The sequence below is a fragment of the Bacillus sp. z26 genome (genome assembly GCF_058313635.1).
In genome coordinates, this window is record NZ_JBZFQM010000002.1 from 246,480 (window position 1) to 304,150 (window position 57,671).

Annotated in this window: 56 protein-coding genes (2 of these 56 cut by a window edge); 12 read left to right on the top strand and 44 right to left on the bottom strand. The window is 36.1% G+C overall.

All coding sequences use genetic code 11. The features are described 5' to 3' along the window. Positions 1–156, bottom strand: partial view of a threonine/serine exporter family protein gene (locus AC4G3K_RS06410; protein WP_491077004.1) — the 5' portion only. The gene continues 606 nt to the left of window position 1, outside the view; only the first 156 of its 762 coding nucleotides appear in the window; the start codon lies at positions 154–156; its stop codon lies beyond the left edge, outside the window. A gap of 524 nt (positions 157–680) precedes the next feature. Continuing rightward, positions 681–995, bottom strand: coding sequence for a thioredoxin family protein (locus tag AC4G3K_RS06415; RefSeq protein ID WP_491132848.1), 315 nt, complete (start codon positions 993–995; stop codon positions 681–683). A 169-nt stretch (positions 996–1,164) separates the two neighbouring features. On the opposite strand from AC4G3K_RS06415, the gene AC4G3K_RS06420 reads away from it, so the two are divergent. Further along, positions 1,165–1,344 (top strand): hypothetical protein, encoded by a 180-nt coding sequence (locus AC4G3K_RS06420; protein WP_491077002.1) that lies wholly within the window; start codon positions 1,165–1,167, stop codon positions 1,342–1,344. Between the two features lie 83 nt (positions 1,345–1,427). Here the strand turns inward: AC4G3K_RS06420 and AC4G3K_RS06425 are convergent, their stop codons facing one another. Then, on the bottom strand, positions 1,428–1,598 hold the full coding sequence (locus AC4G3K_RS06425; RefSeq protein ID WP_491077001.1) for a hypothetical protein: 171 nt from the start codon (positions 1,596–1,598) through the stop codon (positions 1,428–1,430). A 436-nt stretch (positions 1,599–2,034) separates the two neighbouring features. Here AC4G3K_RS06425 and yfkAB point away from each other — a divergent pair, with 436 nt between their 5' ends. After that, complete coding sequence (gene yfkAB, locus AC4G3K_RS06430; protein ID WP_491132849.1) at positions 2,035–3,162, top strand: radical SAM/CxCxxxxC motif protein YfkAB; 1,128 nt, start codon at positions 2,035–2,037, stop codon at positions 3,160–3,162. A 327-nt stretch (positions 3,163–3,489) separates the two neighbouring features. Here the strand turns inward: yfkAB and AC4G3K_RS06435 are convergent, their stop codons facing one another. The 3 genes from AC4G3K_RS06435 to AC4G3K_RS06445 all read right to left on the bottom strand — a co-directional run bounded on the left by AC4G3K_RS06435 (position 3,490) and on the right by AC4G3K_RS06445 (position 5,730). After that, positions 3,490–4,050 carry a transglycosylase SLT domain-containing protein gene (locus AC4G3K_RS06435; protein ID WP_491132850.1) on the bottom strand — a complete coding sequence of 187 codons (561 nt, stop codon included), beginning with the start codon at positions 4,048–4,050 and terminating at the stop codon, positions 3,490–3,492. 674 nt (positions 4,051–4,724) lie between these two features. Continuing rightward, positions 4,725–5,210 (bottom strand): DinB family protein, encoded by a 486-nt coding sequence (locus tag AC4G3K_RS06440; RefSeq protein WP_491076998.1) that lies wholly within the window; start codon positions 5,208–5,210, stop codon positions 4,725–4,727. Positions 5,211–5,415: 205 nt separating this feature from the next. Further along, positions 5,416–5,730 carry a hypothetical protein gene (locus AC4G3K_RS06445; protein WP_491132851.1) on the bottom strand — a complete coding sequence of 105 codons (315 nt, stop codon included), beginning with the start codon at positions 5,728–5,730 and terminating at the stop codon, positions 5,416–5,418. A 1,075-nt stretch (positions 5,731–6,805) separates the two neighbouring features. Here AC4G3K_RS06445 and AC4G3K_RS06450 point away from each other — a divergent pair. Continuing rightward, positions 6,806–7,597, top strand: a complete 792-nt coding sequence (locus AC4G3K_RS06450) for a 3D domain-containing protein (protein ID WP_491132852.1) — start codon at positions 6,806–6,808, stop codon at positions 7,595–7,597. 1,770 nt (positions 7,598–9,367) lie between these two features. Here the strand turns inward: AC4G3K_RS06450 and gnd are convergent. After that, complete coding sequence (gene gnd / locus AC4G3K_RS06455; RefSeq protein ID WP_491132853.1) at positions 9,368–10,264, bottom strand: phosphogluconate dehydrogenase (NAD(+)-dependent, decarboxylating); 897 nt, start codon at positions 10,262–10,264, stop codon at positions 9,368–9,370. A gap of 209 nt (positions 10,265–10,473) precedes the next feature. Here gnd and AC4G3K_RS06460 point away from each other — a divergent pair, with 209 nt between their 5' ends. Continuing rightward, on the top strand, positions 10,474–10,668 hold the full coding sequence (locus AC4G3K_RS06460) for a hypothetical protein (protein ID WP_491076994.1): 195 nt from the start codon (positions 10,474–10,476) through the stop codon (positions 10,666–10,668). Positions 10,669–10,744: 76 nt separating this feature from the next. Further along, entirely contained in the window at positions 10,745–11,251 is a 507-nt protein-coding gene (locus tag AC4G3K_RS06465; RefSeq protein WP_491132854.1) for a DUF2628 domain-containing protein, read from the top strand. 72 nt (positions 11,252–11,323) lie between these two features. Here AC4G3K_RS06465 and AC4G3K_RS06470 read toward each other — a convergent pair whose 3' ends face one another. Continuing rightward, on the bottom strand, positions 11,324–11,557 hold the full coding sequence (locus tag AC4G3K_RS06470) for a hypothetical protein (protein ID WP_491076992.1): 234 nt from the start codon (positions 11,555–11,557) through the stop codon (positions 11,324–11,326). Positions 11,558–12,143: 586 nt separating this feature from the next. Between AC4G3K_RS06470 and AC4G3K_RS06475 the strand changes: the two genes are divergently transcribed. Further along, a complete protein-coding gene (locus AC4G3K_RS06475) occupies positions 12,144–12,446 on the top strand; it encodes a hypothetical protein (protein WP_491076991.1) in 303 nt (100 codons plus the stop codon). A gap of 91 nt (positions 12,447–12,537) precedes the next feature. On the opposite strand, the gene AC4G3K_RS06480 is transcribed toward AC4G3K_RS06475, so the two are convergent. Further along, the gene (locus tag AC4G3K_RS06480) at positions 12,538–13,059 is read right to left on the bottom strand and encodes a type 1 glutamine amidotransferase domain-containing protein (RefSeq protein ID WP_491076990.1); all 522 of its coding nucleotides are present in this window, start codon (positions 13,057–13,059) and stop codon (positions 12,538–12,540) included. A gap of 219 nt (positions 13,060–13,278) precedes the next feature. Between AC4G3K_RS06480 and AC4G3K_RS06485 the strand changes: the two genes are divergently transcribed. Then, positions 13,279–13,866, top strand: a complete 588-nt coding sequence (locus AC4G3K_RS06485; RefSeq protein WP_491132855.1) for a hypothetical protein — start codon at positions 13,279–13,281, stop codon at positions 13,864–13,866. A 239-nt stretch (positions 13,867–14,105) separates the two neighbouring features. After that, positions 14,106–14,462, top strand: coding sequence for a helix-turn-helix domain-containing protein (locus AC4G3K_RS06490; RefSeq protein WP_491132856.1), 357 nt, complete (start codon positions 14,106–14,108; stop codon positions 14,460–14,462). A 43-nt stretch (positions 14,463–14,505) separates the two neighbouring features. Here the strand turns inward: AC4G3K_RS06490 and AC4G3K_RS06495 are convergent, their stop codons facing one another. The 9 genes from AC4G3K_RS06495 to AC4G3K_RS06535 all read right to left on the bottom strand — a co-directional run bounded on the left by AC4G3K_RS06495 (position 14,506) and on the right by AC4G3K_RS06535 (position 24,268). After that, positions 14,506–14,907, bottom strand: a complete 402-nt coding sequence (locus AC4G3K_RS06495; RefSeq protein WP_491132857.1) for a MaoC/PaaZ C-terminal domain-containing protein — start codon at positions 14,905–14,907, stop codon at positions 14,506–14,508. Further along, positions 14,904–15,353: a MaoC family dehydratase N-terminal domain-containing protein gene (locus tag AC4G3K_RS06500; RefSeq protein WP_491132858.1), complete on the bottom strand. Its 450-nt coding sequence runs from the start codon at positions 15,351–15,353 to the stop codon at positions 14,904–14,906. The genes AC4G3K_RS06495 and AC4G3K_RS06500 overlap by 4 nt, the downstream gene beginning before the upstream one ends. Before the next feature lie 14 nt (positions 15,354–15,367). Next, a complete protein-coding gene (locus AC4G3K_RS06505) occupies positions 15,368–16,132 on the bottom strand; it encodes a beta-ketoacyl-ACP reductase (protein WP_491132859.1) in 765 nt (254 codons plus the stop codon). A gap of 83 nt (positions 16,133–16,215) precedes the next feature. Further along, complete coding sequence (locus AC4G3K_RS06510) at positions 16,216–17,394, bottom strand: acyl-CoA dehydrogenase family protein (protein WP_491076984.1); 1,179 nt, start codon at positions 17,392–17,394, stop codon at positions 16,216–16,218. A gap of 135 nt (positions 17,395–17,529) precedes the next feature. Continuing rightward, positions 17,530–18,420, bottom strand: coding sequence for a R2-like ligand-binding oxidase (locus AC4G3K_RS06515; protein WP_491132860.1), 891 nt, complete (start codon positions 18,418–18,420; stop codon positions 17,530–17,532). 677 nt (positions 18,421–19,097) lie between these two features. Next, positions 19,098–19,346: a DUF2187 family protein gene (locus tag AC4G3K_RS06520; RefSeq protein WP_491076982.1), complete on the bottom strand. Its 249-nt coding sequence runs from the start codon at positions 19,344–19,346 to the stop codon at positions 19,098–19,100. Between the two features lie 405 nt (positions 19,347–19,751). Next, entirely contained in the window at positions 19,752–20,225 is a 474-nt protein-coding gene (locus AC4G3K_RS06525; protein WP_491132861.1) for a competence protein ComK, read from the bottom strand. Between the two features lie 501 nt (positions 20,226–20,726). Next, positions 20,727–23,477, bottom strand: a complete 2,751-nt coding sequence (ppc, locus tag AC4G3K_RS06530; protein ID WP_491132862.1) for a phosphoenolpyruvate carboxylase — start codon at positions 23,475–23,477, stop codon at positions 20,727–20,729. Positions 23,478–23,737: 260 nt separating this feature from the next. Continuing rightward, complete coding sequence (locus AC4G3K_RS06535; RefSeq protein ID WP_491132863.1) at positions 23,738–24,268, bottom strand: GNAT family N-acetyltransferase; 531 nt, start codon at positions 24,266–24,268, stop codon at positions 23,738–23,740. A gap of 292 nt (positions 24,269–24,560) precedes the next feature. On the opposite strand from AC4G3K_RS06535, the gene AC4G3K_RS06540 reads away from it, so the two are divergent. The 3 genes from AC4G3K_RS06540 (at position 24,561) to AC4G3K_RS06550 (ending at position 27,151) form a co-directional block, all read left to right on the top strand. Next, entirely contained in the window at positions 24,561–25,274 is a 714-nt protein-coding gene (locus tag AC4G3K_RS06540) for a DsbA family oxidoreductase (protein ID WP_491132864.1), read from the top strand. A 540-nt stretch (positions 25,275–25,814) separates the two neighbouring features. Further along, positions 25,815–26,390, top strand: coding sequence for a LemA family protein (locus AC4G3K_RS06545; RefSeq protein WP_491076977.1), 576 nt, complete (start codon positions 25,815–25,817; stop codon positions 26,388–26,390). Further along, on the top strand, positions 26,390–27,151 hold the full coding sequence (locus AC4G3K_RS06550) for a TPM domain-containing protein (protein WP_491132865.1): 762 nt from the start codon (positions 26,390–26,392) through the stop codon (positions 27,149–27,151). Before AC4G3K_RS06545 ends, AC4G3K_RS06550 begins: the two co-directional genes overlap by 1 nt. 234 nt (positions 27,152–27,385) lie before the next feature. On the opposite strand, the gene AC4G3K_RS06555 is transcribed toward AC4G3K_RS06550, so the two are convergent. The 5 genes from AC4G3K_RS06555 to lepB all read right to left on the bottom strand — a co-directional run bounded on the left by AC4G3K_RS06555 (position 27,386) and on the right by lepB (position 32,895). Next, positions 27,386–28,375 carry a Gfo/Idh/MocA family protein gene (locus AC4G3K_RS06555; RefSeq protein ID WP_491076975.1) on the bottom strand — a complete coding sequence of 330 codons (990 nt, stop codon included), beginning with the start codon at positions 28,373–28,375 and terminating at the stop codon, positions 27,386–27,388. Positions 28,376–28,448: 73 nt separating this feature from the next. Next, positions 28,449–29,660: a phospholipase D-like domain-containing protein gene (locus AC4G3K_RS06560; protein WP_491076974.1), complete on the bottom strand. Its 1,212-nt coding sequence runs from the start codon at positions 29,658–29,660 to the stop codon at positions 28,449–28,451. 228 nt (positions 29,661–29,888) lie between these two features. After that, a complete protein-coding gene (locus tag AC4G3K_RS06565; protein WP_491076973.1) occupies positions 29,889–30,320 on the bottom strand; it encodes a YlbF/YmcA family competence regulator in 432 nt (143 codons plus the stop codon). 2 nt (positions 30,321–30,322) lie between these two features. Next, entirely contained in the window at positions 30,323–31,861 is a 1,539-nt protein-coding gene (gene miaB, locus AC4G3K_RS06570) for a tRNA (N6-isopentenyl adenosine(37)-C2)-methylthiotransferase MiaB (protein WP_491076972.1), read from the bottom strand. A 479-nt stretch (positions 31,862–32,340) separates the two neighbouring features. Continuing rightward, positions 32,341–32,895 (bottom strand): signal peptidase I, encoded by a 555-nt coding sequence (gene lepB / locus AC4G3K_RS06575; protein WP_491076971.1) that lies wholly within the window; start codon positions 32,893–32,895, stop codon positions 32,341–32,343. 452 nt (positions 32,896–33,347) lie between these two features. Here lepB and AC4G3K_RS06580 point away from each other — a divergent pair, with 452 nt between their 5' ends. Further along, on the top strand, positions 33,348–33,908 hold the full coding sequence (locus AC4G3K_RS06580) for a GNAT family N-acetyltransferase (RefSeq protein WP_491076970.1): 561 nt from the start codon (positions 33,348–33,350) through the stop codon (positions 33,906–33,908). A gap of 96 nt (positions 33,909–34,004) precedes the next feature. Here the strand turns inward: AC4G3K_RS06580 and AC4G3K_RS06585 are convergent, their stop codons facing one another. The 21 genes from AC4G3K_RS06585 to AC4G3K_RS06685 all read right to left on the bottom strand — a co-directional run. Continuing rightward, complete coding sequence (locus AC4G3K_RS06585) at positions 34,005–35,183, bottom strand: glycine C-acetyltransferase (protein ID WP_491076969.1); 1,179 nt, start codon at positions 35,181–35,183, stop codon at positions 34,005–34,007. A 109-nt stretch (positions 35,184–35,292) separates the two neighbouring features. Further along, on the bottom strand, positions 35,293–36,333 hold the full coding sequence (gene tdh, locus AC4G3K_RS06590; RefSeq protein WP_491076968.1) for an L-threonine 3-dehydrogenase: 1,041 nt from the start codon (positions 36,331–36,333) through the stop codon (positions 35,293–35,295). Positions 36,334–36,575: 242 nt separating this feature from the next. After that, positions 36,576–37,148, bottom strand: coding sequence for a sortase (locus tag AC4G3K_RS06595; protein ID WP_491076967.1), 573 nt, complete (start codon positions 37,146–37,148; stop codon positions 36,576–36,578). A 6-nt stretch (positions 37,149–37,154) separates the two neighbouring features. Next, on the bottom strand, positions 37,155–37,439 hold the full coding sequence (locus AC4G3K_RS06600; RefSeq protein ID WP_491076966.1) for a hypothetical protein: 285 nt from the start codon (positions 37,437–37,439) through the stop codon (positions 37,155–37,157). A gap of 127 nt (positions 37,440–37,566) precedes the next feature. Continuing rightward, positions 37,567–38,433 carry a 2-oxoacid:ferredoxin oxidoreductase subunit beta gene (locus AC4G3K_RS06605; RefSeq protein WP_491076965.1) on the bottom strand — a complete coding sequence of 289 codons (867 nt, stop codon included), beginning with the start codon at positions 38,431–38,433 and terminating at the stop codon, positions 37,567–37,569. Further along, a complete protein-coding gene (locus AC4G3K_RS06610) occupies positions 38,434–40,170 on the bottom strand; it encodes a 2-oxoacid:acceptor oxidoreductase subunit alpha (RefSeq protein WP_491132866.1) in 1,737 nt (578 codons plus the stop codon). Between the two features lie 748 nt (positions 40,171–40,918). Next, the gene (gene spoVS / locus AC4G3K_RS06615; RefSeq protein ID WP_491076963.1) at positions 40,919–41,179 is read right to left on the bottom strand and encodes a stage V sporulation protein SpoVS; all 261 of its coding nucleotides are present in this window, start codon (positions 41,177–41,179) and stop codon (positions 40,919–40,921) included. Positions 41,180–41,313: 134 nt separating this feature from the next. After that, entirely contained in the window at positions 41,314–42,111 is a 798-nt protein-coding gene (locus AC4G3K_RS06620) for a TIGR00282 family metallophosphoesterase (protein WP_491076962.1), read from the bottom strand. A gap of 106 nt (positions 42,112–42,217) precedes the next feature. Next, the gene (gene rny / locus AC4G3K_RS06625; RefSeq protein ID WP_491076961.1) at positions 42,218–43,777 is read right to left on the bottom strand and encodes a ribonuclease Y; all 1,560 of its coding nucleotides are present in this window, start codon (positions 43,775–43,777) and stop codon (positions 42,218–42,220) included. 321 nt (positions 43,778–44,098) lie between these two features. Next, on the bottom strand, positions 44,099–45,142 hold the full coding sequence (recA, locus tag AC4G3K_RS06630; protein ID WP_491076960.1) for a recombinase RecA: 1,044 nt from the start codon (positions 45,140–45,142) through the stop codon (positions 44,099–44,101). Between the two features lie 254 nt (positions 45,143–45,396). Further along, positions 45,397–46,647 (bottom strand): competence/damage-inducible protein A, encoded by a 1,251-nt coding sequence (locus AC4G3K_RS06635; protein WP_491132867.1) that lies wholly within the window; start codon positions 46,645–46,647, stop codon positions 45,397–45,399. Between the two features lie 43 nt (positions 46,648–46,690). Next, positions 46,691–47,269 (bottom strand): CDP-diacylglycerol--glycerol-3-phosphate 3-phosphatidyltransferase, encoded by a 579-nt coding sequence (gene pgsA / locus AC4G3K_RS06640; protein ID WP_491076958.1) that lies wholly within the window; start codon positions 47,267–47,269, stop codon positions 46,691–46,693. An 86-nt stretch (positions 47,270–47,355) separates the two neighbouring features. Beyond that, positions 47,356–48,237 (bottom strand): helix-turn-helix domain-containing protein, encoded by an 882-nt coding sequence (locus tag AC4G3K_RS06645; RefSeq protein ID WP_491132868.1) that lies wholly within the window; start codon positions 48,235–48,237, stop codon positions 47,356–47,358. 18 nt (positions 48,238–48,255) lie between these two features. Further along, positions 48,256–49,050: a DUF3388 domain-containing protein gene (locus AC4G3K_RS06650; protein WP_491132869.1), complete on the bottom strand. Its 795-nt coding sequence runs from the start codon at positions 49,048–49,050 to the stop codon at positions 48,256–48,258. Between the two features lie 115 nt (positions 49,051–49,165). Then, on the bottom strand, positions 49,166–49,891 hold the full coding sequence (ymfI, locus tag AC4G3K_RS06655) for an elongation factor P 5-aminopentanone reductase (protein ID WP_491076955.1): 726 nt from the start codon (positions 49,889–49,891) through the stop codon (positions 49,166–49,168). A gap of 255 nt (positions 49,892–50,146) precedes the next feature. Further along, positions 50,147–51,433 (bottom strand): EF-P 5-aminopentanol modification-associated protein YfmH, encoded by a 1,287-nt coding sequence (gene yfmH, locus AC4G3K_RS06660; RefSeq protein WP_491132870.1) that lies wholly within the window; start codon positions 51,431–51,433, stop codon positions 50,147–50,149. After that, positions 51,433–52,710 (bottom strand): EF-P 5-aminopentanol modification-associated protein YfmF, encoded by a 1,278-nt coding sequence (yfmF, locus tag AC4G3K_RS06665; RefSeq protein WP_491132871.1) that lies wholly within the window; start codon positions 52,708–52,710, stop codon positions 51,433–51,435. Before yfmF ends, yfmH begins: the two co-directional genes overlap by 1 nt. 266 nt (positions 52,711–52,976) lie before the next feature. After that, entirely contained in the window at positions 52,977–53,936 is a 960-nt protein-coding gene (locus AC4G3K_RS06670; RefSeq protein WP_491132872.1) for an ABC transporter permease, read from the bottom strand. Then, on the bottom strand, positions 53,937–54,989 hold the full coding sequence (locus AC4G3K_RS06675) for an ABC transporter permease (protein WP_491076951.1): 1,053 nt from the start codon (positions 54,987–54,989) through the stop codon (positions 53,937–53,939). It lies immediately after the preceding gene. Beyond that, positions 54,982–56,517: an ABC transporter ATP-binding protein gene (locus tag AC4G3K_RS06680; protein ID WP_491076950.1), complete on the bottom strand. Its 1,536-nt coding sequence runs from the start codon at positions 56,515–56,517 to the stop codon at positions 54,982–54,984. The genes AC4G3K_RS06675 and AC4G3K_RS06680 overlap by 8 nt, the downstream gene beginning before the upstream one ends. A gap of 184 nt (positions 56,518–56,701) precedes the next feature. Continuing rightward, a protein-coding gene (locus AC4G3K_RS06685) for a BMP family lipoprotein (RefSeq protein WP_491132873.1) crosses the window boundary here: on the bottom strand, positions 56,702–57,671 show its 3' portion. 116 nt of this gene lie beyond the right edge of the window; 970 of the gene's 1,086 nt are visible here — the last part of the coding sequence; the start codon falls outside the window, past its right edge — the gene reads right to left on this strand; the stop codon is at positions 56,702–56,704.

Below are 57,671 nucleotides of genomic sequence, written 5' to 3' on the forward strand. Positions count from 1 at the left end.
TGTAAATGGTGTTGTACCATGCTTTATTCCCAGTGAAGTACTAATCATTCTTTCCATCGTTTCCTCTACCCGACCGGTTTCCGCTCCATTTTCAAGCATAATACGGCCCGCCAGAAGACTGGCATCAATAATAATTTTATTCTTGTCTACTGCCACTTTACTTTATTCACTCCACCCATAATATCAATCAATGCTTATATATTGTACAATAATTATTTCAAAATAGAAAATAAGATGTTTTTTATACACATGGGTAGCACAAAGTTATTTTTATAGTACTGAAAAAGCCTAACTAAAGAGGATGGGACATAACTTATAAACGATCCTGAAAAAATAAACGATATCTAATTTATCGGCTTTGTTACTTATTAAAGAGTTAAGATGGAAGAAAAGTTTGTTCCATTGCGCGCTTACTCCTTTCGCTTTCCGCGGGGAGGAAGGCTTTAGCCTCCTCGGCTACGCCTCGCTCAGGTCTCAGCCATTCCTCTAGTTCCCGCAGAAGTCGGTGGCTTCCGTTCCATTCCACTAAGTTTAATAATGGTATACAGTAGTAACCAATCTATTGAAAATAAATAAAAATCCAAACTATTAGGCGAAATATTTATTAAAATATCACCTAATAGTTCGGATTTATCATCGACTGAAATACTTATGTCCCAGCCTCGTTATAGAAATGTCGGTTAAAGAGTGTTTAAAAACTCCCTGACTTGATCCGGTGTTTTAGCATTGGCACTATGTAAATGAGCTATTTTTTCTCCTTTTTTATAAACCAACAAAGAAGGAATCCCCATAACATTTTCTTTTTCAGCCAATTCCGGAAATTCATCTTTATCAATTTTAAACCATTGTTTATCTTGATTTTCCGAGATTATTTCATCAATAAATAGATCTAGGCGCTTACAATCTGGACACCAAGTTGTTGTAAATATTTCTATTGTTAACGTATCACTCTTTATGTTTTCATTAAATTCCTTCACGGATGTAACGTGTTGCATATATTAAATCTCCTTCCATATCTCTATTAACATAATAAACAATTTTAACATTTTATACATTTTAAATGCTTATTTATATGTTGTTAAGAACAATATTTTTATCAACCTATACCTTTTTTCACATAAATTGGTACAATAGACTTATGGCTTTTTAAAAAGGAGGGATTTTATGCGGTTGCTACATTTAATGTCAAAAGAAGAAACCGAAGAGGCTATTGAGCTATTAAGATACAAGCTGAAAGTATCATTGGAGAATCATGGATTATACGATAACCGTACGACTGAACTAAATAATCAACTTACCTTGTATATCGCTCATTATCTAAAACTAACATCTACGAAAACTTAGGTTTAATTAGAATCGGCGGCTTAACTTACTGTTTCAAAAAAACAAATAAACCCTGTTTACCACCAAAGCTCATCCCCAAATCTTCATTCAACTGTGCCAACCTCTGCCAACGACGAACCTGTTGTTCTTTCCATTTCATTTAGGACTGTTATCATCTCATCTGACAATCCATTGGACCTTTTTCTTATTTCAACTCTGCCCTTTTCAGCTGGATTGCCAAAATAAACTTTAAGTGGTGTTCCCTTGTACTCCACCGTACGGTCATGTAATTCACTGACTTGTTCCTCACTTCAGCTCCAAAGATACTAAATTAGCATAAACCCAACATCAAAATAGCAAGCAAGCCAATTTCCAGCTTCCTAATTTTACCCACTCACACATTATTATTATTAATTATTCTTTATCTTTCTTTAGAGTCCTATTTTCACCATATAAAATACCTTGAACGCATAAAATATAGAGTAAATGTTCATTGTCTTTACTAATTTTCTTTTGTAGAAAACAAAAAGATATACCTGTATTAATCATCAGACCTGATTTTTGACTGTTTCAACTACACAAACTGACGTTCTCTGTGATATTTACACTATGGCAGCATGAACTGTTATCACTCTTAACGATGAGAATGTTGACATACTATGGAAGTGATGACCATAATATGGGATATGAATTTTTATGAGGAGAAATAGGATGATCACGAAAAACACAAAAACACACCCACCAATAAGCCCGGAATATGACCCATGGGAAACCTATATGGATGTAGAGCAATATGGAAAGCTAACCCTTTCTAATATTGAGTTCACTACTACAACCCTTTGTAATATGCGTTGCGAGCATTGTGCCGTCGGCTACACCCTTCAACCGAAGGATCCGCAGGCTCTGCCTTTGGAACTATTAATTCAACGTCTGGATGAAATCCCTCATTTACGTTCCATCAGCATAACCGGTGGTGAACCTATGCTCTCCAAAAAGAGTGTCGAATATTATGTTGAACCATTATTAAAATATGCACACTCACGCGGTGTACGTACTCAAATCAATTCTAATTTAACTCTTCCTCTTGAAAGGTATGAATTAATTATTCCCTTTTTGGACGTATTGCATATTTCGCATAATTGGGGAACCATCGATGATTTTATTGATGGCGGATTTGCCATGATGGAAAGAAAACCAACTCGACCACAACGCCAAGCTCTATTTGATAGAATCATTACGAATTCTCAAGCATTGACAAAAGCCGGTGTACTTGTCTCTGCTGAAACCATGTTAAATAAACGAACACTGCCCCATTTAGGAAGCATACACAAACAAATAGCGGAAGAAATGGGATGTCAAAGACACGAGATTCACCCTATGTATCCAAGTTCATTTGCATCCACTTTAGAAACACTTTCATTAGATGAAATGAGGCAAGCAATCCACCATTTACTTGATATCCGTAATCAAGATATATGGATGCTCTTCGGAACACTGCCATTTTACCCATGCAGTCAAAATAAGGATGATCTAGAACTGTTACAAAGATTGTATTCAAGTAAGAGCGTCACTGTACGTAACGACCCTGATGGCCGATCTCGTCTAAATGTAAACATATTCAGCGGTGATGTTATCGTAACAGATTTTGACAATACCCCACCACTCGGAAATATTAAGGAACAACCATTACAAGAAGCCTATAATGCTTGGATGGAAACAAGTCTGGCTGATTCATTAAACTGTCATTGCCCATCTGTAAAATGTTTAGGTCCAAATGTATTGGTTAAAAACGCTTATTATCCAATAATGAATTTTAAATTGAATAAAACCAATTTATAAGATACATTGATTGAGGCTGTCTGGTGAGAGATGAATAGACTTACCAACCGCCTCTATTGTGTACTATTAATCTCGATTTAATTCTTCTTCCCCCTTGCAAGGTAGGATTGTTTCGTAACTCATCCAATGATACCTAGTCTTCTATAAAGTTTATGTTACTCAATCCGAAAGTTTGCCGTAGCAACATCAGCTTCCGCGTCACTACGGACCCCCTGGAATCAAGCTAACCAAACTTTCATCTTCGGGGATTGGAACTTTTACCTTAGATATTACACCCATGTCGGGCCCATAAAAAAACAGCATTCGCTAGGCGAACGCTGTTAATAATTAAAACCATTTATTTACTTTAGAAAGACATTGATTATGCTTTTTAATATAAGCTTTGGCTTTGCCGTATTTCTTAAAACCACCTTCGCCTTTATTATAGGCACTCAAGGTAGCTTCTTTCAATGACGTACCTTTATAACCTTTTTTCTTATATTTCTTTTGTAAATCGGATAGCATATATGTACCCCAATTAATATTTACATATGGATCATAAGGTAGGTTCTTTGTTTTTGTAATTTTAGCTAAATTTTTATGGTTAACTTTATTAATTTGGAAATATCCATAATTACTTCCGCCTTTTGCTTTTACTTTCATATTGCTTTCATGCAGCATTACTGCCAGAGTTTCTCTATAATTCAAACCTCTTTGTTTAGTCATTTTATACAGATATTGTTGTTGAGCTTTTGGTAAAGGAACTTTTTTTGAATACTTAAATCCAGCTAAACTGCTACTTGCTGCTTCAGCTTTTTGACCCGGTATTGTCGTACTAGCGATTAAAGCAAAAATGAATATAAAACTGATAGCAATTTTCCCAAATAGTTTAGGTTGTAATTTAATCATATAAACTCCTTTTCATTAGCAACTTTTTGTATTAATTTTTGGTACTCTTGTACTATATCAAAACTATTAAACATAAATATATGAATTCATCAGATTATAATGCTAATGTAAACCTCTTGTATCTAAAGTAATGTTTTTGTAACAAAAGTATGCCATTCTAAATGAAAAACCCTATTAGATTGAAATTGCATGTAAAATATTCGAATAAAATTAATCATTACGCTCTTATTTACCTAGTTTAAAAGTCTTGCCTTTCAAGTGTTTGAATAACCTTCAGATATCTTAATTGAAAGAAGAGGCTATCAAATAAAAGGACGTTTTATCGTAATTTTTATAGGCTGTTTAAACACGTAAAATAACTCATCATACCGTTCGGGCTATAATTGTTTACAGCAAAGCACAACAATAAAATGTATAACGAGAATAAAAATAAAAAAAGTTGAGTGGATTCATTTCCATTCAACTTTTTTTCTATTTTTCCATTATCAAATTATTCACATTACAGGTATTATTCTGATAGACAAAAAAACAGCAAAGGGAAAGAAGTAGAGGTGATATTTTAATGAGGAAAACAAAGAATTACAGAAGAATGACTTTATTCATATCTTTTTATGTAATTAAAATGGGGTATCATTCAGCTTTCTTTTACTTGTCTTCCTTAAGGATTAAATAATTTAACTTAATACCTCTTGAATTGTAACAAGCTTTTTTAATGTAATGATATTCCCAAGATGGATACCTTCATGAAAAATAGTTCGTACAAGGACTTGTTCTACCGTATACATTCCTGCTTCCGTAACAGCAAATTCTTCTTCCAGTCTTTCACCATATAAATCTCGGATCATAAAAGGCTGTACAGCGAGCAGACGTTTTACATAATCTAAAGATGGGATTGGGATTCCTTCTGCCCAATCTTCAGGACTAGTACCATATCCAAACCATTCTTTGAAATGTTCGGGTATCATAATGGGCTCTTTCGTTAATTGTTGGATCCATTGATATTGTTCCAAATATATATGACCTAGATTCCACCGTATATTATTCCTAAATCCCTCAGGTATAATATCCGCTTCCTCTTCGTTAATGGTTTCTACTTCTACCAACAATTCATGTCTAAAATCAGTCAATTGATTGAGTAGTACTTCATGCCTTTTTAACATCCTTATCCCTCCTTAATATGGTCTAATCATTTAATTCGGGTATTTCAAGTAATTTTCCTTCCTACTTTGTGACCATTTGTGAGGCTTACTTTTACTTGATCCTTTTAATTTATAGTCATCGACTATATATGTACTTCTTTTTCTGTTAAAAAAGGAAACTCATTTAAATTAAAAAAACATCCAATTAGGGAATGGATGTCTCAAATCAGGATGATTTTAGGGCCTTGAGTATAGTAAGCTGCAGGGATTCTTCATTTGTTACTTTCTTACGTTCTTCTATCTTATACTTCATTCCATCAATTAAAAAAAGACCATTGCCAAAATATAAAACCTCTTTCCCCTGTTTCTCCAGCTCATATTTAATAGCCATTACATATTCATTTGCATTTGAATATCTTTCATTCATTCTAAGGATAATTGTAGAGTTCTGACCCTGCTTAAATTTTACAAAAAATAAAAAACCAAAACTCACAAAAAATAGAGCTAATATAAACACCACACAAATCACCACTATTTCCATATATTAACTATATTTTATATCAAAAAAACCAAATATTCTACAGGTTTTAATGATTTTCTTCTATCATATCTCTTCTCTTTATTTGATCTGGCAACTACTATTCATTCTTGATTGTGAATAGTAGGTTCTATTGATATCCCTTCCTTCTATACGGTAAAAATAAGAATGTCTAACTAATATGTGTTTAAAAACGGGTTTTCCCCATTCAAGAATTCCATTTTTTTAAATTTTGATCAAGTATCACTAATTCATCAACACCTTTTAAATACAGGGGAATTTTTAATATTCAAGTACATCTTTATCATTCTTCCATATTTAGAGCCAGCTACTTTAATACTCATTGAATAAAACATAGCGAGTCTTATCTTCATATAAGGACTACGAATTCTCTCCTTTTTTATACAAATACCTATTCACAAAATCGTGTTTCTTCTATATAAATGTATTTATTCAAAATTATAAGCAAAGTTTTTGCCGAATTAAGTCTAATCCTATAACTTTTTAAAAAAACCTTAGAACTATGTCATAATTTAGGTTATAATAAAATAAGTAAAACCAGTACAAAGTAAATAGTCTCGAACTTTAACTACTTTAATATTTAAAATACGATCATATAATACAGGAAACCTATAAAAATTGAATATATGGATTATACCTTTTAAATCTTTTATTCATCCTGACTTTAAAATGCATGTTTATTTCTTTCTTATAGTAATTCCACCTACTTTTTTACCTATGTTTTCCAAATATAAGTTCTTATACTATTAATACTTAGTTTTTTTAAAAGATTTATATTTTCATTATATTCCATTTTTTCAAATATATGGATTTTTTTATGACAATTATGACAAAATCCATATTTTATAATTTACTAGGAAAGTATATGAATACCACGCTTTGTTTAGTTTTTTTGCCTTTAATTATCTGAATTTTCAATTAATTAGACATGTTTTTGACATAATTACGTTATATCAGTAATGAATTTATCATCTCCCCGTTATTACTTCTTTCATGTAAACCTGATAAGATTGTCACTGTTAGCTCAAAACAAACAATTTTAGGAGGAATAAACTACATGAAGAAAACTTTGTTATCATTCGTAGCGGTAGCTTCCATCACCGTTGCTATAGGCGGAGCCAAAACTTCTGCTCAAGAAATCACTGTCCAAAAAGGTGATACACTATGGGGACTCTCAAATAAATACGACACTACTGTTGATCATATTAAAGAACTTAATAAATTAAAATCAGATGTCATTATTGAGAATACAAGATTGACCGTGAAGGAAGAAGCTATTACAAAATCTTATACGGTTAAACAAGGTGATAGTCTATGGAAGATATCTTTTAAAAATAAAATTTCTATTAATCAACTGAAAAGTTGGAATAACTTAACATCTTCTATTATCCAACCAGGGCAAGTACTTAAATTGTCTGGCGAAGGACAACCAGCTCAAAATCATAATAAAGTTGTTAATCAAAGCACAAAGACATCAACCGAGTCAACTACCACTACTAAAACAACAACTAAAACTGAAACAACTACTAACACTGCAGAGTCCACTGGACAACAAGCAGGAAAAACAATTTCAGTTTCAGCTACAGCTTATACAGCTGATTGTAATGGTTGTTCCGGCGTAACAGCCACTGGAGTCGATTTAAATGCGAATCCAAATGCTAAAGTTATCGCTGTTGACCCAAGTGTTATTCCATTAGGTACAAAAGTTTATGTTGAAGGTTATGGATATGCTACTGCTTCTGATACAGGTGGTGCAATTAAAGGGAACAAAATTGATGTTTTCATCCCTTCTCAAGATGCTGCTCTTAATTGGGGACGTAAACAAGTTAACGTTCAAATATTAAACTAACAAAATCTTAAACTAACAACATTTAGCTTAAACGACACCTTCCGAGTTTACATCCAGTTCTCGAAGGTGTTTTTTATATATTCTGTTTTATAACCTGATATTTCTCCTGCTTTTTCAATACCATCCAGTTAAACATTCATTCCTAATTCACCCAGATACCTGATGAACATATAAAAATTAAATACCTTGAGTTTATATATACCACCTGATCCTCATATTGCTTTAAGTGTTATATGTTTGGGGATTTTTATATAGATGATTCTCCCAAATCAGCATCATTTTCAGCTTTCATATTACTTTTATGATTAAAATTATTTTGTTATCCTCATTTTGACTAATCATTTTATGATCTGAAGGTTGCTTTAGTAATAGTTAATTCTTTATAATTCGCATGTCTAAAGGCTTGTAATCTTTGAACTTGGATAGCTCAATATGTTTATTTGTGAAGGGATATTACACAACAATCTTCTGTTTTTACTATTCAATCATCTTCAAATTTCCATAAAGTGAATCACGGGCGATAGCATATCCAGTTCAGCGTGTCTTCTGAGTAGGTAAATGTATGTTGAGGGTGAATAAATCATTAAGGTATTTATTCCTACACACCTGCCTTCTGTTCTGTAAATAAATTTCCTTCCACATGCTGGTTTTTACTATGGTGAGGAAAGCATTGCATAGTAAATCATAGCCAAAGCTAATAGAGAAAAGTACCCCAATAAAATCCAACAAGTGAAATTACCTTAAAAAAGTTAGTCTAATAAAATAGGAATAAACAATTATATTGAGGACAAACATCCGATAGATCTCATTATTTACCCTTCAGTCTATAATAAATGCAAGCTGAAACAACAGAAAGAATCGATATATTTACCATGATTTTAATTGGTAAAACCAATAGTGTTGGTTCATTTGCTATACATCAAAATACCCTTTTCGGACAAGAGTTAGTTTTGATGAACTATACAAAGTTATGCCGATAGATAAAGAATCGATAAACAAAATAAATAATTTATGTAATTACCCTTAAGACTCCGTTAAATAACCAAGGGCACTGACTAAAAACCTTCCATACAGATACTGGTTATATAGTCCAGTAAACTAATAGATTAGGCAGACAGTTATATTTATCATAAGTATTCACTTGGGATGTAAATTCTGCCGTAATGGTGGTGATTCCTCCTATCAGAGACTAAATTATTGGATAGCTGATTTGGAACGCGATTCTTTACAGAAATAAGGACTATGCACCTGTTTAGCAAGCAAACACGTGTAACCATGTAAGGTTATGATAGTTGATTATTTAAGCATACCATGGGCATTCTCCTCGTAAATTAAGTGAATATCTTTAGCAGCATTATCAAGGTTTATACTAAATAGTTATGCTAATTGATCCTGATCCTGTGGGAACACTTATTAATTCTCTGTAAAATGACTATTTAATACCTCCTTCTCGTGCCATTGAGCAATTTGCTGATATATAGGTTTAAGACCAATATTCATTTTCATCAACTTCACACACCAACTACCTATAAAATTTTACACTATTATTATTAAAGAATACTTCACTGTAGTGAACTGATTGCTATATATTTTTTTGATAATGAATATAAATTCATCATTTCTCTTCCATTTTGGTCGCAGGGTAGCATAGTCCCGATAGGTGAAGATACACTCACTGAAATTACTTTTGTTGATTTTCAAGACAAAACAAAAAAGCATGATTAAATTTTGAGCATGCCAACCATTTTATGATTCCGTAAACATTAACCTTTATTCACTTTTTTCTACCTTATGACCGCCAAATTCATTTCTTAAAGCTGCTACAACCTTACCATTAAAAGTGTCATTATCTTGGGAACGATAACGCATTATTAGAGAAAGTGCCATAACTGGTGTCACAGCTTGCAGATCCAACGCCGTTTCCAAGGCCCATTTCCCTTCTCCCGATGAATGCATAATTCCCTTAATATCATCTAATCTTGCATCTTTAGCAAAAGCTTGCTCCGATAATTCCATTAACCAAGAGCGTATAACCGATCCATTATTCCAAACTCTCGCTACCTGTTCATAATTGAAGTTAAATTCACTCTTTTCAAGGATTTCAAAACCTTCTCCAATCGCTGCCATCATACCATACTCAATTCCGTTATGAACCATTTTCAAAAAATGCCCGCTTCCCGAATTACCTGCATATAAATACCCATTCGGTACTGAAGTTGCAGCAATTAATGGCTCAATTATTTTCCAGGCTTTCTCTTCACCACCAACCATATAACAGGCTCCATTTCTTGCTCCATCCATACCTCCAGACGTGCCTACATCCATAAAGCAAATTCCAGATTCTTTTAAATCATAGTTTCGCCGTACTGACTCCTTATAATTTGAATTCCCACCATCAACCAAAATATCCCCAGCACTTAAATGAGGATAGAGATTTTCAATGATAGGATCCACCATATTATGTGGAACCATGAGCCATATCACTCTCGGCTGTTCTAAACTATTCACTAATTCCACCATATCTTTGCTGCCAATCGCACCATATTTTTGTATACTCTCTACTGCAATTGAATTCACATCATATGCATGAACAGTAATTTGATGATCTATTAAATTTTTTGCTATATTCATCCCCATCTTACCAAGACCGATTAACCCTACCTTCATCAAATCATCCCCTTACCAAATTTCTTTCTTATTTACATCCCTTTCTTAGAAAGAAATAAACATGAAATCTCGAACTTCTTTCCAAATAGATGGAGACATGATCTTACAAAAGGTTAATGGAGGCTAAACAAATTAATTGAATCTTTGCCTTATAGACAGAAATTGGTTAAAATTTTTAATATACAGATCATATTGAGGGAGAGATTTAAGTGAAAATTTGTACAGAGTGCTTTGATGGAAAAATAATAGATGAACAACATGAACAATATGAACATTTGGATCGCGAATTGATTCGCCTTATTGAAGTTAGCCATTTTTCCTATGACGAGGCTTTTAAACGTGCAATCAGATTATATCCCGCTATAAAAAGCTGTCCGGATTGCAATGGTTCCGGAAAAGTATAAAAAGAGTACATCAATTGCTATTCTAATTGGATATAGATGTATCATCCGATTCTTATAATAAAAAACGAGGTAACTTATGCGTAATTCAATTAATTCTCACCATAACAATCAGGATTTAAAAATATATATTGGTGAGAATTATCAATCCTTTTTAACTGAAAATCATAGAATCAGAACATGGAATATTTCAGGATTAGTCTTTGGGATGTTTTGGCTGGCATACCGAAAAAGATATGTGTCTGTCAGTATTTTTATTCTTATCGATATTTTGGTTTCTGTTCTGTTTCGAAATCATTTATTTTATTGGCTTGTATTTGCACTATTAATGCACCTGTTTATAGGTAAAAGCGGCAATCTTTTGTATATGGCTGGGACAAAAAAACATATTAAACAACTAAGGCTGAAATATTCGCATCTGGATGATAAGGAAATGGAACCCTTACTAATCAGAAAAGGCAGGACCAGTTGGAAGCTTATTATCCCTTTACTCATTTATTTTGTACTTATTCATACTTACATTTTTATCGATGATATAAACTCTATTTTAGAATATCTCTTAAACAAAAATAAAGATAACAACTAAGGCACAAAATCCTTAGTTGTTATCCACAAAAAAATGATAGATGAAGCAATGAAAAAAGAATATATATTTCTCTTACTGAAAAAGGATGAATCTTGAGCTCGCTATGAGGAAAAAGATAATCGACATTACGGCATTTAATATAGCCAATCCCTTATTTTTTAACAGGATATGATTTATACACGTGACCAAAAACATAGCTCCAATGGAGATATGTAAGTAAGGATATAGCCAAACACTATCTTTTATAATAATAAAATAGGCAAATACAATGACAAATGAAGAACTGATAAATTTAAAAAGTTTCATATAATCTCCTTCTATGCTTCTTTCTATTATTAAATTAAAAATGTTACCATAAATTCTTGCAACGGCATGGGTTTACAATTTAAAATCTCAGTATGAATATACATTCCACTTTTCGACTAATACGAATATAGCATAATATACAATAAAAACGATTATCTGAAAGCCGCTAACTACTGCTCAGACAACCCTTTATTATTACACATTAGCATTCTGCAATTTTCTATGGTCGGTAATAGGAGAATTCCCATTTAGATAGCGAGCTAGCATAGATATACTAGGGTTATATCCATATAAAAGGGAGCTTAATGCAGTAATTTTATCGTATTCACCATTCAGTTGTACTTGACTATTTATAAATATTATAAAATTACACTTTCATATTCTTACCTAAATTACGCAAAATTGGGTGAACGTTTTGAAGCTATCTACTGAGAAAAAAGTAATTATCCATATATTACGCAAACCTGCCTATGGTGAAAATTCAGATAAAATTATATAATTGAATCTTATAGAACATCCAACGCAGATGTTTCTTATAAAAAAGCTCATGCTAAGAGTAGAAAGAATAAATTAGGAGGGAACTAGTTTGAAGGTCATTGTGTATAAAAAAGATATCGATCAATTCCTGGCTGATTTTAAATCTATCTCTTCTTATGATGAAGTTGGTAATAAGTTTTACTTTATCTTTGAAGATCATAAAAGGGGTGGCCACTGGACCTTAATGTTTTATGATAAAGAGAATAGATGGACTGCTCATGGGAAAGGCGAGTTATATAGCGATATAGATGAGTTGCCGCTACTAGGGGATCAATTGAAGCTATTTATCTATAAAAATAGAAAATACATTAATAACGTGATTAGACAATTGAGAGTATCTGTACCGTCTTAATCGTTTTTTTGAGGATTAACAGACATATAACAATCCATTACATAAAAAATAAAGAAGCCAGTGTTTTCATTTTAAACACTGGCTTCTTTATTTAGTTCTCAAGGACCTTAATAAATTCACGCATATAAGGCGGTAAATCAGGCGGGCGTCGACTTGAAATAATATGTCCATCAACGATGACTGGTTCATCATACCAAGTAGCCCCTGCATTTACCATATCATCTCGTATTCCAGGCGTGCTTGTTACCTTGCGTCCCTTTAAAATATTCGCGGATATTAATACCCAGCCTGCATGGCATATTTGTCCAATCGGTTTTTGCTGTTCATCCATCTTTTGAATAAACGCTAAAACCTCCGGAAAACGACGAAGTTTATCTGGAGCCCAGCCACCAGGTACTAAAACAGCATCATAATCCTCCGCGCTAACTTCATCAAAACTATAATCACTTTCTGCGGGTACTCCATATTTTCCTTTATAGCTGACTCCTGCCTGTTCACCTGCCAGATGAACAACTGCACCTTCTTCACGCAGCCGATGAATTGGGTACCACAATTCGAGGTCCTCAAATTCATGATGTACAAAACTAAGAATCTTCTTATCTTTTAATCTCATTAATGTCACTTCCTCTCTCGCTTTTATATTATTCCCTATCTTTATAAAACTATGCTTTAAGCTTAAAAGCTTTTAGAATAATACTGTTTATTTTCAATATTTTATAGCTAGATTTTATAAATAATAGTATCAGTATAGCAGAATATTCTAAATTATCCCTATACGTACTGCTTATTTATTTGTAAAATTATATTAAAATATCATTAAAAGGAGTTTGTTATGAGGAGATTAAATAAAAAGAAAATAGTGTATGTATTTATTTTAGTTTGTATGTTTGGCTCATGGATTTCTTTTCAATATATTTCTGAGAATTCTAAAGCTGCTACAGAACTCGAACAATTAAATAATGAAATTAAATTGGCTAAAGAAAACAATAAACAATTGGAAAGAGAAATTATAACTTTGCATAAAGAAATTGAACAATATAACATGGAGGAATCTTCCTCAATTGATGGGGTTGCGGATATAAATACCACAGATAAAACAAACTACCCCTCTGATGCAACGAATATGGCCGAGGGGAATACAACCCAGCTTACGTCCGATGAAGTATACGAAGAGCATCAGGAACCTTCTGATATCTCATCTCCTCAAGATACGGCTATTAATCTGGTAAAAAATTATATTGGCTATTCCAATGAAGTAAATGTTCATTTTGAAGTAATAGGAAACGTGTCTGATCATGAAAACTTGACTATACAGGTTTATGAAGTAGTGGTTGATGAGGAAGAAAGCCAGCATTCTGCTACCTGGGGATGGTATAGAGTTAATTTAAAAACAGGTAAAGTTTATGAAGTAAATAACTAAACTATGTTGTTGTAATTCTTCACTTTGTATTCTTAAATAAAAAATACTATCATTATAAAATAGAATCTAATTGATTTTGTACATATTATAGCTGAATTTCTTTTCAAAAAATTCAAATTATAAGCGTTTAATATAAAATGTGTTATAATGAGTTATTTTACACCTTTTTACTCGCTCATTCGAAACTTTTGTCCTATAATATATATATACAATACGTTTCGTAAAAGGTGGGAGCAACCATGAAATCTTCTTTTGGAGGCAGGTTAAAAGAGTTGCGTAAAGAGAAGCGTTTATCACAGGAAGAACTAGGAGCTATTATAGGGGTTGCACAATCAACATTGGGATCATATGAACGCGAAACACGTGAACCCAGTATTGACGGAATATTGGAACTTGCCCATTACTTTGATGTTTCTGTCGATTATTTATTGGGTAATTCTGATGAGCGAAAAATTCATGAATTAACACAGTTACAAGGGTCCTATGACTTACATCAATTCATGCATGAAAATGAGATCATCTTATATGGCAGAACCTTAACTGAGGATGAAAAACAACGTCTTCTGGATATCTCGTTAGGTCTTTTTTATCGATAGTCACTTATACAGGCAGCTAAAAAGCTGCCTGTATTTTTATATATTAATATAAAGTAAAGATAACTTTCCCCTTCAATACTTCATGACCATATTGATTAATGGCAGAAACGCTAAAATCCAGTTCACTCTCTACCTTTGTATCAAGTTTCGCAGTTAACCTTATTATATCTCCTAAAAATACCATATCTCGAAAACGAATCGTAAAGTCTCTTATAAATCCTTCTTCATAAAAGGGTGTAAATAGTTTGGACAGATTTCCCATTGTCCACATTCCGTGCGCTATAATACCAGGAAGACCTAGTCTTTTTGCCTGCTCTTCATCTTGATGAATGGGATTCTGATCACCTGAGGCATTTGCATAAGCAACCAGCATCTCCTTGGAAACTGGATCTAATACAACTTCCTTCAATTCATCACCCGTCTGTAAATCAAGCAAACAAGTCATCTTTTCAACTCCTTTTGTACTGCTTCGTTAATAATGATGACGATTGTCGAAGTGAATATCATATGACCCTCTTTATCCTCACCATTATTTTCTATACGCATGATACCCATTTTACCGTTACTTCCTGTTCGCTCCTTGTAGTCTTTTACTTTTGTATAACAATAAACTTCCTCACCAATTAATAAGGGTCTCTCATAATGATAGATTTGTTCTCCATGAATCAATCCTTTTGTTGGTAATTCCAGATCATCTACTTTTCCATAATCGAAAACTCTTGGATATGTCGGTGGCGCTATATTCTCTCCATATCGGGATTTTTTGCCCGTCTCACTATCAATATATATGGGATGCTCATCGTCAATCGCATTGGCAAATTGTTTGACGCGTTCTCGGTCAACGATATTTAATACTCGATTAGAGCTTTTTCCAATCGCTTGGATAAACAAATCTTTCACCTCACTTAATTTTTTGGACCTCCTGCCACATATAAAACCTGCCCGTTTATAAACGAGGATTGTTCATCTGCAAAAAATGCTACAGCATTCGCGATATCTTCCGGCTTTCCACTTCTGCCCGCAGGGATCATTGAGACACTTGCCTCAATTAATTGTTCAAAGGATATACCAATCCGTGCGGCCGTTTCCCTTGTCATATCCGTTTCTATAAAACCGGGAGCAACTGAATTAGCTGTTATTCCATAACGGCCCAGCTCAATGGCCAATGTTTTAGTGAACCCCTGCAATCCGGCTTTTGCTGCTGCGTAATTAACTTGCCCTCTGTTGCCCAGAGCTGATGTAGATGAGATATTTACAATACGTCCATACTTTTGCTGAACCATATACTTCTGAACAGATCTTGTCATATTAAAGGAGCCTTTTAGGTGAACATCTATAACCATTTGCCAGTCCGAATCAGTCATTTTGAAAATCAGGTTATCTCTGATGACTCCTGCATTATTGACTAAAATATCAATTGCACCATAATGTTCGAACACTTCATTGACCGCATGTTCTACTTCTTCCGACGAAGTCACATCTGTAACCCCAGTCAACACATTATATTCTTTCTTTTTAAATTCATCCTCAGTTACTCTTAAAGCCTCTTTATTCACATCCAAAATAGCCACTTTTGCACCCTGAGATGCCAAATACTCAGCTATTCCTTTCCCAATTCCCCTGCTTCCTCCCGTAATAATGGCAACCCTATTCTCAAATCTTCCATTCATCTTATCCCCTCCAGCTTTTACGTTTCAATATGGTTAAATTAAACATTTACTTATTCTGCAAAAATACTCTTATAGGGATCATTTCAGCTATAATCTCCTATTTTCACATGCCCTTTTATCAGATTGCGTGCGATAATCATTCGCTGAATTTCGTCGGTACCATCATATATTCTCCATAGCCTTGCTTCGCGGTACCAGCGTTCAATCGGCAATTCTTTCGTATAGCCCATCCCTCCAAAGATTTGTAAAACACGATCGACTACTCTGTTTCCCATATTAGATCCATACAATTTAGCAATCGACGCAACATGCCGGTTATCTTCCCCTTGATCCAAGGTAAATGCTGCGTTTAATGTAAGCCATCTTGCCGCTTCAATCTCTACTGCTGAATCCGCTATCTGCCACTGAATGGCTTGCCTCTCAGCAATCGGTTTACCAAATGTAATACGCTCCTTCGCATAATCAATTGCCATTTGCAATAATCTCTCAGCCGCTCCAACAGCACGTGCTCCAACAATCCATCTGGCAAAACCAATCCATTCAAGTCCAAGATTATATCCTTTGTGCAATTCACCTAAAATATTTTCTTCAGGGACCCGAACATTTTCAAATACGAGGCCGGCTGGCCCCCCTTCTCCCATCGTAGCGATAAACTCAGAACGCCATCCCATAGTACGATCCACGATAAAACAGGTTACCCCTTCCCGTCCTCTCGATTCAATGTGCCTATTTTTATCTGTGATGGCCATCGCCATTACAAAATCAGCTTCATTTCCACCTGTAATAAATGTTTTTTCACCATTAAGAACCCATTCCGATCCATCCTTAACAGCTGTCATTTTTATGTTTTGAGTATCTGATCCAGCACCTGGTTCCGTCATTGCGAAACATGACTTTTTTTGTCCATTAATCGTAGGAATCAAGTATTTTTCCTTTTGATTTTCATTGGCATAGTACAAAATATTATCTGCAGAACCGCCAAAGGTAAAGGGTACGAACGTCTTGGCTACTTCCATGGCGACAATAGCCATCATCATTTGCCCTAAATCAGCACCTCCGTACTCTTCCGGTGTGTTAATCCCCCAAAATCCTGCTTCTTTAGCTTTTACTTGCAGTTCCTTTAGCTTACCCGGAGGAAGACTTGGTTTACCCTCTCTTTCGTTTCGCAACACTTCCTGTTCCAATGGCATTAATTCTTTTTCGACAAATCTTCGGATTGTTTTTTGAACCATTTTTTGTTCATCCGTTAAACGTAAATACACAGTACCCCTCCTCAATGAGTAAATACTAACCAGTCGGTATGTTCACTTTGCAGGTGCGGCTCATTGCACCTGCTTCATACTAATAGAACGACAGATTCTAGATTCTTGTCTGGCAACCATGAGTCAAGGCGTTCATTAAACCATGCCAACTTCGCTTTCTGATGTTTTATAGATGTCTTCCAATTTCTTTCCTCTCGCTCGGGATAAAATATCCATTCTGATTTGAAGCTGCTTCATAGCAAAATTAACTACCTCTTCAGGGTTTGTACCAAATGCCTCTATATCTGCATCTGTCAACCCCTCCTCGACAATAGTTATTGCCAAGGGTGTTAATTGTTCCATCCGTTTCATGACCACATCCTCATAGATATGCGGATGTTCACAAATCAATCGCTGAAGCAAGTATGTTCCGTAACCGATATGGCGTGATTCATCCCTCTTTAGATTCCCAATACCTTCTAGTAATCCTGGCATTAAATTTGATTTCTCCAAAGATTGATAAAAAGAAAAATACCCCGTTTCAGCAAGTACTCCTTCTACAAACATGTTATACACTGTAGAAGCGTCTGCTATCGCCTCCGGTGATTGATCTGTAAGCAATCGATCCATAGCATTTGGCAAAATAACATGGAAAACCTGCCTGTACGTATCTGTTAATAATGGATTTAACTCTCCTTTTTCACCAATGGCATCTAACACAGTTCTAAAAAATTCTGTATGTTTTGCTTCTTCAAACAGAAAGGTAGTCAAGAACATTTCTTCTTCAATCCTTCCATCCTTCGCAATCGCCATCATAAGGGGCAATAAATCGAGTGTGACGGCCTCTTCTCCAGCTTGGAATTGTGATAGAAGACGAAGAATGCTATGTCTCTGTTCTGGTGTAGTCTGTTTCCAATCTACTGCATCTTTAGTAAAATCTATATCTGCAGGGTTCCATGTGCCAACCTTTTTTGCTTTTTGATATAAGCGATATGGAAACGAATCTACCAAGAGTCCTCTCGAAGTTGCCGTAATGGTTTCTCTCATAATTTATAATCTCCTTTCTTCATATATAATGAGTTTAAATCCTGCACTAACATATTACTGTTACCTCTGGAGTCTTTAATATTCACTCCTAATCAATCCATGAGGATGGCCTTAACACCTATCCATCCATTTTGTATCTGCTATAGAAACGCCAACATATATCATAAAGTTTTACAGTAAACTACAGACGCTGAACAAAAACCAAAAAATTACCTATTCTTGCTGTTTCAATAAAGAGAGATAACCTTCTAATTCAACTTGATTCTTCACATAAAACTTGGTTGAGATTTTGAAATCCAGCAAACTGTTTGCAAATCCTTGATTATCTTCATTTGAAAACGTTTTCATAATTCGGTATATAAAATCATACCTGTTGGATAGACGAAACTTACGATATTTTTAGACTTTATACCTTTATTTATATTGCTTTCTTACGGCCTCTTTAAGTATGTTCTTTACATAACCTTTAAATTCCTACCTAAAATCCGAAAAATATTTATAATAGGTCTTTAGTTACAGCCTTTTAAACGGAAATTTCAGTATGTGAGTGCCGGCAGTTCTACAGAGTATGGTTAGCAAGGGAATAAACAAATAAAAGCACCCATTCTTGAGTGCCGTCGTGTATTCTACAGTAAATTCATGTTATTTATTGAAAAATTCTAATATATTAAATTATACTAATTGGATACTGCCGCCGGCTTTATGGACGATCGTATCACTTTATAATTTTCATGGCGGACAACCGTTCTAGGTGTTTCATAACAAAAATGATTGGCAACTTCCTCGTCTATATCCACAATGCATGATAACTCTCGCACAATTGTCACTTTACCTAAAACAGACAGGCCTCGTCGCTCAAATTCAACGATATCCCCTACTTTTCCCTTTTCTTCTATAGTAACTTCATTGGGTAATATATTATTCATTTCTTTTCCTCCTTAAGAGAATGATAGATACATAATGTAAGACTTCAAAAAGTTTATTCCGTATGTATTTTGACATATCAGTGTAATTTGTGACCATTTACATAGAATTTAACACAAAAAGTATTAGGAATCAATTAAGTTTTCAAAAAAAAGAGACAAATGAGTTAATTATTTCTTTAAAAAACTAAATATTCAGTCTTATATAACTAAATCATGACCATCTAGAAAAATATTTAATAGATAGTAGCGGAATTTCACTCGTAAAGTAGCGACATCAAAATGAGTTCAGGGTTACTGAACTCATTTAATTGTTTTCAATGATATAACTTACCTGCAATTTTAAATTATTATAATAGATTAACGATGTATCAAGAATAGTTCATTGGTACTGAATAACAAGATTCTTTATTGATTATTAGAAGTAAATTTTTCTATTTTATCTTTTAATTTTAATGCATTATTATAACGTTTCATTAATAAAGAAGCTTTGCAATCGATAATAATAGTTATTTGATTGGAAAGATACAGATAGCATTGTTTATGATCAATTGGATCACAGCCCTTATAATGGTTAAGTGCGATCCAAGCACATTCCGGATCACTGCAAGAACGGGTAGGAAACATATAAATGCTATGCTGCCCACTAATTTGCAAAGGTAAAGTATAACTGCCGCCCAAATAGGATTTAGAGCTTTTCTTTGCTCCCTGATAATCTGCGCCATAGCCGATGATACTGGCTTTTAAAATATTCAGCGGTGATTTCTCCACTACGTAATACGTATTTTGGTAATATAATTTGGTATACAAATAACCCTCCTTGTAAAATGGGATTAACATTTTTGTACCCTTCCCAATAAATGGTTTGTTTCTCACTTTCATATAGCCCACCCTTTTTAAATATATTTGCTTTATATTTAATAATGGGTATACTACTAATATGTTGGTATACCCAGCAAAAGACTATTGGGCCCGGTCCCCCCAGACTGTCGGCCCAATTTCTGATATCCTAGTAATCTCCTTTCCGGAATCTAGATAGGATTTTTATCCTATCCTTAAATAATTATATGATAATGAACATTCATCTCCAAATCTTTCCTTTAGCAATTTCCTCAACTATCTTACCACGGAAATTTCCGTTTATTTACATCCTTTTGAATTTATATTATAATAATATATTCCGAAACGATAATTAGATAAAAACTCTTAATATTCATTGCTTTTTTTCAATTTCTCCTTAGTAAAACAGTTAAATTCAACTTAATCCTGCCTGTAAAATTAAATTTTAAATCTTTCACAATAAATTCAAACAATTGTTTTGCATAGCCTATTATAATATCAAAAGGAGGATGACAGTTCTGTCATCCTCCTACTCAAGTTCTATCAACCTGTATTGCGTAAACCGGCTGATATACCGTTTATGGTATGCAATATTTGAATAATTAATTGGCTATCTGGCTCCTTCAAAGTCCTCAACTCTTTAATTAAATGGACTTGAATAAAGTTCAGTGGGTCAACATAGGGATTTCTTAGACGTACTGAATCTTTAATATTTGGAGTATGGTCAAGTAATTCTTCATCCCCAGTTATCTCTAGTAAGATTCCTTTTGTTTTGTTGTATTCTTCAACGATATTCTCAAATATTCTCTCGCCAATCAATGGATTATCTACCAAATCTGCATATTCTTTCGCTGTTTTAAGATCTGCTTTCATTAGTGCCATTTGCAAATTATCGACTGTAGATCTAAAGAATGGCCAGTCCTGATACATGTCTTTTAATAACTCCAAATTACCTTTTTCTTTAGTTGAAAATGCTTGAAGGCCTGTGCCGGTAGCATACCATGCAGGAAATAATAGCCTGCTTTGTGTCCAGGCAAATACCCACGGAATAGCCCTTAAATTTTCGAATTTATCACTATTTTTTCGAGCCATTGGTCTCGATCCTATATTTAGTTTACCAATTTCTTTTAAAGGAGTAGCTTGATTAAAATACGTTAAAAAACTATCATCCTTAAATACCAGGGACTGATACTTATCATAAGAGATATCCGATATTTCTTCCATGGCTTTAACCCATCTTTCATCTCTTAAATGTCCCTGTTCTGATGATTTAGATACATTTGCAGCTGTCTCAAGCAGTGTAGAAGTTGCTTGTTCCAATGAGCGGTAAGCGATATCCTCAATTAAATAACGGGATGATAACACTTCACCTTGCTCTGTTATTTTCACACCATCGCCAAGTGTTTCAAGCGGTTGAGAGAGAAGACTTCTGCTTAAAGGTCCACCACCACGGCCAAGTGAACCACCACGTCCATGAAAGAATTTTGTTGAAATATTATATTCTTTTGCAAGTTCATGCAGTTCAATTTGCGCTTTATACAGCTTCCAATTTGCAGTCAGCGTTCCCCCGTCCTTACTTCCATCTGAATATCCAAGCATAATTTCCTGCTGGTTATTCAGCTTTCTGAGGTGTTGTCGATAAACTGGCAAATCAAATAAGGATTTTAAAATATCTGGACCATTTGATAAATCCTCAATAGTTTCAAGTAGTGGAGCTACATTCAAATCACTTTCGACTGTTCCATCTGCATGAAGTTTATATAGTCCCGCTTCTTTGGCCAGTAATAGGACTTCCAGTAAATCACTTGGAGACTGTGTCATACTGACAATATAGACACGAATTGATCCTTTACCAAATTCCTTATGAGCTTTTTTAATTAATCGAAATACTTTAATGATTTCCTGTGTTTCCTTTGTATACTCGTCATTCTCTAGCAACAAAGGTCTGGGATCCATCAGTAACTTCTCCAGAAGCCTTTCTTTTTCTGACTCAGGCAAATCTTTATAACACTCCGTAATCTTTATTTTCTGTAGTATCTCGTTAATGGCTCCTGCATGTTCATCACTATGATTTCGGATATCCAATGTTCCAAGATGGAATCCAAACAGCTGTACTTGCCTAATTAATTTTTTTAGAAGCTTAAACTGGTGCCCTCCTGGATGATGCGTATCTATACTTTTCTTAATCATCAGTAAATCCTCCAGCAATTCTTCTGATGTTTGGTATCCTCTCCGGTCATTGGCCACCATGCGTACACGTTCAACCATAATGGCCAATACTCGGCGATACGCTTCATTTTTAACCTGCCATTTTTTATCATCTGTAATGTATGCTGATTCTCCAAATTCTATTGTTTCCATTATTTCATCACTGACTTTAATCCGTGCTGTTGAATGAGATAACTGTTTCATTAAATCTACTAAAGCTTTTTCATATTTTCTAAGAACTAACGCTCTGTGACGGGTTAGTGTTTCCCATGTGACATCAGGCGTCACAAAAGGATTCCCATCCCGATCGCCTCCGATCCAGGAACCGAATCGCAGAAAGTTAGGTATTTCCCAAGTTTCATTGTTATAATGTTCAGTTAATTTATCTTCAACTTCCTGATGTATATCTGGTAGAACATCAAAGAAAATTTTATCAAAATAATACAGACCATTTCTAACCTCATCAATAACTGTCGGCTTTCTGTCTCTTAATTCATCGGAATGCCATAAGGTGGTGATTTCATTATAAAGATCTTCTTCTATATTCTTATATTCATTTTTTGTTAACGTTGGATTATTCAGTTTTTTCAGAAGAACTAATAGTCTCTTTTGAATCTCCAAAATGGATCGTTTAGCTGCCTCAGTTGGATGGGCTGTAATGATCAATTCAAGAGATATGCGTTCAAGGACATCTTGAATAATTTCTCCACTAATATTATTTTCTTTCATTGATTGGATGGCATTCTCAATAGAACCGGGTTGTTCATCAGAATTGTTTAATTGATAATCTCGTTTTCTTCGAATTCGATGATTTTGTTCCGCTGCATTTATTAAATGGAAATAAACAGAAAATGCCTTGATTACTTGCATCCTCATTTCTGGATCAAGCATCTCTATTTCCTTTTTTAATGTATAATATGTCTCATCTTCCACATGTAATCGAAGAGATTTACACATGGTACGAATTCTTTCGACCGTATTAAAAAGCTCTGGACCGCCTTGATAAATAAGAATCTCACCCAGTATATTGCCCAATAGTTTTACTTCCTTGCGCAATGGCTGATTCATATCCTGTTTTGTCTCCATTTAAATCCCCTCACTCCTTTACCAATAAATACTAAAAATATTTTGAGTATTTCTATTAATTATATATAACTATCTAAATAAATGACATAATTTCACTTAATTTTATTAAAATATGGTAATAGAGGGGATAAAGGTTTGTTTTCTTATCTGTTTTCAACAAGATTCTCATCCAAATCGGCTAAATCTAGGTATTTGAGTGTAATGAAAAGGCAGATAAAAGAGACAAACAAAAAAGTATTGTTGCAGCCCTACTAGTTTAATTATTTACGGTATTCCATTAACCAACAATCCTGATATTCACCTTCATGTAACTCATGCTTAGGAAGTATTTTAACTTTCTTAAATCCACATTTTTCATAGCATCTGATAGCCCTTGTATTAATTAAACGAGGATCCATCACTACTCTTTTTGCTTTCTTTTCTTCAATTAAATAATCAACTATCGATGATACAAGCAATTTTCCAATCCCTTTATTCCAATACTCTACTTCGCCAATAAATTGGTCTGTACCATAAACATTCTCTTCCGAATATCCATAGTCTTTTTTGCTTTCTTCACTTAATGGATAAAATTGAATATACCCAATATCGTTATCCTCGAACTTCACAATACATCTAACCTCATTATCATTAGGGGTATAAAAAGATTTTTCGACCTTTTCTAAATTATGCGGATTGTCCCTACCCTCATAAAATTCTAGAATCAATGGGTTTGATAGCCATTTTACTAACAGAAACTTGTCCTTTTTCTCTAATTTTCGAACCTTTAAATTCCTATATTCAAGCAGCATAAATATTCCTCACTTTTTGGTAATAATAGGTAGATAATTCGCTTCTGATTAGGCAATTTCCTTCAATTCGTCTTTATTTAACCCGCTCCCATTCATAATATAAGGAATATTATATTTTTAAATAACTTTATCGTCATCGTCATTACACAATATGTACTTTAGTATAAATACAGAGCAATCCTATGGATGAACATAATATAGCTAAATTTGCTGACAAGCAGGTAAATTGTCAACAAGTAGATGGAAATGTATACTTTGAGCATACAACAAGAATGACCAGGGAGGCTGGATTATGGAAATTGATATATGGTTTGATTATGCTTGTCCTTTCTGTTATTTAGGAAAACGACGATTAGAAGCGGCTATAGCTGATTTTACACATAAAGATCAGATTGGAGTGCATTTTCACAGCTATCAACTTGAACCTAATGCACCCAGGAATCAAAATTCAAATATTCATGATCTTATTGCTGCTAAATACGGCACTACAGTTGATCACGCAAAAAAAATGAATGAACATATAACAGAACAGGCTCGTGAAGTTGGGCTTATGTTCCGCTTTGACACGATGATTCTCACCAATACAAAAGATGCACACCGTCTCACCCATTATGCTGAAGAACATGGCAAAGGTCCTGAGATGGCAGAACGTTTATTTAGAGCCTATTTTTCAGAATCGCTGAATATAGGAGACCACATAGTCCTACTGAAATTAGCTACGGAAATAGGACTCCCCGAAAATGAGATTCTGGATGTGCTAAAAACAGAACACTATACGGAGCAAATGAATCAGGATATCCAAACAGGAGTAGAAATTGGAATTCAAGGAGTACCTTTCTTCGTCTTTAATAATAAATATGCAATCTCGGGAGCCCAAAGCATAGCTACGTTTAAAGAAGCCTTGCAAGAAGTATGGGACGAGGAACAGAATATAACCAGACTGCCTGATAAAAAATTTCGGAGCAAAAGCGAATTTTGTACAGATGATGAATGCTACGGTTCATAGTATTTTTATAAAGACGCGGGAAGGCATATTTAATCAGCCTCCTCGCGTTTTATTATAAGGAAGATGATTTTAAACTCTATTTAAAAAACAATACTATTATAATAATTAGTCAAAAAGGATCATCTACTAAATCATGTATTATTAATCATCATGAGGGATCATGGCATTTTCCCCCTACGTGGTTATATTTTCAGTTGTTACGGTGTAGACTTCATCATGCTGACTGGATGTTTTTCTACTATGAAGATTTTGCACATTGTTCAAATAGATAATCACTAGGCAACCTCCGTCATATTCTTTAAGTGAAAACAGGTTAGTCGTTTTGGTATAACTTTAGCCGAACAACCCATTAATTCTCCGATTTCCATTTGAGCCAATCCTTGTGAATGACCCTTCCGATTTCCTATTTCTTTCAAACTTCAAGCATAAACATACCAGTCTACCTTTTATTAAGATTGCATTTATAAATTTACGGGTATGATAATTAATGAAACTTTTTTCGCTGACTAACGTTATACAGTAAAAAGGAGTGTTGCAATTTTGAAAAAAGGAACCATCATATTAATCGCAGGAGTTGTCGTCGTAGGCATCATTATTGCTATGTTTGCTTCAAGCTATAATGGTTTTGTCAACGCAGAAGAAAATGTCGATCAAGCTTATTCCCAAATCGATAATCAATTACAAAGAAGAATGGACTTAATACCTAATTTAGTTAATACCGTTAAAGGGTATGCTGAGCATGAAGAATCGGTTATCAATGATGTTTCAACTGCCCGCTCAAAACTTGCTGGTGCCAATACACCACAGGAACAAGCAACAGCCAATGATGAACTGACAGGTGCATTAAATCGGCTATTGGTTGTAGTTGAAAACTACCCAGATCTAAAGGCTAACCAAAATTTCCAACAATTAATGGATGAGCTTGCCGGTACAGAGAATCGGATTTCCGTAGCAAGACAGGATTATAATACAGAGGTATCAGCTTACAATAAAAAGGTAAAGCAATTCCCTGGAGCCTTGATTGCCGGCATGTTTAATTTTGACAGCAAGGAATATTTTAAAGCTGCTGATGGCGCAGAACAGGCACCAACAGTAGATTTTAATGGTACAGAATGATGTTTAAAAAGATTCTCCTCTCACTGGCGATATTCATATGCTTTGTGGTCAGCCTGATTGGAGGCCCGGTTTCTGCAGCTGTTCCCACTCCTCAAGGAGATATTTACGTTCAGGATTTTGCCAATCTATTGAATGAACAAGAGAAACAAGAATTAATCCGCTTAGGTCGTACGCTAGAGGATCAAACAAAAGCTCAGATTGCTGTATTGACTGTACAGTCTTTGGGAAATCAAACACCTGAAGAATACGCACTGGAAGCCTTCCGTACCTATGAACTTGGTGATAAAGAGCTTAATAACGGAGTCCTTTTACTACTATCTACAGAAGATCGTAAGGCTCGTATTGAAGTGGGATATGGTCTTGAAGGTGCCCTGCCTGATGGGAAGGTTGGAAGAATACTCGATACCTATACAATTCCTTATATGAAATCTAACCAACCGGGCGATGCTGTTATGAATACGTATAAAGAATTATTTAACGTCGTCTCGGAGGAATATCAGTTGAATGAATCAACTGATTCAAAAGCTTTTGTATCTGAAGAAAATAACGAAGGCGGTATGGCAACCTGGAAAAAGATATTAATAGGTGCTATAATTTTAATTTTTATCATTATTGACATGACTTTCTTCGGCGGCACGTTTACTTATATGCTACTGCACATCCTGTCTGCATTTACCAGGAACGGTGGAGGCCGTGGAGGTGGAAACCGCGGCGGCGGTGGCGGTTCAGCCGGCGGCGGAGGGGCATCTAGAGGCTGGTAGTCAATAAGAGGCTTTAGACAAATAATTTCCAGCAATGAAAACAACCGAACTATTTTTCAAAACTCTCATGAACTGCACCACCCCAATTGTTAAACACATCATATCTAACAATTGAGGTGCAGTTCATTCATAAGTTTCGGAATAGTTCGGTTTTTATTATTCTCCATCTATTGATTGTCTGCTAAACATTAAACTTTAGAAGGGGATATTTCAGTTCTGTCACAGCCCCTATGATTACAATTTAATCATACTCTGTGTTTTCATCGATTCGTAACAGGCTTCAATCACCTTCATATTTTGTACCGTGTCCCAGGGGGTATAAGATGGTTCTTGATTGTTAAGTATACATTCTGCAAAATGATCCACTTGCATCATATATTGATCACATATAATCACTTCTTTTCGCGTCTCTCCCCCGCTTTTAACCAGCAATGTACCTTGATGTCCAACAAGATCCGGACGGTAAGCATTTCTACATATAATTTCTCCTAAAGTGCCAACCACACGATATTCATTACGATTGGTCATTTCAAAACTGCAATCAAACATCGCGCGCACACCATTATCCATATTCAAATGTGCTGTTGTCGTTAAGTCGACACCATAAGGGTTATTCATCTCAGCAAAACTCATGATATCTACAGGTTCAGCTCCCAAAATATGTCTGATGGCATGGATGTTATAGCAGCCAACATCATATAGAGCTCCTCCCCCTTTTTCGAAAGATAACCGGATATTATCCTCATCATCACTCAATAAAAATGAATGACTGGCATACATATACTTTACTTCACCAATCTCCCCAGTTTTAATGATATCTTTTACACGTTTATGCTGGGCGTGAAATTGATACATAAAGGCTTCCATGAATTTCACACCATAACGCTCACAGGCATTTACCATTTCGATCGTCTCCGCAGCTGTCAAAGCAGCCGGCTTTTCCACCAATACATGCTTACCTGCTTTTGCTGCTTCAATTGCCCATTTAGCATGCAAATGGTTCGGTAGTGGAATATATACGGCGTTAATTTCAGGATCTGCTATTAATTCTTCGTATGAATCATATGCTTTTTGAATCTCCAAGTTTGCAGCCACATCCTTTGCCTTTTGGCTTTGGCTGGCAATGGCTGTAACCTCTCCATGGAAAGAACGTTTAATGGCGGGAATTACTTGAGTTTGTCCAATATCTGCCGTACTTAAAATACCCCATTTTATTTTTGGCATTCTTCTATCTCCTCTCCAAAGTCCTAAAAAAAACGAATCATGATCATGATCCGTTTCTTAGAAGTTATTCCTATTATAGATAATAATGTACATATTTGGCAATTTTCATCAATATTTTATCTTTCATTTTCAGATTATCAAAATAATCCAATTTAATTTCTTTTGAATCCTTCAGATCAACCTCTAATTGTTTTTGAACTGTTTGACTGAATGGTGAGGATTTCATAAACAGATTCATTTCATCATTCAATCTAAAAGAACGCGAATCAATATTAACGGTTCCAATCATTAATCTTGTTTGATCAATCAACACAACCTTCCCGTGGAAAATTCCTTTTTCATATTGGTATACTCTCATACCGTTTTCAAGTGCTTCCCTCACAAATGGATAAGCAGCTTGGGTTAACATTAAACCGTCCGAATGTTTAGGCCACATAATGGTAACCTCTACACCCCTTTTTCTCGCCTGTTTTAAGGCATCCATAAAATGACGATTATCCGGAATAAAGTAAGGTGTTGCAATAATGATTTGCTTTTTGGCACTATCGAATTCTTTAATAAAATCTTCAACCAATCCGAACCCGCTTGAATAAACTTTTAAATAATGATTGGTGTCTCCTTTTTCCAAGGAAATCTTATGTATGGGTGGAGAGTTACCTGTATTTACCTTCCAATCCTCGCAAAATTGTTTTTCGAAATCCTGAACTCCCTCACCAGTCATGCGAATTTGATAATCATGCCACGTATCTTTTGTATATTTTTGTGCTACATTTAGTCCACCTGTGTAGCCAATTTTCCCATCTATCACAGCTATTCGGCGATGGTTCCGATGCTGGATGGAGTACCAAATATGAGGAAAATGGGGATCATTGCTATAGGTTATATGAACCCCTGCTTTCTTAAGTTCATCAAACCACTCATTCTTACCCTTTAGAGATCCGGCTCGGTCAACCGAATAATAAACATCGACTCCTTCATCCGCTTTTTTCTTCAATAAATCGAAGAATTTTTTGCTTGCTTCACCATTTCCGATTGAAAAATAATGAATATATACATATTTCTTAGCCTCTACAATATCTTTTGAAAACTGAGGATAAAAGGTTTTCCAATCCGTATACAATCCAAAATTGCTATTGCGAATCGGATAGGTATGAGGTTGGCTATCTGCTTCCGCCGCTTCTCTTCCTGCTTTAATATCAAAATGAACATAGACTAAAAGCGACCCTATAAAGGCGATCATAAGCAAGAGAGCATTAATGATGTATACAATTATCTTTTTTAACATACTGACTGTCCTTTGATTGAAGATAAGGGTTCCATCTCCATTTTTGCTTAGTATATGTTATAAGCATCCGTTTTATTTTATGTTTTAGCAGTGATAGAGCTGCCCTTATTGACTATCAGATCCCCTATAAATTTTTCCTTGATATAAGATTATTCCATCATCATTCAACATAAAAAAAAACCCACATTGCACCTTCCAAATAAGGAGGCAATGTGAGGCTGTATTCAATTAGCAGCTATGGCTGTGGGAATTATTTTTTACCTTTGAGCCAGTTTCTCCACGTAACAAATCACCTTCAGTTGCTTTTATAATTTCATCCGTTACTGTATTGGAGATCACCGTAGCCACCATTTGTAGAAGATCATTCACTTCTAATTGTGACTGTTTAAATTCCTGAACGATTGGAAGTTCATCCAGTTCACGTTCTACCTTAGCTAATTTTTCTTCTGTTTTTTTCAATGCTTCTATTTTTCCATAATGTTGGAAGTTGACCGCCTGTTTTTGTAACCCCTTGATTACTGACATTAACTCAGCTATATTTTTATTTTCGTTAATTTGCGCTTCCGCTCGTTTAAAGAAATCAACTTCATTTGTAGTTGAAATCATTTTAGCCAAGTCTTTTGCTCTGTCAATAATTTGTTCTTTCGTGTAATTCCCCATTCTTAAACCCCCACCTCTATCTCATTAGTTTCTTCTACATACTCACCATCGAGTGACCATGTTTTAGCATTTGTAATTTTTACTTTTACAATTTTCCCGATAACAGATTTAGGAGCTCTAAAGTTAACCAATTTATTTTTAGTCGTATAACCTGCCAGTACATCCGGATTGTTTTTGCTTTCCCCTTCAACTAAAACATCGAGAATCTGATTCATGTAAATTTGATTCTTTTTATTGGCAGTTTCGTTTACCAAAGCATTCAGGCGTTGGAGACGTTCCTTTTTCACTTCCATTGGAACATTATCTTTCATTTTTGCTGCCGGCGTACCTTCACGCGGAGAATAGATAAATGTATAAGCTAAGTCATATCCCACTTCTTTATAAAGGGACATCGTTTCTTCAAACTGTTCGTCCGTTTCATTCGGATAGCCAACTATAATATCAGTCGTCAGTGTGACATTAGGAATCGCTTCCTTTATTTTACGTACCAGTTCCAAGTATTGTTCACGTGTATATTTACGAGCCATGATTTTTAAGACATCATTATTACCAGATTGAACAGGCAAATGGATATGATCCATCATGTTGCCGCCCTTAGCCAGAACTTCGATCAAATGATCATCAAAATCACGGGGATGGCTTGTCGTGAAGCGCACACGCGGAATATTTATTTTACGGATCTCATCCATTAAGTCACCCAAGCGATAGTTTATATCCTCGAAGTCCTTACCATATGCATTTACGTTTTGCCCAAGCAAGGTAATCTCCTGATACCCTTGTGCTGCAAGCTGGCGAACTTCCTGAATAATATCTTCCGGTCTGCGGCTCCGTTCTTTTCCGCGTGTAAATGGAACAATACAGTACGTACAGAACTTATCACAACCATACATAATATTAACCCAAGCCTTGATGTTTCCTTTTCTAACTTTTGGAAGGTTCTCAATAATGTCCCCTTCCTTGGACCATACTTCAATAACCATTTCTTTGGACATATAAGCTTCCATCAAAATTTCAGGCAAACGATGGATATTATGTGTTCCAAAAATCATATCAACAAATGCATGCTTTTGCAAAATTTTATTCACGACAGATTCTTCTTGAGACATACAACCGCAGACACCCAACAATAAATCAGGTCTATTTTTTCTCAACGCTTTTAAATGACCAAGCTCTCCAAATACTTTATTTTCCGCATTTTCACGAATAGCACATGTATTCAATAATATGACATTGGCATCGTCTACACTGTCAGTTGGCTCATAGCCAAGAGCTAAAAAGATGCCAGACATAACTTCAGTATCATGCTCATTCATTTGGCAGCCGTATGTACGGATATAAAACTTGCGTCCTTCACCCATACCACGGAATTGTTCATTAATATTGAAATCCTTATGATAATTAATCGCTTCTTTACCGCGTTTCTTAGCATCTTTTAAGGATGGTGGCATATAAACCGTTTCAAAATACTTACTATAATCCTTCTCTTGCTTTTTGTCAGTTTTAACAGCGGTCGTTGTATCCAATCGTTGCTGTTCGTTCATATAAATCCCCTTCCATATATCTGCACTTAAATTATAAAATCTAAATATTGTATTTCAATAAAACAAACCCACACATAACACAATCTTAATAACATTAAAATCAAAAATTACAACTACAAAAAGTAGTGGAATTGTATTTTAAATAACGTTGTCACATTCATTTAGTATAATGGACTTGGGCAAATTTCTCAATATGAAGTAGAAAATAGCCTGTTTTGGCCTAAACAAGACATTTAAAACGGATACCTTTTATTGTTAACCATATATAGGTCATTTTTTGGAAATCGTCCATTTACCCAGTCTATATATTCATCAATCTAATAAATCTTGAAAATTATAAATAAATCCTTTTTTCAGGTAACCTACCCGTTTCTTAACCTCTACACATTACATAAAAAAAAATGTTTGTCTGTCTTATACCAATTGCATTCCTTGATATAAAACAGACAAACATCATCTCACAACATAATCTATTCATTTTACTTTGCAAATCCAATATCATTGATAGGCCAAATACGCAGTTTCACTTCTCCGATTATTCTTTCCATCGGCACAAACCCAAAAATTCTGCTGTCCTTACTGTTTAAACGATTATCCCCAAGAACAAACATCTGTCCTTTTGGCACTTTATGTTCACCAGTCAAATTGTTTAATGTAAAATCTTCTGTCAATCGTTCCATTGCTTGCAAATCCATCTTAAATTCTTCTAAATAAGGTTCATCATAGGCTTGGCCATTGATATAAAGGATATCCTTTTTCATTTCAATCGTATCTCCAGGAAGGCCAATGACACGCTTTACATAATTATCAGATGAATCAGTTGCATGAAATACGACCTCATCAAAACGATCAATCGCTGTCATTTTAGTTAATATAACCCGATTGCCATCCCGAAGAGAAGGAAGCATAGATTCTCCCCTCACTGTAGTAGGTGTAAAAACAAACTGACGCATTAAAGTAACAAGAATAATCGCTAATATGACAGATTTAAAAACCGATATAACTTCTTTTCCAAAACTCGCTTTTTCATTCATACACATACTCCTTTAAACTCAATCATGTACTCCCGCTCAATATTCTTCTTCATTCATTCCCTTACGAAGAATAATACAAACGCGGGAGTGAAGATAAAAGAGATGATAGTCCTTGATAGGTTTTTATAAGCTAGCATTTCTTATTAATTGAATCCCTTGGCGTTATAGATAGGTTATTATAAAAAAACAGTTGGATAGAAAAGAGTACAGATCAAATAAAGTATTAAGCAAACAGGTGAAAAATAAGATACTAAGCTCTATGTAAATTAAATAAATAATCCTTAAATATGAAATGTTAATTTTCAAATAATTGGTATTAAGATATAGTTAAAGTATCAATTAAAAGGAGTTGTGAATATGTTAGCGAAAATTGCAGTAGAGGTTTTGTTTACCCAACAAAAAATCTAAGGGAGTGTATCTCCAACTGCACCCCTTATTAAAGGGAGAAAAAAATGAAACAATTTTTTGATGATTATTTAGCTGGTCAAACTATCTTATTGAAACAAATGGAACAAGATCACTTTGAACGCTTTGCTAAAATCGAGAATGAAACTAGTACACTATTACTTGCAAATGATGATATTCCATTTCCATTAACCTTTGAAGATCACACAAATTTTTTCAAAACGATTAGTGGGAAAAAAGAAGAGTTTATGTTTGGGATTTTTGAGAAGGAATCGAATGAACTCATTGGTTCATGCGGTGTATTCGTAATTAATTGGAAAAACAGCACATGTTTTGTTGGGATCTCCATTGGGGACAAGTGGCAAAATAAAGGCTTTGGCACAGATGCTATGAATACATTAACTTCATTTGTTTTTAATTATATCCACATCCAAAAAATTAAATTGCATGTGTTTAGTTTTAATGCTAATGCCATTCGTTCATACGAAAAATGTCATTTTAGTAGAGAAGGTACATTGCGCAATGAAATTTTCAGATTTGGCTCCTTCCATGATGTACATGTATATGGTTTACTCAGAGATGACTGGAATAAACAGAAAGCCAACTAGACAAATAAGCATTCATTCAAGTTGATCTTGAATGAATGCTTATTCTCTTAATTCTTATATTCTTTTAAACAACGTTTATTTTATCTACTATCTTCTCTACTTAATAATCCCAAGCTCTTTACCCGCCTTCTCAAATGCGTTCAATGCCTTGGCCAGCTCTTCTTTAGAGTGCGCTGCTGTCACGATGGTCCTGACCCGTGCAAGCCCCTTTGCAACAGTCGGGAAGGCAATCCCTTGAGCAAATACCCCGTATTCCAGTAATTTATCAGACAGTTGATGTGTCAGAGCCTCATCTCCCACAATAACCGGAGTGATTGGCGTTTCGCTTTTGCCCGTGTTAAACCCCATATATTCGAGCCCTTTTTTAAAGAATTTCGTATTCTCCCATAACCGATCTATTAATTCTGGTTCTTCCAATAGTACATCGATAGCTTCTATATTAGCCATTGTCACTGCCGGCGGATGTGAAGTACTGAATAAGAATGGTCTGCCTTTATGAATTAAATAGTCAATCATGGTACGGCTGCTTGCCACATATCCTCCAAGAACACCAATGGCCTTACTTAACGTACCTACTTGAATATGAACACGTCCATCGAGACCGAAGTGATTGACAGTACCACGCCCATTCTTGCCTAAGACTCCTGAGGCATGCGCATCATCAACCATAACAAGTGCATCATATTTCTCTGCTAATTCTACAATCGCAGGTAAAGGAGCAATATTTCCATCCATTGAAAATACCCCATCTGTAACAACTAAGCGTTTACGGTAGGATTGTGTTTCTTTTAGAGCATCTTCAAGGCTTTCCATATCGACATGCTTATATACTCGTCGAGCAGCTTTTGTTAATCTGATTCCATCGATTATGGAAGCATGGTTTAATTCATCTGAAATGACCACATCTTCCTGCGTAAGGATGGCGGATAAAACTCCCTGGTTTGTAGTAAATCCAGATTGAAATACCAACGCCGCTTCCGTATGTTTAAATTTCGCCAATTTTTCTTCTAATTCCATATGCATGTCAAAGGTACCCGCTATTGTGCGGACTGAACCAGTCCCTACACCATATTCTTCAGTCGCATCAAGCGCGGCATCCTTCAAGCGTGGATGTGAAGTTAAACCAAGATAATTATTAGATGACAATTGAATTACTTTTTTTCCATTAATCACGACCTTAGAACCTTGCTCTGATTCCAAAGGTATCAATGTACGGAACATTCCTGCTCCTTTCATTTCATCTAACTCTGTTTGCAAATATTCAAACCCCTTCAAATTGCTTCCTCCTTATCATACTATTTTTATACCTCTTCTATTCCCTATATTCTTTCATTATATCAATAGTACTGAATTTAATTATCAATCTTCTTCTATAAATACTCTACTATGGGAGTAATACTACTTTTCCACACTCACCTTTAATCATAAGGTCAAAGCCCTTCTCAAATTCCTCTAAAGAGAAGTGGTGGGTGATCAATGGCTTAACATCAACCTGCCCTGATTCCAGCAACCTGGAAACCTGCTGCCATGTTTTAAACATTTGTCTTCCTGTGATCCCTTGCACAGTTACACCTTTAAAAACGATATCCTCGGTGATATTAAGTGATACAGGCTTAGGGGGTAAACTTAATATAGAAAACCTGCCTCCATTTGTAATCATTTTAAACCCTTGATCAATGGCAATAGGATGACCGCTCATTTCACAAACAACATCAACCCCATTTCCATTCGTTAAATCATAAACTGCCTGAACAGGATTTGTCTTGGCTGAATTTATCATTACAGTAGCTCCGAGCTTCCCAGCCAATCCTAAACGGTATTCATTAATATCAAGTGCAATAACCTTTGAGGCACCTGCTGCTTTTGCCACTCCAACTGCCATTATTCCAATTGGACCACAACCGATAATCGCAACTGTTTTTCCAACCACATCACCTGATAATACAGTGTGAACCGCATTCCCCATCGGTTCCTGAATGGATGCTACATCAATCGGCATATCATTCGGGTTTTTCCATAGATTGGATGTCGGTAAAGCTATATATTCAGCAAAACACCCTTGGGTATCAACTCCAATTATTTTGGTGTTTTTACATATATGATATTGCCCATTCATACATTGGGGACAACTTCCGCACACTAGATGTGTCTCTGCAGAAACATAATCACCTACATAATAATCCTGTACTTTACCTCCTACTTCCACAATCTCGCCTGAAAATTCATGTCCGAATGCGTAAGGCGGGTTAACACGGTTTTGTGACCATTCATCCCATGTATATATATGGACATCTGTGCCGCATATAGATGTCGCCTTCACCTTGATCAACACTTCATTCTCTTTAATAGAAGGAATATCGATGAATTGAAGTTCCGCTCCATAACCCCTTTTGTGTTTTACAATCGCTCTCATTTTTCCATCCACCGTATACACTCTCCTTATCAAATACATCTTAATACCAAAATTGTAAATTTTTATCACAATCATGTAAATAGATCATTCCATGTATGACGGACAGTTGAATTTTACGGGAATATTTTTTTGAAAACGTTTTACTATTATTATAAAAGTTATACAGAAATGAACATTGGCCATTGATTACATGTATAACTTATTGTCCTAAAGCACAAAAAAAACCTCTGGGATTCCAGAGACTTTACGAACGTTTAAATACGTTTAGCATATATAACAAATAATTTCTCACCATCTCTTGTTGTAGTGACAAGTATGATTTCCTCTTCCTCATCATTTTTCGTAAACGTACATTCATTATAGGGTATTGTTTCTGTTTGATAAATTTCATAATCATATGTATTTCTATAATCCGTTATTTGAATCATTTCTCCCTTATCCACTGAATAAAGTTCGTATAAAGGTTTATTATCCTGGAATGCGACAAGGCCAACTGTCCCCAATTCATTTGGGTATTCGGTTTGCTCCAAATGACCGATTCCATGATTTAAATATTTTTGGTTTCTCCCCTCTATTAGCGGCAATTCGATTTTTATAGAATGAATTTTTATGTAACCAATAGTATCCCCCTCACAATAGGGAGGTTGAACAATCGTTAATTTATCATCCTTTGTATTGCTCTCTGTTTCCTTACTGCTTTTCTCTATACCAGGTTGTTCTACAATTTGCTCTGCTACAGAGATTTCCTTAACCAAATCAAAGATTGGCGAGATTAATAAATACAGACCTACTAAGGTTAATACTTTACTAAAATTTTTCCGTAACATTTTGATTCAGTCCTTATTCGAATCATTTAGATACCAGGCAAAGAGTAAACATATAGCCCCGGTGATCTGTTTAATATATGGCAGCTTGCTACCTTTAGCAGCCATTACACTTAGATAGCTGATACCATTTCCAAGAGAATCATCCTGATAATTTTTGGTTGTGTACTCTAGTTTATGACAAACCCCACCATTGCAGCCTGCATATCCGGCATCATTTGATTTTGCTTCTGTTTCATTGAAACAGAATGATAGTAGGATCAAACAAGCAAGTACAGCTGTTAATTTTTTCATCAGGCATTCTCCCTTACCTTGTTTATGTACTATTTATCCATATTTATTCCCTGCAAACTATAAAATACTTTCCTTGCGTGGAATAAAAAGTAAACACCGACCAATAATAAGGCCGGTGTTTATAAACTCATATAAATTCTGCTGTTAATTTATCAAAATGCTCCTGGGTCAGTTCCAAATTAGCAGCCGATAAAGGTTTTTCAGCATATCCCTGAATTAATTCCTGATAGGAAGGTTGTTCTGTATTTTGATAGATTAAGCCAGTCACTAAACCTTGATGCTTCATTAACGTCTGCATCGCATTCTCTTTATTCGAGGGATCGTACCCTTCAATCGTAGCAAGCTTTGTCAAATTTTCCTTGAACCAGTCATACGTATTCACTTTATTATAAGTAACACAAGGACTAAAAACATTAATTAAGGAGAACCCTTTATGGCGAATTCCTGCCTCAATCAGTGCTGTCAAATCTTTCAAATCGGTAGAGAAGCTCTGCGCTACAAATGTAGCTCCAACAGACAACGCCATTTCCATTGGTGATATCGCCTGTTCAATCGAACCTCCAGGTGTTGATTTAGTCTTAAAACCGACAGAAGAACGTGGAGATGTCTGCCCTTTTGTTAAACCATAAATTTGATTGTCCATTACAATATAGGTGATATCTATATTTCTCCTAATTGCATGCACAGTGTGACCCATTCCTATTGCGAATCCATCACCATCTCCACCTGAGGCAAGAACCGTCAAATCACGATTGGCCATTTTTACACCCTGTGCTATAGGTAAAGATCGACCGTGTATGCTGTGAAATCCATAGGATTGGATATAACCTGATATACGGCCGGAACAGCCAATCCCCGAAATAACAGCGAGTTGATCTGGCTCCAGCCCCACATTAGCTGCTGCCCTCTGAATTGCCGCCTGGACAGAGAAATCTCCACAACCCGGACACCAGTTTGGTTTTACATTATTCCTGAAATCTTTAAATGTAGCCATTTAAACCAACTCCCTGCAATTTGAATACACTTCATGCGGCAAAAATGGATTGCCATCATATTTTAAAAGCTTCATAATCTTATCAGCATGACCAATATTCATTTTTAGGATGTTGGCCAGTTGTCCTGTTGCGTTATTCTCTATGACAACTACCCTGTTTGCCATCTGAACATATGGAAGGATCTCCTTGGCTGGAAATGGGTGCAAAAGTCTGACATGGACATGGTTTACCTTAATTCCATCACTCTCTAGCCTAGTCATTGTCTCTTCGATGACACCTCTTGTAGAATTAAACCCTATTAATAACAAATCTGGATTATCATAGACTGCATTTATATGAATAGGGTCTTTAAAGTTCACAGAATGTATTTTCCGCATCCGTTTGTCCATTTGAGCTACACGATTGGAAGCCACTTCTGATGGTTTACCTGTCTCATCATGTTCTACGCCCGTAACATGATGAATTCCATTTTTCATACCAGGGAGGGGCCTTGGAGAAATCCCATCCTCCGTTACCAGATAACGTTTAAAATATCTTTTATCTGTGCTTTCAGGTAATTCATCCGTTATTAATTTGCCTCTGCGAATCTCAACCTTACTAAAATCCAATGGCTCGACAGTTTGTTTACCCAGAGATAATTGTAAATCTGATAGGATAATAACAGGAACCTGGTATTCTTCGGCTAAATTAAATGCTTCGACCGTATCGTAGAAAGCTTCTTCAACAGTACTTGGAGCCATAACGATTTTAGGTATTTCACCATGTGTTCCATAAATCATTGCCATTAAATCTGATTGTTCTTGTTTTGTAGGCATACCTGTTGATGGCCCTCCACGTTGTGTATCCACAATTACAAGAGGCGTTTCGGTAATGCCCGATAATCCGATGGCCTCCATCATTAAAGATAGACCAGGGCCCGCTGAGGCTGTTAGGCTGCGTACACCGGCATAATTTGCGCCAATGGCCATCGTACAAGCGGCTATTTCATCTTCTGTTTGAATCACCGTACCACCAAACTTAGGCAGATGCTTAATTAAATACTCCATAATTTCAGAAGCGGGGGTGATTGGATAAGCTGCCATAAAGCGTGAACCACCAGCCAGAGCCCCCATTGCGATAGCATCATTTCCAATCATAAATAAACGCTTTTTCCCATCCGCTTCAGCAAGCTGCAATGCTCCTGGCTTACTCCCTAACTTTTCTTTCATGAAATTATAGCCTGCCTGAATAGCCTCCAAATTCCTTTCAACAACCGAGGCGCCTTTTCTTCCAAAAATTTCGTCCACCACTTCTGAAAACACCTGAATATTTAAGCCAAACACAGCACTTGAAGCTCCAATGGCCACCATATTTTTCATGAGTGATGTCCCCAGCTGAGTAGCTATTTCTGTAAACGGAACGGAATAAAGTATGGATTCGGAATCTAAAGGAGCTTGCGGGTCAAACTTGGTGTCAGCCATAATGATTCCTTCATTATGTAATTCTTTATAATTTACATCAATGGTTTCTTGGTCAAATGCCACTAATACATCCAGATCGTCAGCGATAGACCGAACCTGTGTCGTACTAACCCGAATTTTATTATTTGTATGCCCTCCTTTAATTCTTGAAGAAAAATGGCGATAACCATACAAATAATATCCCAGACGATTTAACGCGATAGAAAAGATTTCCCCTGTACTTTCTATGCCTTCGCCTTGCTGCCCTCCAACTTTCCATGAAAGTTGTTTAATCATTTCCTTTACACCCCTTTGATTCCTACTAAAATGGAATATTGGCTTTCCACGCTTGCCATTAACCTATTATCATTAAATTTATAATTTTCTAAATTATACCTAAATATCTACCATATTAAGCTTTAGAACAAAAAAAAGCAACCGCTTCCAGAATAATTTATTAAAAATTCAAAATATTTATTAAAGCAACTTCATAGGTCATGTCTCATACACAATGATCAAATAAGAAGCTACTTATACCCACTTCCAGGTAATACTGTTACAATTCGTCATCAAGGATTGAATACTGTCCACTCTCCCCAAAGAATAAACATTGGATGGAGTAACGTCAAAATCTGATCCACATCCAACAGGTATTGGATTTCCCTGCAACTCCAAGCTCTCACTGATAAATATGACACATCACACCAGCTATTATTCTGAATTTCCCTCTCTTTAAGGTAAGATATATCCTCATACAGACGATTGTATGTTAGTTTTCTTTTGTGAATAATCAGGTCATAAAAAATATCCACCTCGGCAAGTGATGCATCAAAGCGGATAGATAGAAGTATATTTATGTTCAAAATCCAAATACGGATTACTAAACAAATTTATTAAATTTATTAATACAGCACATTGCCAATCAAATATCATCCATTACCCTGTTCGCCCGAATTAAACTCTCTTTAAAATTTAACAAAAAGGAGCATCCTCCTAATCGGACACTATCATCCGATCTTATTTTAGAGTCAGCTCCAATTTCATACTACCGTGGTTCTATGATTAGTTTTATGGCAGTGCGTTCCTCACCATCAATTAAGATATCTGTAAAAGCCGGAATGCAAATAAGATCTACCCCACTTGGTGCAACGAACCCTCTGGCAATTGCCACAGCTTTTACCGCCTGGTTTAATGCTCCTGCACCAATTGCCTGGATTTCTGCTGCTCCTCTTTCTCTCAATACACCAGCCAGCGCTCCAGCCACAGAGTTGGGATTAGATTTTGCTGAAACCTTTAATATATCCATTTATGGTCCTCCTCATCTTATTCCAGGACATGTCCCCTAGTGTGTATGTTTTTTCTGTTAACTATATTCATTATGGAGAAAAGATATACCATACAAAAAAGCCAACCCCTGGAGGTTGGCTCTTTCCTATCTTCCTAATTAAAAAATGGATGGTCTTCATTGATTAATATTCTTTCGGTTTTTAACGCTTTTCCTGTTTTAGGATCCAAATCTATTATTAAACCACTCAAAACCGCTCTTCCTTCTTTCGGTACTTCAAAACGTACAGGTAAGCTCGTTAAGAATTTTTTGATAACCGCATCTCTTTCCATTCCGAGAATACCATCATATGGACCTGTCATTCCCACATCCGACATGTAAGCTGTCCCTTTAGGAAGAATCCGATTATCAGCTGTTTGAACATGTGTATGTGTTCCAACTACCGCAGATACTCTTCCATCTAAATACCATCCCATCGCTTGTTTTTCACTCGTAGCTTCAGCATGCATATCAACAAATATGAATGGAGTTCGCTTGCTTGCCTGTTCTACCAGTTTATCCGCACATAAAAATGGATCGTCAAGCGCAGGCATAAAGGTTCTGCCTTGCAGGTTAATAACAGCCAGTTCAAATTGATTCATCTTAACAAATGAAAGGCCGTTACCTGGCGTGCCTTCCGGAAAATTACCAGGACGCACCAAATACTTCGCATCCTCAATAAATTCAAAAATATCACGATTATCCCAGGAATGATTGCCAAGTGTAATAATATTTGCCCCGTACTCAAGTAATTCTTTATAAATTTTTTGAGTAATTCCTCTTCCAGCTGCTGCATTTTCTCCATTAATGATAACAAATTGCGGTCTATATTTTTCTTTTAGCTTACCTAAATATTCTTTCACCATTGCTCTTCCCGGCGATCCAACAATATCCCCGATAAATAATAACCTCATTTATGTTTTCCTTTCTAACAATCCAAGATTTTTATGTCCAATTAATCTTCTATAATCGGAATAATGGCAGGCTCCAAAAAAATAAAGCGGTGAAGAAAACACCGCTTTATTTTGCATATTCAACTGCTCTGGTCTCACGAATAACCGTCACTTTAATATGTCCTGGATAGTCCAGTTCATCTTCAATACGTTTTCTGATATCTCTGGCCAGTCGGTGCGCCTCTAAATCATCAATACTTTCAGGCTTAACAATAATACGGACTTCACGTCCAGCCTGGATAGCAAATGATTTTTCAACACCCTCATAGGATTCAGATATATCTTCAAGTTTTTCAAGGCGACGTATATAGTTTTCAAGCGTTTCACTTCTGGCACCAGGTCGCGCTGCCGAAAGAGCATCTGCCGCAGCTACCAATATGGCAATTATCGATTTCGCCTCAGTGTCACCATGATGGGAAGCAATACTATTAATAACAACTGGATGTTCCTTGTACTTAGTAGCAAGTTCAACTCCTATTTCAACATGGCTTCCTTCTACTTCATGATCGATTGCTTTACCGATATCATGTAATAGTCCGGCCCGCTTCGCCAGCGTAATATCTTGACCAAGCTCGGCTGCCATCAGACCAGATAAATAGGCTACCTCCATGGAATGCTTAAGCACATTTTGTCCATAGCTTGTTCTGTATTTTAAGCGACCAAGGATTTTTATCAAATCTGGGTGTAAGCCATGAACCCCAACTTCAAATGTTGTCTGTTCTCCGATTTCCCGGATATGCTCATCGACTTCCCTTCTTGCCTTGTCAACCATTTCTTCAATACGTGCCGGATGAATACGGCCATCTTGTACAAGTTTTTCAAGGGCAAGTCTTGCAGTTTCACGTCTTATTGGATCAAATCCTGATAAAATTACCGCTTCCGGAGTATCGTCGATGATTAAATCGATTCCTGTCAACGTCTCAAGTGTTCGAATATTACGTCCTTCACGACCGATAATTCGACCTTTCATTTCATCATTAGGAAGATTGACGACAGAAACGGTCGTTTCGGCTACATGATCTGCTGCACAACGTTGAATCGCAAGTGACAAGATTTCACGTGCCTTTTTGTCCGCTTCTTCCTTTGCTCGGTTATCGCTCTCTTTTATCATGATGGCAATATCATGTGACAGTTCATTCTCAACACGGTCAAGGATAATAGCTTTTGCCTCTTCTCTGGTTAGGCTGGAAATACGTTCAAGTTCAGAACTTTGAGCTTGAATTATCTCATCCACTTTGCTTTCCATCTGTTCAATATGCTGTTGTCTTTGGTTTAGAGAATCTTCTTTCTTTTCCAGTAAAGCCTCACGTTTATCCTGTGAATCTGCTTTACGGTCCAAATTCTCTTCTTTTTGTAAAATTCGATTTTCCTGTCTCTGCAATTCAGTTCGTCGATCACGAACTTCCTTTTCAGCATCAGTACGAAGCTTATGAATCTCATCCTTTGCTTCTAAAAGGGATTCCTTTTTCAAGGCGTCCGCTTCCCGCTTTGCGTCTTCAATGATCTTTTCAGCCGCATTCGTTGCGCCGGATATTTTAGATTCCGCTATAGATCTTCTTAACAAATAGCCAACAACTGCACCAACAATTAGGCCAAGCAAAATGGAGATGATAGTGATTGGATCCATCATTACACCTCCTCTTGCTATTAAATTTTTTAATCTCTTTTACTACATTGTTTTCAATTCTGGCATGTACATCATCTAAAAATATACAGCACAATCGCTTTTAGGCATGTCATAAAAAAAGATATTAATACATATCTATTGTAAAGTTATGAAAATTTGTTGTCAAGAGCTAGTCCTGACGCTCTTTTATCGGTTTTTCGAAAATACAGACAGATAAGCGAATATCCTCAATTGTAAAAATGGTTCTTTGTCATTATCCGCTGTCATACCTGAAGAAAAAAAGCAAACCCTTAAATGCAGGTTTGCCCAGTACAATTATACTTATTCTGGTAAATCGAAGCCGTCTGTTTCTTCTACTGGAGCAATATCTTGAGCTTCTCCATTTAATCCATATGCGGAGCGAATTTTCAAAGATATCTCATCACGAACATTTGGATTTTCTCTTAAGAAAAGTTTAGCATTCTCTCGACCTTGACCTAAACGTTCCCCATTATAAGAATACCAAGAACCACTCTTTTCGATGACATCCAATTCAGAACCAATGTCGATGATTTCACCTTCTTTAGAAATACCTTCACCGTACATAATATCCACTTCTGCCACTTTAAATGGCGGAGCCACTTTATTTTTAACAACTTTAATTTTAGTTCTATTTCCTACAATATCATTTCCTTGCTTCAGTTGTTCTGCACGTCTTACTTCAAGTCGAATCGTAGAATAGAACTTAAGCGCACGGCCCCCTGGAGTTGTTTCTGGATTACCAAACATAACTCCAATCTTTTCACGGATCTGGTTGATGAAAATTGCTATGGTGTTAGATTTATTAATGGATCCTGAAAGTTTACGAAGAGCCTGAGACATTAAACGGGCTTGTAAACCCATATGAGAATCTCCCATTTCACCTTCAATCTCAGCCTTTGGTACTAATGCAGCCACTGAGTCGACAACAATAATATCAATCGCGCCGCTACGCACAAGTGCTTCAGCAATCTCTAATGCCTGTTCACCTGTATCTGGTTGGGAAAGCAATAATTCATCTATATTTACGCCAAGCTTTTGTGCATATGCTGGATCTAAAGAATGCTCTGCATCAATAAAAGCTGCTTGTCCACCCTTTGCCTGGACTTCAGCAACTGCATGTAAAGCTACTGTTGTTTTACCGGAACTCTCCGGTCCATAAATCTCAATTATTCTTCCTCTTGGATATCCACCCACACCTAGTGCTGAATCTAGCATAAGAGAACCACTTGGAATTGTGGAAACCCTTCTGTCCGCTCTTTCACCGAGCTTCATTACTGAACCTTTACCAAATTGCTTTTCAATTTGTTTTAGCGCCATATCCAGCGCAGCCTGACGTTCACTCACAGTTTATTTCCTCCCCACATCTATATAAAAGCATACTTTGTATAATTTAGATCTTATCTATACTATACCTTATTCTTTTGAATTTGCCAAGCAAAAAGGCGAACATTTATTCGTATTATTTTTTGCCATTTTTGCATCCAATTCAATTGAATTCCTCTAGCAAATTGATTATTTCAACCAATATACAGTGCAAAACTTAAATTTTTGCAGTTTAATAAAATATAACCCCCAACTATAGATAGTTGGGGGGGAATTCATTTTGCATATAATTCTCTCAGCTTGTGTATAAGAAAATGGCACCCATACTTCATACTTCGAATCCGGTTCACCTCACGCATACCGCCTAAATCTAATTTCTTTGCGTAAGTTTGTTCACCGGCTATTGCTATACCAATATAGACCGTTCCTACCGGATGACCTTCTAATTCATCCGGTCCTGCTACACCGGTAAAGCTAATCCCAATATCAGATTGCAGCATAGCTTTAATATTGTCAGCCATTTCCATCGCACATTGCTCACTGACAACTCCATATTTATCTATGGTCGATTGTTCAACTTTCAGAAGCTTTTTCTTGGCTTCATTGGTATAAACAACAATGCCGCCTTTGAGAATCAAACCTGCTCCCTGTATATCTGTCATTTTCTCCTGAAACATTCCGCCCGTTAAACTCTCAGCAGCAGAGATGGTAAGTTCATTTTCTTTTAAAAGATTAATGAGTTCATTCATGATTGTTGTATCATCATATCCATAAAAATATTGACCCACACGTGAAAGGATTTTCTCTTCCGTCTGTTTTAATAGTTTATCAGCTTCAGCTGTTGATTCATGTTTAGCCGTAATCCGGAGAGTCACTTCTCCGTCTGAGGCAAGAGGGGCTATTGTTGGATTGCTCTGCTGATCTAGTAAATCCTCTATATCTGTTTCAAGCTGCGATTCTCCTATACCATAAAAACGCAATACTCTTGAATCAATCCGTTCAACCCGATCCATTGATCTTAATAGATAGGGAACCGTATAATCCTGATGCATTGGCCTCATTTCACTTGGTGGTCCGGGCATAAGAATATGAAGAATATCTCCATGAGTCACAGCCATTCCGGGAGCCATCCCATTATGGTTATGGAATACTTCTGATCCCGCAATAACCAATGCCTGCTTCCGATTATTTTCTGTCATGACCCGTTTTATTTTTTTGAAATAATCCTCAATGTTTCCCATTGCTTTTTGATCTGTTATTAATGTTTTACCAATATATGACGCTACAACATCTTTTGTTATATCATCCTTCGTAGGTCCCAAACCACCGGTATAAATAATAAGATTTGCCCGGGATTCGGCAATTTCAATCGCCTTTTTCAATCGTTTGGGATTATCCCCTACTACCGTATGGTAATATACATTAACACCTATCTCTGCCAAGCTTTTGGAAATAAACTGAGCATTTGTATTGGCAATCTGTCCAAGCAACAACTCTGAACCGACTGCTATTATTTCTGCATTCATTCAATCACCCGCCAATTTAACAAGTTATATACGAATGATACCCTTATTTAGAATTTAAAAACGCTTGTTTATTCTTAGCAAAGTAATCCCATCCAGACCACAAAGTAAAGAAAAGGGCTACATATAAAGCTAGTTCAGCAAATGGGAAATTGATCCATTCAAATGGGAGATTATGCAATAACAGTGCAGATATAGCAATAATTTGCGTCCAGGTCTTAATTTTTCCCAATTGATTTGCGGCTACAACTTCACCCCCGCCGGCTAAAACAAGACGAAGACCTGTTACAGCAAATTCACGGCTGATTATTAAAATAACAATCCAGGCCGAAGCAAGATTCAGTTCCACCAGAATAATTAATGCTGCTGAAACAAGCAGTTTATCCGCCAGCGGATCAAGAAATTTCCCTAGAGTTGTGACCAGATTATACTTTCTTGCGTAATAACCATCAACCCAATCTGTTGTGGAGGCAATGATAAAAAGTACGGCTCCAACAAAATGAGAAATTGGCAGTTCCTCGCCATTTATTATCCATGTTCCCCAATCAATAGACGGAAGCATGATAATCACAAACAAAGGGATCATACATATTCTGGAAATCGTTATCTTATTCGGTAAATTCACAAGATGTTCCTCACTTTACTATAAATTTTATTTTTATTATGTAGAAGAAATACGAGGGAAGGTCACCCTTTGATGACCTTCCACCCTTATTCCTTCGTGTAATTAATCGTTATGTTTTGGACAATGGAATCACTTTCGTACTCCAGCTTTTCATCATTAACAAACAATTCTGTGTCTGTTGTTCTTCCGATATTAAGTACAATTTGATTATCGTCAGTTAGGTCAAAGTCTTGGCTTTCTCCTTCTTTAAGCATTCCATTAAAGAGATTTTCTCCTTTGGAATTTTTAATGGATACCCAAGTCTCGCCCTTAGATTTTACAGAAACTTTGAATTCATCTGCATTATTTAATTCGTATATTGTATTTTTTCCATTAGCAGAGGTAACTTTCAGATCGGCAGGAGCTTTTTCTTCTGTTTCTTCCTCAGCATTGTCAGTAGTATTTTCTTTTTCTGTCTCTTCTTTTTCTTGTGCGGTTTCATCTTCTTTTGGGGTTGTTGGCTCGCCCTGTTCTAATTGTACAGGGTTGTTTCCTTGATCAGCCGTCCCGGAATCATCATTATTACCAACCGCTTTTGCTACAAAATAATAGATAATAGCGACAACCGCGACTAGAAATACAATAATTAAAATTTTCGGGAGCAATTCCAACCACTTGGAATTCTGCACAGGCATTGTTTTTTTGGTTTGTACCCTGGATAATTTTCGAGGGATCTCTTCCTGCTGTACAGCAGCCGCAGGGATATCCGTTTGATGCAGTGCAAATAGCTCTTCTGCATCCAAGCCAACCGCCTCAGCATATTGTTTAATAAATGCTCTGACATAGAATTTACCGGGCATCATTTCATAATTACCCTCTTCTATGCCTACAAGGTAACGTTTTTGTATCTTTGTTAATTGTTGAAGATCATCTAAAGTTATTCCTTTAGATTCTCTGGCTTCCTTTAATACTTTTCCTAATTCCGTCATTTAAACACCTTCTAATCACTAAAAATCAAACGATCCAAATTCGGAACCCCCAAATAAAGAGGATTGCTGGTCTACTGCTTCATATGTGATTTCTTCGTTCGGGTCATTACGTAGTTCAATAATATAATCAAAGTCGTCCATTGTATACTCTGAATTTTGTACAAATACATCAGGATGTTCTACCACTTTTATTGAATCAAGTCTCATAATTTCCCGGACCAGCTGCCAATGTTTTTCACTGGCTCTGCGCGTTGATACAATCCCATCAAGAATAAACAAGTTATTTTCATTGTATTCATCTTCAATTAATTGATTTCGAACAGTTTGTTTTAAAAGGGTCGAGGAAACAAATAACCAACGCTTATTCGCACATACACTTGCTGCAACGATTGATTCCGTTTTACCTACCCTTGGCATGCCTCTGATTCCTATTAATTTATGACCTTCCTGCTTAAAAAGCTCAGCCATAAAATCAACAAGAAGCCCAAGATCTTCCCGTACAAATCGAAAGGTTTTTCGTTCATCTGCATCTCGTTGTATGTAACGCCCATGTCTAACTGCTAACCGATCTCTTAATTTTGGTTCTCTGAGTTTCGTTACTTTTATCGTATCCATTGTTTGCAGAATTGATTCGAGGCGTTCAATCTGGCGACTATCCTTAGCTAATAGTAGCATGCCACGTCTTCCTTCATCTACACCATTTATGGTTACGATATTGATGGAGAGCATTCCTAACAAAGAAGAAATATCCCCCAATAAACCGGGACGGTTACTTTTAATTTCATATTCAAAATAATATTCCTTCTTGTCCATTACATACCCTCCTAAGAAAAATATTTGACAATTTCCTTCAATATTTTCCCTATGTCCTATCATATATGATTTCCAGACAGGTGAAAAGTAAAATACATAACGTATTACCAAATACTTATGTGTTCCAACCACCATTCACGCTAATAATCTGACCAGTTATATAACTGGAGTCTTCTGAAAGGATAAATGAGACAACTCCCGAGATTTCTTTTGGTAATCCTAAACGTCCCATTGGTATTTCTTCTTCCAATTCTTTTAGCTCTTCAGATTCAAATCTTTCAAGCATGGCGGTAGCAATTGCCCCTGGCGATATCGCATTCACTCTGATTCCCGAAGGTGCAAGTTCTTTTGCGAGTGCTTTGACAAAAGAATTTTGTCCACCCTTTACCATTGAATACAGAACTTCGCATGAAGCCCCTACTTCTCCCCAAATAGACGTTATGGCAATGATATTTCCTTCTTTTTTATTTATTAGCTTCTGAACAAGCCCCTTTGTTATTAGAAAGGGGGATGTACTATGCAAAGTAACCATCTGTTTGGCACGTTCATCGCTTATATCTGTAATTAAGCCAAAGTGACTGTCTCCACTGTTTAAAATAATGGCATCAATTTCATCAATTTCGTTAATAATATCTTGATGGCCGCCGTCTTTACTTAAATCAGCTTGAATCACTTTTGTATGGATTGGAAATAGCTTTAATTCTTCCAGCAGTGAAGTGATACCCTTATCATTACGGTAATAATGGAGATATAAGTTCCAACCCTCTGATGCCAAACGCAATGCAATTGCCCGGCCGATTCCACCACTCGCTCCTGTAATCAGTGCATATTTTCCATTCATGATTAAAAACCCCTTGCTCAAAATAACACTTACAATACTTTTCATTATAAAGGTTGTTCTTCAAAAGGAAAACCATCAAATAAAAATAGTTATTTGTTTCATAGAGATGTTATCATCTTAAAAATCAAATCATATAAAAGTCAACTCTAGTAAAAATACAATTCCACCTCCTCTGTCCGTTTGTGTTTTTTCAGGAGATTTGACTAAACAGAAAGAAGAAAAGAGCCAACACCATTAAGGTTCGGCTCTCGTCAATCAAGATGGAAGAATTTGAAACACTGACATCCTGTCTTCATTTATTAATTCTTGTACCGTTTTATTTACTTCCTCAAATGTCAAAGATTCTAAAACGGTAACGACATCAAATAACTTCATATCATTAAACGCATAGCGAGTAAATTGATTAGCAATTGATTCTGGTGAATTTAAAGATCTCAGAAATGCACCAATCTTTTTTTTGCGAACAGAATTCAGCTTATCCTCAGTTACAATCTCTCCATCACGGGCGGCAAAAAGAATATTTTTTAATTCCTCCTCTAATAGATCCGGCTCATCCGTATCACTGCCAACCATTCCAAATCCAAATCCATATTCCTGCGTATAATCATAGAAGAATGAATGGTCAATTAACCCTTTCGTATAAAGCTTCTCGTAGTAATCGGAGCTTTTTCCAAAGGTCATATCAAGAAAAAGATTGATGGACAACTCTTGTTTTAGTAAATCAAGGCCTTGCAGAGTTGGATTACTAGCTTTTAATCCAACCACACACTTAGGCGTCTGGACATGCATATTAATTGTACGTTTTTTTATTGCTACTCCAATAGGTTCCTCTTCAAATTTACGGCTTATATCTCCACGGTTATCGAAATCTTTCTTAGCTTGATTATCACGTACCTGCTTCATAATTAATTCTGGATCCTCAGGTCCTGTAATAAATAAGAGCATGTTGCTTGGATGATAAAATGCATTGTAGCATTGGTAAAGCAGTTCTTTTGTTATCCCTGCGATAGACTCCACCGTACCTGCAATATCAATTTTCACAGGATGATTATGATATAAATTTTCGATGATACCAAAATATAATCTCCAATCAGCATTATCATCATACATGGTGATTTCCTGCCCAATGATTCCCTTTTCCTTCTCGACACTCTTATCCGAGAAATAGGGTTCCTGTACAAAATCAATCAGTGTTTCTAAATTTTTCTGTACATCAGTTGTACTGGAAAAAAGGTACGCTGTACGTGTAAAAGAAGTAAAAGCATTAGCCGCTGCTCCTTGCTTACTGAATTGTTGAAATACATCGCCATCTTCTTTTTCGAACAATTTATGTTCGAGGAAATGGGCAATCCCATCCGGAACTCTTGAATATACTTCCGCCCCAGGTTCTTTAAAATAATTATCAATTGATCCATACTTTGTTGTAAATGTAGCATACGTCTTATTGAATCCTTTTTTTGGAAGGATATAAACAGACAGCCCATTATCCATTTTTTCAAAATATAATTCTTCCTGAAGTTGATCAAATAGTAGTTTCTCCATTATTCTGTCACCTCATTTCCGCTTAAAAAGTAAATGGTATCCATTTGAACTTTGCCTCCGCAAGCTATGATTTCTTCCTTTGTCACCTTATCTATCTCTGACAACCATTCATCCAAAGTCGTCTGAATATCGGCAACCACATTATGATAAAGAACTTCTGTTAAACCGCGGGAGGTATCAATGGTTTCCAGCAATTGATTTTTAATAATCGCTTTTGTTTGGTCTATTTCCTGATCCGTAAATTCTCCCTTTTTCATAGCTTCCATTTGTTCTTTTATGATTGTTATCGCCTGGTCATAATTTGCATTATCTATACCGGACATAACCATTAAAAGACCCTTATGGCTTTCAAGTCGTGAAGCTGCATAATAAGCCAGGCTTGCTTTTTCACGAACATTTATGAAAAGCTTGGAGTGTGAGAATCCACCAAAAATCCCATTAAACATTTGCAGAGCAAAATAATCGGGGTCACCGTACGTAATATTTGTTCGAAAGCCAATATTTAACTTCCCCTGTTTGATATCCTGTATTTCTTTTAATTCTTTCACTTCATGGATGTTATGCTTACTATGCACAACACGTTCCGGCCTTCTCTCTGCAAACTGAAAATATTGGGCAGATAGTTGAGCAACTCTTTCTTCATCCAAATCGCCAATCACATAGAGATCAAGTTCATCTTCTTCAAATACGTTAATATAATATTGGTATAAACTTTCAGGAGTAATTTCATCTACTGCATCTAATATCCCGTTCGCTTCTAAACGATAATTTTCTTCGAGACACATTTCCTGAGTTAAGCGTAAAGAAGAATAACGCATCTTATCATCATATACAGCTTGAAGTCTTTGTTTCAATGCACGCTTTTCCTTTGTAACTGTGTCCGAATCAAAAGCATTCCCCAGTACGTTGGGGTTAATCAAAACATCATGTAAGAGCTTAAATGATTGCTCCAATAGGGGCTCAGGTTTAGATAAAAAACGTTCATTTACCATTTCCATTTGGAAACTCATGATATGATATTCACCTTTTTTACTAACATCCGTAAAAAGACTCGCTCCATACAATTGATCAAGATGGGACCTGAAAGCTGTCGATGTGGGATAAGCGGCCGTGTTACTTTGGAGCACATTAGGTAATAAAGCTCTATATGTAACAGTTTCTTCTTTTAAAGGTGCTTTCATCTTCCAAACAAGCGTGGTGGTTTTAAATTTCTTCGTTGGTATAAAATGAATGGTTACACCTGCTTGTTTAATTTTAATCTCATCAATAACTGCCATAAATGTTGACCTCCCTTTACTCAATGTTATGCAGATTCATATCCATATTGTTCGTCTCAAGGATTTATTTTAAACCTTTAGTTTGAATATACAGGTTAAATGGAAGGTAAATCAAGGAACTGCCCCTGATCCTAATCCCATCTTTTTTTTATTTATATGAAGAAACATATACACGGTACAGAGACCATTTTTCTTATCCGATAAAAAAGACAAGAGCCGCTCAAACCAGCCCTTGTCTTTTATAAATAACTCGATAAATTTGTCTTTTAGCGTTTTCCTTTGATATATGGTGTTCCGGATGCTTTTGGTGCATCGGCACGTCCAATAAATCCTGTTAAGGCCAATATTGTTAATACGTATGGCAAAATCAACATATAGACATTTGGTATGTCACTAAAGAATGGAAGCATTGAGCTTACAATACTTAAACACTGTGCAAATCCAAAGAATAATGCCGCGCCCATTGCGCCGATTGGATGCCATTTTCCAAAAATCATAGCAGCTAGTGCCATGAATCCTTGTCCTGATATTGTCGCATGAGTAAAATCTAAAGCAATGGTCGAAGCATAAATAGCTCCACCTAACGCTCCCAAAATACCACTTAAAACAACCCCAATATAGCGCATTCTGTTTACATTAATACCCATTGTGTCAGCGGCCATTGGATGTTCACCAACTGATCGCAGACGCAGACCAAATGGTGTTTTAAAGATTACATACCAGCATATCACCGCAATGATGATAGCCAGGATAGATGTATAATGTAAATCTGAGAATAGAATCTTACCAAGCACAGGTATATCACTTAGTACTGGAATTTCTACACTGTAAAATGGTTCAGAAATTTTTTCTGTTTGTCCCTTACCATAAACTAATTTTACAATAAACATACAAGCCCCAAGCGCCAGCATGTTAATGGCTACACCACTGACTGTTTGGTCAGCCCGGAAGGTTATTGATGCTACTGCGTGCAATAGTGAAAAGATTCCGCCAACTACCATAGCCACAACTAATGAAATCCAAGGAGTCCATCCACCAAACGTATCCGCAAATGATAAGTTGAACACGATGCTTGTAAAGGCACCAACTACCATTAAACCTTCCAATCCAATATTTACTACACCAGAACGCTCAGAAAACACACCACCGAGGGCAGTCAAAATAAGTGGAGAGGCGTATACAAGTGTAGATGGAACAAGTATAGCTAGTATCTCTAAGAAACTCACTTATTCCACCCCCTTTTTCTTGCTAAACTTTCTCAGCATGAGTCGAATAACATAACTGGACGCTACAAAAAATATAATTAGTGCGATAACTACATCAATAATTTCAGTCGGTATTCCAGTTTCCATTGGCATATTCAATGAACCATATTTCAATCCACCGAATAAGAAAGCAGCAAGCACAACACCGATTGCTGTATTGGCACCGAGTAATGCAACCGCAATTCCGTCAAAACCTACCCCAGTATGTGCACCTTTTACACCAATATACTCGAAGGTTCCAAGCCCCTCCATGGCTCCGGCAAGTCCAGCAAAAGCCCCGGAAATCAACATGGCATATACAATATTTCGATCAACACTGATACCTGCATATTTAGAGGCATGCTGGTTGAAACCAACAGCTTTTAATTCGTAACCTCTTGTTGTTCTCTCCAATAAAAACCACATGATGATTGCTCCTGCTATCGCAACCGCAAAGCCCCAGTGCAATCTGGAGTTAAACGTCAATTCTGCTAAAATGTCAGAACGGAAAGATGCAGATGGCGCAATCTTTTCTGTTTTGTCCATATTATCTGTTAAAACGTAAGAGATGATATAATTGACAACATGTAAGGAAATATAGTTCATCATAATCGTTGTAATAACTTCATGGACTCTGAATTTAGCTTTTAATAGACCAGGAATGAATGCCCACAAAGCTCCTGCTATCGCAGCAACAAGTACAGCAAGCGGCAAATGGATCATTTTAGGTAAATCAGTGAAAAGTGTACCAATCCAAACAGCACCTAACCATCCCATTAGAAACTGGCCTTCAACACCTATATTAAAAAGTCCTGTCCTAAACGCAAAGGCAACCGCTAAACCTGCCAATATATAAGGAGTAACCTGACGGATCGTCTCACCTATTGCATAGGAATCCATAAAAATACCATTCCATAAAGCTCCATAACCGGCTATCGGATCATAACCACTGGCCCACATCACGATAGCACCCGCGATTAAACCAAGCAAGACAGCTATAACAGGGATTAATAAATTCGATAATTTTTTATACATTAGCCTCATTCCCCGCTTCCTTAACCTTACTTCCTGCCATTAATAATCCCAGTTCCTGTTCTGTCGTTTTCTTAGGATCAACAATTGCAACAATAGAACCCTCATATATAACGGCAATACGGTCACTTACATTTAAAATTTCATCCAGCTCAAATGATATGAGCAATACAGCTTTCCCCTGATCTCGTTGCTCAATCAAACGCCTGTGAATGAACTCAATAGCCCCTACATCAAGGCCCCTAGTTGGCTGGGCAGCAATTAGTAAATCAGGATTACGATCTATTTCACGGGCAATAATGGCTTTCTGCTGGTTCCCTCCAGATAAAGCTCTGGCAGGAGTATACTCACTTGGAGTTCGTACATCGAACTCTTCAATTAGTTTACGAGCTTTATTAAAGATATTCTTATAATTTAAGACTCCCCATTTTGAAAACGGTTGCTGATAATAGGTTTGCAAAACCATATTTTCACCAATTGAATAATCCAGTACAAGGCCATATTTATGGCGATCCTGAGGGATATGGCCAATTCCGGTTTCCGTGATTTTCCTAGGGCTTTTTCTTTGTATTTCAGCACCATTTATGGATATTATTCCGGATTCTGGTTTTTTTAGGCCGGTAATTGCTTCAATTAACTCGGTTTGTCCATTTCCATCTACACCGGCAATTCCTAAAATTTCACCCGCACGAACTGATAGGTTAAGATTACGAATTGCTTCAACACCACGTGAGTCTTTAACAACCAAATCATGTATATTTAATACATCTTTACCTGGCTCTGCATCCTGTTTAACAGTTGTAAAAATGACTTCACGGCCTACCATCAGACTGGCCAATTCATTTGGATTTGTTTCACTGACATTTACGGTACCAATTCCTTTTCCTTTACGTATAACTGTACAACGGTCACAAACTTCCATAATTTCTTTTAATTTGTGTGTAATCAGAATGATGGATTTACCTTCCGTAATCAGGTTCTGCATGATTTGTATTAACTCCTTAATTTCCTGTGGTGTTAATACGGCAGTTGGTTCATCAAAAATAAGAATATCAGCTCCACGGTAGAGAGTTTTAAGTATTTCAACCCTCTGTTGCATACCAACTGAAATATCAGAAATCTTAGCGTCAGGATCAATACTCAGACCATACCTCTCTGATAACTGTCTAACTTCCTGCTCAGCCTCTTTTAAATCAATTGTTCCACCTTTGGTAGGCTCTTTACCAAGGATAATGTTTTCGGTTACTGTGAACGTATCAACAAGCATGAAATGCTGGTGCACCATTCCTATACCCAAGTCATTTGCAATATTTGGGCTTGTAATTTTTACTTCCTTACCATTTACACGGATTTCTCCTTGTTCTGGCTGGTAAAGACCGAACAAAACATTCATTAACGTGGATTTCCCTGCACCATTTTCCCCCAACAACGCATGAATCTCACCTTTTTTTAATTGTAAGGTGATATCATCATTCGCTACGATGCCCGGGAACTCTTTACGGATGTGCAACATCTCAATAACGTAGTCCACAGTTTTCACTCCTTTTCCAGAGAAAATTCATATCATAAGTAAGATGACAAAAGAAAAGTTGCCAATCTTATTGTGCAACCTTTCCTTTACCATATTGCTTAGAGGTCTGATGTCAGACTGACATAGGCCTAGGTAAATTGTAAGGGATAAGAAATGTTATTCTCATCCCTTACATAAGAGTTGCTTATTTTTTTAAGAATGTTTTTAGATCTTCACGAGTAGATGGTACTGCAATCTCTCCACTCTTGATTTTTTCTTTGTATTCTGCAACTTTTGTTAGAATTTCTTCTGACAAGTTTTCTTTTGAAGGTGCAATATCTACCGCATCATTTTCTAAACCAAATTCAACATTTTCGCCACCAGGGAATTTTCCGTCTTTTGCAAGAGTGGATACTTCCTGAACAGCCAAATCAACTCGTTTAATCATGGAAGTTAACGTAATGTTTTTATCTGTACCCGGTACATCACCTAAGGCAGCTTGGTCAGAGTCAACCCCAATAACCCAAATTTCTTTGTTTGGATCACTTTTCGTAATGTTAACTGCTTCAGTAAATACACCTTTACCTGTACCGCCGGCAGCATGATAGATAATATCTATGCCTGATTTATACATTGCTTGTGCAGTTGCTTTACCAATATCAGCTTTATTAAAATCACCAGCATATTTAACCTGAACATCTGCATCAGGTTTTACTGATTTAACACCGGCAATAAATCCGGTCTCAAACTTTTTAATAAGTTCACTTTCGACTCCGCCAATAAATCCTATTTTATTGGATTTAGTTTGCATCGCGGCCACTACACCTACCAAGAATGATCCTTCATGCTCTTTAAATGTGATACTTGCGACATTATCACCTTCTACAACAGCGTCAATTAACGCGAATTTACTCTTAGGATTTTGCTCGGCAACTTCTGTAATAGAATCAGATAGTAAGAAACCTACCCCATAAATAAGGTCAAATTTTTGTCGTGCCAGTTGATTTAAGTTAGTCGTGTAATCAGCATCAGATTTGGACTGAAGGTAATCGTAACCATTTTTACCTTTTTCAAGGTTGTTATCTTTGCCAAATTGTTGTATACCTACCCAAGCGGATTGGTTAAAGGATTTGTCATCAACCCCGCCTGTATCCGTTACCATAGCAATTGTGAAA

Bases quoted from the DNA above. Each gene is read 5' to 3' on its own strand.
- AC4G3K_RS06600 (WP_491076966.1), bottom strand. From the start codon at position 37,439: ATGAAAAAATTAACAGCTGTACTTGCTTGTTTGATCCTACTATCATTC.
- AC4G3K_RS06635 (WP_491132867.1), bottom strand. From the start codon at position 46,647: ATGAATGCAGAAATAATAGCAGTCGGTTCAGAGTTGTTGCTTGGACAG.
- AC4G3K_RS06610 (WP_491132866.1), bottom strand. From the start codon at position 40,170: ATGATTAAACAACTTTCATGGAAAGTTGGAGGGCAGCAAGGCGAAGGC.
- AC4G3K_RS06650 (WP_491132869.1), bottom strand. From the start codon at position 49,050: ATGGACAAGAAGGAATATTATTTTGAATATGAAATTAAAAGTAACCGT.
- AC4G3K_RS06645 (WP_491132868.1), bottom strand. From the start codon at position 48,237: ATGACGGAATTAGGAAAAGTATTAAAGGAAGCCAGAGAATCTAAAGGA.
- AC4G3K_RS06535 (WP_491132863.1), bottom strand. From the start codon at position 24,268: ATGCTGCTTGAATATAGGAATTTAAAGGTTCGAAAATTAGAGAAAAAG.
- rny (WP_491076961.1), bottom strand. From the start codon at position 43,777: ATGGATCCAATCACTATCATCTCCATTTTGCTTGGCCTAATTGTTGGT.
- yfkAB (WP_491132849.1), top strand. From the start codon at position 2,035: ATGATCACGAAAAACACAAAAACACACCCACCAATAAGCCCGGAATAT.
- AC4G3K_RS06490 (WP_491132856.1), top strand. From the start codon at position 14,106: ATGAAATCTTCTTTTGGAGGCAGGTTAAAAGAGTTGCGTAAAGAGAAG.
- ppc (WP_491132862.1), bottom strand. From the start codon at position 23,477: ATGGAGACAAAACAGGATATGAATCAGCCATTGCGCAAGGAAGTAAAA.
- spoVS (WP_491076963.1), bottom strand. From the start codon at position 41,179: ATGGATATATTAAAGGTTTCAGCAAAATCTAATCCCAACTCTGTGGCT.
- AC4G3K_RS06525 (WP_491132861.1), bottom strand. From the start codon at position 20,225: ATGAAAGTGAGAAACAAACCATTTATTGGGAAGGGTACAAAAATGTTA.
- AC4G3K_RS06495 (WP_491132857.1), bottom strand. From the start codon at position 14,907: ATGACTTGTTTGCTTGATTTACAGACGGGTGATGAATTGAAGGAAGTT.
- AC4G3K_RS06480 (WP_491076990.1), bottom strand. From the start codon at position 13,059: ATGAGATTAAAAGATAAGAAGATTCTTAGTTTTGTACATCATGAATTT.
- AC4G3K_RS06420 (WP_491077002.1), top strand. From the start codon at position 1,165: ATGCGGTTGCTACATTTAATGTCAAAAGAAGAAACCGAAGAGGCTATT.
- AC4G3K_RS06595 (WP_491076967.1), bottom strand. From the start codon at position 37,148: ATGTTACGGAAAAATTTTAGTAAAGTATTAACCTTAGTAGGTCTGTAT.
- AC4G3K_RS06580 (WP_491076970.1), top strand. From the start codon at position 33,348: ATGAAACAATTTTTTGATGATTATTTAGCTGGTCAAACTATCTTATTG.
- yfmH (WP_491132870.1), bottom strand. From the start codon at position 51,433: ATGGAGAAACTACTATTTGATCAACTTCAGGAAGAATTATATTTTGAA.
- AC4G3K_RS06565 (WP_491076973.1), bottom strand. From the start codon at position 30,320: ATGGGGAATTACACGAAAGAACAAATTATTGACAGAGCAAAAGACTTG.
- AC4G3K_RS06435 (WP_491132850.1), bottom strand. From the start codon at position 4,050: ATGATTAAATTACAACCTAAACTATTTGGGAAAATTGCTATCAGTTTT.
- lepB (WP_491076971.1), bottom strand. From the start codon at position 32,895: ATGAATGAAAAAGCGAGTTTTGGAAAAGAAGTTATATCGGTTTTTAAA.
- AC4G3K_RS06450 (WP_491132852.1), top strand. From the start codon at position 6,806: ATGAAGAAAACTTTGTTATCATTCGTAGCGGTAGCTTCCATCACCGTT.
- AC4G3K_RS06560 (WP_491076974.1), bottom strand. From the start codon at position 29,660: ATGTTAAAAAAGATAATTGTATACATCATTAATGCTCTCTTGCTTATG.
- AC4G3K_RS06620 (WP_491076962.1), bottom strand. From the start codon at position 42,111: ATGAGGTTATTATTTATCGGGGATATTGTTGGATCGCCGGGAAGAGCA.
- AC4G3K_RS06550 (WP_491132865.1), top strand. From the start codon at position 26,390: ATGTTTAAAAAGATTCTCCTCTCACTGGCGATATTCATATGCTTTGTG.
- AC4G3K_RS06520 (WP_491076982.1), bottom strand. From the start codon at position 19,346: ATGAATAATATATTACCCAATGAAGTTACTATAGAAGAAAAGGGAAAA.
- AC4G3K_RS06415 (WP_491132848.1), bottom strand. From the start codon at position 995: ATGCAACACGTTACATCCGTGAAGGAATTTAATGAAAACATAAAGAGT.
- AC4G3K_RS06515 (WP_491132860.1), bottom strand. From the start codon at position 18,420: ATGAGAGAAACCATTACGGCAACTTCGAGAGGACTCTTGGTAGATTCG.
- AC4G3K_RS06540 (WP_491132864.1), top strand. From the start codon at position 24,561: ATGGAAATTGATATATGGTTTGATTATGCTTGTCCTTTCTGTTATTTA.
- miaB (WP_491076972.1), bottom strand. From the start codon at position 31,861: ATGAACGAACAGCAACGATTGGATACAACGACCGCTGTTAAAACTGAC.
- AC4G3K_RS06555 (WP_491076975.1), bottom strand. From the start codon at position 28,375: ATGCCAAAAATAAAATGGGGTATTTTAAGTACGGCAGATATTGGACAA.
- yfmF (WP_491132871.1), bottom strand. From the start codon at position 52,710: ATGGCAGTTATTGATGAGATTAAAATTAAACAAGCAGGTGTAACCATT.
- AC4G3K_RS06445 (WP_491132851.1), bottom strand. From the start codon at position 5,730: ATGGAAATAGTGGTGATTTGTGTGGTGTTTATATTAGCTCTATTTTTT.
- AC4G3K_RS06440 (WP_491076998.1), bottom strand. From the start codon at position 5,210: ATGTTAAAAAGGCATGAAGTACTACTCAATCAATTGACTGATTTTAGA.
- AC4G3K_RS06470 (WP_491076992.1), bottom strand. From the start codon at position 11,557: ATGAAACTTTTTAAATTTATCAGTTCTTCATTTGTCATTGTATTTGCC.
- AC4G3K_RS06465 (WP_491132854.1), top strand. From the start codon at position 10,745: ATGCGTAATTCAATTAATTCTCACCATAACAATCAGGATTTAAAAATA.
- ymfI (WP_491076955.1), bottom strand. From the start codon at position 49,891: ATGAATGGAAAATATGCACTGATTACAGGAGCGAGTGGTGGAATCGGC.
- AC4G3K_RS06505 (WP_491132859.1), bottom strand. From the start codon at position 16,132: ATGAATGGAAGATTTGAGAATAGGGTTGCCATTATTACGGGAGGAAGC.
- AC4G3K_RS06485 (WP_491132855.1), top strand. From the start codon at position 13,279: ATGAGGAGATTAAATAAAAAGAAAATAGTGTATGTATTTATTTTAGTT.
- AC4G3K_RS06675 (WP_491076951.1), bottom strand. From the start codon at position 54,989: ATGTATAAAAAATTATCGAATTTATTAATCCCTGTTATAGCTGTCTTG.
- gnd (WP_491132853.1), bottom strand. From the start codon at position 10,264: ATGAAGGTAGGGTTAATCGGTCTTGGTAAGATGGGGATGAATATAGCA.
- AC4G3K_RS06605 (WP_491076965.1), bottom strand. From the start codon at position 38,433: ATGGCTACATTTAAAGATTTCAGGAATAATGTAAAACCAAACTGGTGT.